The organism is Paraburkholderia sp. BR10872 (assembly GCF_040965835.1).
GTDB lineage: Bacteria > Pseudomonadota > Gammaproteobacteria > Burkholderiales > Burkholderiaceae > Paraburkholderia > Paraburkholderia nodosa_A.
The window spans coordinates 55,309-111,365 of the sequence record NZ_JBFRCN010000014.1 but is presented as its reverse complement, the minus strand read 5'-3'; the positions used below and the strand labels follow the sequence as shown (position 1 = coordinate 111,365).

The following is a 56,057-nucleotide window of genomic DNA, read 5'->3' as shown; positions in this document are numbered from 1 at the left end:
GACACGAAGAACCCGCAAGGCAAGCGCGTGCTGGAGCGGCTCATTCGCGATTGCGACGTGCTGGTCGAAAACTTCGCGCCGGGCGCGCTCGAGCGCATGGGTTTCAGCTGGGAACGTATACAGACGCTGAACCCGCGCATGATCGTCGCCTCGGTGAAGGGCTTCGGCCCCGGCCCGTACGAGGACTGCAAGGTCTACGAGAACGTCGCGCAGTGCGTGGGCGGTGCGGCGTCGACGACAGGCTTCGACGACGGCCCGCCGGTCGTCTCCGGCGCGCAGATCGGCGACAGCGGCACGGGCCTGCATCTCGCGCTCGGCATCGTGACCGCGCTCTATCAGCGCACGCACACGGGGCGCGGCCAGAAGGTGCTTGCGGCCATGCAGGACGGCGTGCTCAACCTGTGCCGCGTGAAGCTGCGCGACCAGCAGCGGCTCGAGCGCACCGGCGTCATGAAAGAGTACCCGCAGTATCCCAACGACGGCTTCGGCGAGGCCGTGCCGCGCGCCGGCAATGCGTCGGGCGGCGGGCAGCCGGGCTGGATTCTCAAGTGCAAGGGGTGGGAGACCGATCCGAACGCCTATATCTATTTCATCGCGCAGGCACCCGTGTGGGACCGCATCTGCAAGCTGATCGGGCGCGAGGAGTGGATCGACGATCCGGACTACGCCACGCCGAATGCGCGCCTGCCGCGCCTGAAGGCGATCTTCGACGAGATCGAGCACTGGACCATGCATCGCACGAAGTTCGACGCAATGGCCGTGCTCAACCGCTACGACATTCCGTGCGGCCCGATTCTCTCGATGAAGGAGATCGCCAGCGACGAATCGCTGCGCGCGAGCGGCACGATCGTCGAGGTGGATCACCCGGTGCGCGGCAAGTACCTCACGGTGGGCAACCCGATCAAGCTCTCGGATAGCCCGACCGAAGTCACGCGTTCGCCGATGCTGGGCGAACACACCGACGAAGTGCTCGCCGAATTCGGCTACACGAAGGACGAGATCCACTCGCTGCGCGCGTCTGGCGCCGTTTGAAACCGAGGAGCGAAACATGGAAACGTGGATGCGTTTGATGGCGAGCGACGGCAGCATCGTGTTCGGCCGCGTCGAGAACGGTTACCTGCACGAATACGAAGGGCTCGATCAGCCGGTGCCCACTGGCGCAGTGCTGTCGCTGCGCGCGCTTACGCCGCTCGCGCCCTGTGCACCCGGCAAGATCGTTGCGCTGTGGAACAATTTTCACGCGCTCGCCGCGAAACTCGAAAAGCCGGTGCCATCGCACCCGCTCTTTCTCATCAAGCCGCCGGCTTCGGTGATCGGCTCTTCTGAATTGATTCGGCGTCCTGCTCACTATGCGGGAAAAATCGTCTTCGAAGGCGAACTCGGCATCGTGATCGGCAAGCGCTGCCGCGATGCGAGCGTGAAGGAAGCCGCGTCGGCGATCTTCGGCTACACGATCGTCAACGACGTCACGGCAGCGGGCCTCATCACCGAGAATCCGCACTTCCCGCAATGGTGCCGCGCCAAAGGTTTCGATACGTTCTGTTGTCTGGGTCCGGCGATCGTTTCCGGGTTCGACTGGCAGCGCGCACGCGTCGTCACGAAACTCGATGGCGTGGAGCGGCAGAATTATCCGCTCGACGACATGGTGTTTTCGCCGGCGCAGCAGGTGAGTCTTATTTCTCAGGATCTGACGCTCGAACCCGGCGACGTGATTGCGTGCGGCACCTCACTCGGCGTGGGCTCGATCGTTGATGGCGCAACGGTCGAGGTCACCATCGAAGGGATCGGTACGTTGAGCAATGCGCTGGGCGCCGCGTCGGCGCAAATCGAGTCGCTCGCCGCCGTAGAGGGCGCGGCTTGACGGCCTGAAACCAAAGACGCGCGCGGCAGCGATGCCGCGCGAGGAGGAGAAATGCCGGAGCAACTGGCTGGCGACCTGGCGTGGCTGGGCGCTGGCGCGCTGTTCGCATGGCTTGGCTGTGCATTTGCACAATTGGCGGCGCTCGCGCCGGTGCGTGCGTGGCCGTTGTCGCGTTCCCGCTCCACGCCGTCCTGCGCCAGGCGCGCTGGTGCGCCGCGCAGGCATCGGCTCGCCTTCGCCATTTCGTTCGCATTGCTACTGACCGTGCCGCCCGGCGTGATCGCTGCGGGCTGGATGCATGGGCCCGACGCGACCGTCGCGGTCGAAGCCGGCGTGCTGGGCGGTTTGTGCCTCGCGGGCCGGCGCGACCTCACGCCCCGCGCGCGGACGGCGGCGCTGCTGGGGGGTGTATCGGGCGCGAGTGTTTTGATCGGCGCGTTCGTTGGTTACGTGTTGCAGCCTGAGCGGAGTGCTGGCGAACGTGTAGCGCTATTCGTCGCGGCGGCGACCGGCGCATTGCTGACAGGCTGCGCGCTGCGTTTGCTCAGCCGTGGCGCGCAAGCGAGCGGCTCGGTCCGCAGGCGCGTGCCGTTCGGCCGCGGCGACCGTGTCATGCATGTCATCGCGCTGCTGCTGGGCGCTGCGCTCGGCTACGAATTCCTGAGCGCGCGTGCTTCGCCCGATTTCGAGATCTCCGTGCTGGTCGCGGCGAGCGTGCTGTGCGCGGCGCTGGGCGTGCGGCTCATGAGCGGCACGCGGCGGCCGCGGCTCGCCCGCACGGGCGCAGTCGAGGCGTCACCGCCACGCGAGCCCTTCAGCGCAACATTCCATGCAAGTTTTGCGGGTGTGCCGGATGAACTGCTGGTCGCGGCCTGCGGCAGCGGCGCGTTCGAACCCGCCTGGCTGGCCGCGAGCGACACGCCGCACGGAAGCGGAGGGCGCGCGGGTCATCACGCGTCACAGGATTTGCCACGGCGGCGACGCAGCCGGGGCAGTGCGCTGCGTCAGCGGCAAGGACCGCACTGACGTCTATCTGCGGGAACAGGGGAAAACAACAGAACGCGCAATATGACGCGAATGATTAGTCATGCATGATGGTTTCTTGGCTATCCATTAAACCTTACTTATGCAAGCTCGCTTCTGACACTTTCGTAATGTTCTCGATGAGCGCCGCGCCTTCCTCCATGAGGAAGCGCTTGAACGCGAGCGCGACGGGCGGCAGGCGCTTGTTTTTCCGGTGCACGACGTACCAGTTGAGCATGACCGGGAAGCCTTCGACGTCGAGCACGGTGAGGTGACCGACCTGCAGTTCGAGGCTGATGGTGTGCGCCGAAAGAAAGGCGATGCCCATGCCCGCGATCACGGCCTGCTTGATCGTCTCGGTGCTCTGGATCTCCATGGCGATCTTGAGGTTCGTGATCTTCCCCGCGAAGCCTTCTTCCATCGAGTTCCACGTATCCGAGCCGCGCTCGCGCACGATGAACGCCTCGTTGGCGAGCGTGCTGAGCTTGATGGCGCGCTTGTTGGCGAGCGGATGCGTGGGCGCCGCAACGATCACGTACGGGTGAGGCGCAAACGGCTCGTTGATGGCGTCAGTCGCGTGGGGCGGACGCACCATCACGGCGAGATCGGTCTGATTGGTGGCGAGCTGCTGGAGCAGCTGCTCGCGGTTGTGCACGGAGAGATTGAGCGCGACGCCCTTGTAGCGGCGCGTGAACTCGGCCAGCAGGCGCGGAAAGAAGTAATCGCCGGCGCTAATGACGGCGACGTTGAGCTTGCCGCCCGAGACGCCCTTTAGCTGGCTCATCGCCTCGTCCACTTCGTGGAACTGCTGCATGATCGCGCGGCTGTAGTGGAGCATCTCCGTGCCCGCGGGCGTGAGATAGATCTTCTTGCCGAGCTGCTCGAAGAGCGGCAGGCCCGCGTGATCTTCGAGCTGCCGAACCTGCGTGGAAACGGCCGGCTGGGTGAGATGCAGCTCTTCCGCAGCACGCGAAAAACTGAGGTGGCGCGCCACGGTCTCGAAGACCTTGAGCTGGCGCAGCGTGGCGTTTCGCATCGTCATGGCCGAACCATAAAGGATACTGAATCCACATAATAACAAACTTTAATTGTGAGTAATTCAGCAATCACCCTAGCATAAGTTGAAAGGAGTCCGAATGCCGTGCAAAGCGCTCGAAGCCAGGTTCGGGTTAACGCTCGGAAATACGATTTCATAAGGGACAACACTGAGAAAAGCCCTTGTTTCACGATGTTTTCAGGGTCTGACGTAATGCCAGGGTGAATGAGGATTGACGACTATCCAATCGGATTCCTGATTCAGCCGGCGAATAAAAAACACAGCGCAGCGAAGTGAAAAGCTAAAACCATAAGCCTCGATTTATGCAGACCCGTAATCATGCAGGCTGCAATGAATAGATAGCGGAGACAAGCGATATGAATGCAATCGGTCAGAGGAGCGAGAGCGGTCCGTTCTGGACGAACCGCTGGTTTCAACTGGTGGTGGGCATGCTATGCATGGCGCTCGTTGCCAATCTGCAATACGCATGGACGCTGTTCGTCGCGCCGATGAATTCGCGCCACCACTGGGGCCAGGCGGAGATTCAACTGGCGTTCTCGATTTTCATTCTGACCGAGACCTGGCTCGTGCCGGTGGAAGGCTGGCTCGTCGACAAGTTCGGACCGCGTCCGGTCGTGGCGGGCGGCGCGGTTTGCGCAGGCCTCGCCTGGGTGATCAACTCCTACGTCACGACGCTGCCGATGCTCTACGTGTCGGCCGTGATCGCGGGCATCGGCGCGGGCGGCGTGTACGGCACCTGCGTGGGCAACGCGCTCAAGTGGTTCCCGGACCGCCGCGGTCTCGCCGCGGGCCTCACGGCCGCGGGCTTCGGCGCCGGCGCCGCCGTGACGGTGATTCCGATTGCGAACATGATCACGCGCTCCGGCTACGAGCACACGTTCTTCTTCTTCGGCGTGCTACAGGGCGTGTCGATTCTCGTGCTCTCGCTCGTGCTCGTGAAGCCCGTGACGCGCCCCGTCACCGCGGCGGGCCGCCGTCTCGTCTCGCGCGTCGACTACACGCCGGGCCAGATGGTCAAGCAGCCGGTATTCTGGGTGATCTACATCTGCTTCGTCGCGGTGGCCGCCGGCGGCCTGATGGCAACGGCGCAGATCGGGCCGATCGCCAAGGACTGGGGCCTCGCCCGCATTCCGATGACGGTGTTCGGCATGACGCTGCCGCTCCTCACGCTCACGCTGTCGATCGACAACATCTGCAACGGCTTTACGCGTCCGCTGTGCGGCTTCATCTCCGACAAGATCGGCCGTGAGAACGCGATGTTCCTGATCTTCGTGGGTGAAGGGCTCGCGCTGCTCGGCATGATGCAGTTCGGCACGAACCCGTATGCGTTCATGACCTTCGCCGCGCTCATCTTCCTGTTCTGGGGCGAGATCTTCTCGATCTTCCCGGCCATCTGCGCGGACACGTTCGGCAGCAAGTTCGCCGCATCGAATGCCGGCACGCTGTACACCGCCAAGGGCACGGCAGCGCTGCTCGTGCCGGTGGCCTCGGTGCTGTCTGCTACGGGCGGCTGGAGCGCGGTGTTCATCGCGGCTGCGGTCATCACGATCGCGGCGGGCGTGAGCGCCAAGTTCTTCCTCGCGCCGATGCGCAAGCGTCTGATCGAACAGAGCAGCGAAGCCAGCGGTGACGCGAGCAACGAGCCCAACGTCACACTGGCCACGAATACGGGCGCGGGGTTGCCGCACTGGTCCAACCAAAGCGGCGAATGAGGCGCGCTGGCCCGCCATGTCGATGAACGTATCGCTCCAGCAGCTCAAGGTGTTCGTCGCGGTGGCGCGGGCGCGCAGCTTCACGCGCGCCGCGCGCGAGTTCGGGCTCACGCAGTCGGCGGTGAGCCGCTGCGTGCGCGAACTCGAGGAAGCGATCGAACTCAAGCTCTTCGACCGCACCACGCGCCAGGTCGAGCTCACGCTCGCGGGCAGCGGCTTCGAGCGACGCATCGGCCGCCTGCTCGACGAGATCGAGATGGCGCTCAACGAGGGCCGCGACGCGCACCAGGCGCATAGCGGCGTCGTGCTCGTGGCGAGCAACCCGGTGCTCTCGTCGACCTGGGTGCCCGCTGCGCTCGCGCGCTGTGCAGCGGCTTTTCCTTCGCTCACGCTGCAGTTGCAGGACTTGCCGCAGGCGGCCGTGCTGCAGGCGGTCGAGCAGGGCGAGGCCGATTTCGGCGTGATCGCGGAAAGCGTGCCGTTCGCGAGCGGCAACCTCGATGTGCAACCGCTCTCGGCCACGCCGCTTTGCGCGCTCTTGCCTGCCCACCATCCGCTTGCGCTACAGGGGGCGCTGCGATGGGACGATCTCGCGCGCGAACCGCTCGTCACGCTCAATCGTGACGCTGGCTGCCGCGGCGCGGTGATGCGTGCGCTGGACGGTCTGCGGCCTGAGGGGAGGCCGCTGCAGGAGTTCGCGCACGTGGCGGGCGTGGCGCGCATGGCGCAGCTCGGCATGGGCATCGGCGTGTTGCCGGTGTGCACGGATGGCGCGCGCGGGGGGCACGCGCAGCGTGCGGGCGACGTTGCGCACGCAACGTGCCACTGGCCCGTGCCCGCGGGGCCGCTCGTCACGCGTTTGCTGCATCCGGTCGTCAACGTGACGACGATGCTCGTGCGGCGTCGCCATCGTTCGCTACGGCCTTGTGCTCAGGCGGCGTGGTCGCAGTTCATGCCGGACGGGCCAGTCGCGGACGGTTCGGACCCGGAGGCCCCATCGCCGGATAGCGAGGCGCTGCCGCAAACGTCCATCGACGGCTCGCCGATGCGTGGCTCGAACGGCACGCCGATGCGCGTCGCGTTGCGCGGCGCCGATACGCCGCCGCCGCTCCAGGTAACCCGCACCCACGCCCGCATCGAATAGCGCGCGTTTCTTCTTCTGCAAAGCAAAACGGATCGCTCGAAGCGATCCGTTTTTGTTTTTCCAGCACCAGAACCGGGGCGCAAAAAAAGGCGGCGCTCGCGCCGCCCTTCGCCGCGACTTACGTTACGCCGGCTGCATCGCCATCCGCTCACGCTGCTTGACCAATGCGAGCACGGTGTCGATGGCCGGCGTCGGCTCGCCAACCAGGCTACCCATTTCCTGCACGACGGTAATCAGCGGATCGATCTCCATCGGCCGGCCGGTTTCGAGGTCGACGAGCATCGAGGTCTTGTGCGCGCCCACTGCGCCGGCACCGTCGATGCGACGCTCAACGTCCACACGGAAGTTCACGCCGAAGCGCTCGGCAATGCGCTTGCCTTCGAGCATCATCGTGCGCGCTACGGCGCGCGTGGCCGGGTCGCTGGTGATGACGTCGAGCGTGGCGTGCGTGAGTGCGCTGATCGGGTTGAAGCAGAGATTGCCCCACAGCTTGAGCCAGATTTCGTCGCGGATGTTCTCGCGGATCGGCGCATCGAACCCGGCGGCCTCCATGGCTTCATGAAGCTGGACGATGCGCGGCGTGCGCTCGCCCGAAGGCTCGCCGATCGGAAACTTCTTGCCGTACACGTGGCGAATCACGCCAGGCGCGTCGATTTCGGCCGCCGGATAGAGCACGCAGCCAATCGCGCGCTCGGGCGTGAGACGGTTCCATTGCGCGCCGTCCGGGTCGATGCTTTCGAGGCGGGTACCCGCGAACTTGCCGCCATGCTGGTAGAAGTACCAGTAGGGAATGCCGTTGGTGCCCGTGACGATGGCCGTGTGCTTGCCGAGGAGCGGCTGCATCGCGTCGATCACGCCCGCCACCGAATGCGCCTTGAGCGTAATGATGACGACGTCCTGCACACCCAGTTCGCGCGGATCGGACGTGCAGCGCACCTTCGCTACGTACTCTTCGCCGTCCATCAGCAGACGCGCGCCGTTCTCGCGCATGGCGGCCAGATGCGGGCCGCGAGCGACGAAGCTCACGTCGGCGCCTGCACGGGCGAGTTGCACGCCCATCATGCCTCCGATAGCGCCCGCTCCAAAGATGCAGATCTTCATGTTGAAACCCCAATGACGTTGAAAACCGCTTGTCCGCAGGGCGTTTCGCGAGCGATGGGGAAGCTGCCCGCTCGCCGCGCCCCCCGGACGATGGTTTGAGCATAGGGGGTGCTGTCGATTAACGACAGTTAAAGTTTCTCCGGAAAATCATCAAGAGAAGCTTATGGACGAAGGGGCGCGTGACGAGGCTGTTCAGGCGCGCCGCACGAGCAGAAAACTCACGCCGATCAGACCGAGAAATGCACCGCAGGTGCGATTGAACCAGCGGCGCACGGTGGTGCGGGTGAGCCAGCGGCCGAGGTACATGCCGGCGAGCGAGTAGAGCGCGATGGCCACGCATTCGAGCACGAGAAAGCTCGCGCCGAGCACGCCGAACTGCGGTGCGATGGGCCTGGCGACATCGACGAATTGCGGCAGGAAAGCCGTGAAAACGAGAATCGCCTTGGGGTTGCCTGCCGCCACGAGGCATTCGCGCCATGCGAGACGCGCGAGCGAGGCGTCGCCATCCATGCTTTCGCCGATGGGGTTGGCGTCGCTGCGCCAGAGCTGTATGGCGAGCCACACGAGGTAAGCGGCGCCCGCAAGCTTGATGACGAAGAAGACCGCCTCGGAAGCGCGCAGCACCACGGCCAGCCCCGTGGCCGCGAGCGCGATCATCGCGGCGAACGAAACGAGCCGGCCCGTGCCGCCGAGGAAGGCGCGCAGAAAACCGTGCCGCGCGGCCACATTGATCGAGAGGAGATTGTTCGGGCCTGGCGCCATATTCAGGGCGAAGCAGGCGGGCAGGAAGAAGAGCCAGGCGGTGAGGGACATGATGACGCTCGAAGAACGTTAGCGCCGTGCGCGGCGCGCCGTGAATCGGCACATTCTAGCGCGCCTCGCGCGGGCCACCAGGCCGCTCAATGGAAAATCGGCAGCATGAGAAAGAGCTTGATGGTGATGGCGTTGGCAATGTCGATGAAGAACGCGGCCACCATCGGCACCACGAGAAACGCCAGATGGGAATGGCCGAAGCGCGCCGTGACCGCCTGCATGTTCGCAATCGCCGTGGGCGTTGCACCGAGGCCGAAGCCGCAGTGCCCCGCCGTAAGCACGACAGCGTCGTAGTTCGCGCCCATCGCGCGGAACGTCACGAAGATCGCGTAGACCACCATGAGCAGTGTTTGCGCGGCGAGGATCGTGAACACCGGCAGCGCGAGCGCGGCGAGGTCCCACAGGCGCAGCGTCATGAGCGCCATGGCGAGAAAGAGCGCGAGGCTCACGTTGCCGATCAGCGCGACGGCGTGCTCGGCCACGGGCCGCCCGATGAGCGCGAGCCCGTTGGCGAGGAGCACGCCGACGAACAGCACGCACACGAAGGCCGGCAATTCGAACGCGGTGCCTGCGATCAGCCCGGAAAGCGCTTCGCCCACGGCGAGGCTGATGGCGATGAGCGTGAGCGTGTTGATGAACGCGCCCGGCGTGGTGGGCTGCTCGGCTTTCGGCTCCTCGAATGCGTAGGGATCGGGCGTTGCCGCGCCGCCGGCGCCAGGCGTATCGGCGCCCGCCTGTGCGCCGATGCGTTTCATGAGGTGCTGCGCAACCGGTCCGCCAAGAATGCCGCCCATGATCAGCCCGAAGGTGGCGCACGCAATGGCCGCTTCGGTCGCGGACTGCAGCCCGTGATGCTCGGTGAACACTGCGCCCCATGCGGCACCCGTGCCATGCCCGCCCGCGAGCGAGACCGAGCCGCCCAGCAGCCCGAACAGCGGATCGACGCCGAACGCCATGGCGAGTGCGATGCCCAACACGTTTTGCAGCACGAGCAGGGCGACCACGACAGCGAGAAAGCGCACGAGCACCGGGCCGCCGTGTTTCAGGTTGGCGAGGTTCGCATTGAGGCCGATGGTGGCGAAGAACGCTTGCATGAGCGGCGCCTGCAACGAGGTGGCGAAGACCACGTCCGTGTGTGCGAAGCTGTGCAGGCCGAACACGATCAGCGCGGCGACGATGCCGCCCGCCACGGGTTCCGGTATCGTCCATTTGCGCAGGATCGGCACGGCGGCGACGAGCCATTGGCCGACCAGCAGCACGAGCGATGCGACGACGAGCGTTCCGTAGACTTTGACGTTCATGGCGGGTGTCCGGCGGGGCGATGAGAGGGCCAGGCTGGCGGCGCATCTTTCGCGCACGGTACACCAGGCGCCTGCGCATTGCGCGCATGGTGCGCAGCCAGGTGCCGGTTCTGACCGCGTTGCTTGCACGAAACGGGGCCCCACGCTTAAATTGGCAGGCATTCACAGGCGCAAAGCCGCCGCCCATGCAGGACGAATACCCGCGCATTTCCCCGTTCGCCACGATGGCGCGAGACCGTACAAGAACCGGAGAAGGTCATGAATGGGAGTACCGTTGCTGAACGCGAGGCGGCCGGGCGTGCCGCGCGCGAGCGCTCGAAGCGTTCGAGCCACAAGGAAACCGGCACCATCAAGCGCGATCCGCTCGCACTGCTGCGCTCGAGCAGCGAAGGCCGCGTGCCGAACCTCGTGCAACTGCGCTACGGGCGCATGATCGTCTCGCCCTTCACGTTCTTCCGCGGCAGCGCGATCCTCCAGGCGCACGACCTCGCGGGTGTGCCCAACACCGGCATGACGATGGAGATTTGCGGCGACGCGCATCTGCTGAACTTCGGCGCCTTCGCTACGCCCGAGCGCCAGCTCGTCTTCGATCTCAACGACTTCGACGAGGTCGCGCCCGGCCCCTGGGAGTGGGACGTGAAGCGGCTCGTGGCGAGCTTCGTCGTGGCGGCGCGGCACATGCGCTACTCGCGCGGCGTGGCCGAGGAGCTGGTGATGACGGCGGTGACCAGCTATCGCGACCGGCTGCGCCAGTACGCGGAGTACGGCGCACTCGATCTCTGGTACGACAAAATCACCTTCGACCGCATGGTCGAAACCGCGCTCACGCCCGAAGGCCGTCGCCTGATCCGGCGCGGCATGGAGAAGGCCGCGAACCGCACGCACGAGAATCTGCTCGAAAAGCTCGCGGAGCGCGACGGCGACCACTGGACGATTCACGACGCACCGCCCGCGCTCTTTCACGTGCATGGCGTCAACACGCTGTTCGAACCCGAAGACGACTGGTTCGCGCTTGGCGACTGGCGCACGCTGATCGAGCCCATGTACGAGGCTTACGCGAAGACGCTCGCACCCGACCGGCGCGAACTGCTCGATCACTTCACGATTCAGGACCTCGTGTTCAAGGTGGTGGGCGTGGGCAGCGTGGGCACGCGCTGCCTCGTGATGCTGCTCGTCGATCATCACGAGAAGCCACTCTTCCTGCAAGTGAAAGAGGCGCGCCGCTCGGTCGTTTCGCAGTACTTCAAGTCGCCTTCGATCAAGCATGAAGGCGCGCGCGTCGTGCACGGCCAGCGGCTGCTGCAGGCGGCGAGCGATATCTTCCTCGGCTGGACCACGGGGCCCAACGGACGTCATTTCTACGTGCGCCAGTTGCGCGACATGAAGCTCTCGGTCGATCTGCAGCTGCTCGACAGTCCCCTGCTCTGCGGCTATGCGCGTCTGTGCGGCTGGGCGCTCGCGCGTGCGCACGCGAAGTCGGGCAGCGCCGCCATCGAAATCTCTTCGTACATCGGCCGCAGCGACCAGTTCGCGGAGGCGCTCACGGGCTACGCATTCAGCTATGCCGACCAGGTGGAGCGCGATTACGACGTGTTCCTCAAGGCCGCGCGCAGCGGCGCGATCGTCGCGCGCAGCGACGACGACATGGCCGCCGATTTTCGCGTATGAGCAAAGGCTGAGTCGAACCTGCAGGCCAAGGCCCAAGCGTGCTGCGGAACGCGCTATCCTTGCGCTTTTCTTTCATCGCGCCGCGCATGAGCCTCGTACGCATGCACGGCACGCGCCCCATGCGTCTACGTCATATCGAAGTCTTTCACGCGATCATGCGCACCGGCTCGCTGTCCAAGGCGGCCGAGCTGCTTTGCGTTTCGCAGCCCGCGGTCAGCAAGGTGCTCGCGCATGCGGAGCGCAGTGCGGGCCTCAAGCTCTTCAGCCGCGCGCACGGCCGCCTGCAGCCCACGCGCGAGGCCGAGTTGCTGTTCGCCGAAACGCAGAAGCTGCAATCGAACCTCGACAGCATTCGCGATCTCGCGCGCAATCTTGTGTTGCGTCCGCAAGGGCTGTTGCGCATCGGCTGTCTGCCGAGCCTCGGCATGAGCCTGATCCCTGCTGCCGTGCAGACGTTTCGCGCGGGCTATCCCGAGGTGTCGCTCAGGATCCAGACGCGCCACACCGCGGAACTGCTCAACGCGCTGCTCACACGCGAACTCGATCTGGGCGTCGCGCTCAATCCACCCACGCGGCCGGGCATTGCCGCGGTCGAACTGGCGCGCACGGCCGTGGTCTGCGTCGCGCCGCCCGACGACCCGACGCCGGAACACACGCCGCTCGCGTTGCGCGATCTGGTCGATGGCGAGTGGATCAGCATCGGCAACGTCGATCCGCTTGGCGAGGCGATCGGCAACCTGCTCGAAGCCGAAGGCGTGGACGACCGGCTCGCGGCCGTCGAGGCGCAGACGTGGCACGTCGCGCGCGCACTCGCGGCGCGCGGCATCGGCCGCGTGCTGCTCGACGAACTCAGCGCGCGCGGGGCGGGCGATCCGGTGTCGATCCGGCGCGTCGAACCGGCACTCACGGTCGGCGTGTTCGCGATGTGGCGCGAAGGCGGCATGGACTCGCAGGCAGGCAATGCGTTCGTGGAGGTGCTGCGCGGTTGCCTCTCCGCTACGTGCACGGCGTGAGAGCGCCAGGACACGGGAGCCAAGGCCGCAAGACGCGAGCCGGCACGGGCGCCGGTACAATCGCGCGCAGAGGGGAGCGTTGCTGTGCGTGCGTTTCATGCGAACGAACGAGAGATCCAGGGGAGACACGGTTGAAGCGCGAGTCGAAGCCGTTGGGTATCGTCAGAAGGCTGTGCGGCCACATGCGCTACGTCGCGCTCGCGAGCGCCTGCGCGTTTGCAGGCGCGGTGCATGCCGACGAACTGGAAAGCCCCACGCTGCGCAAGATTCGCGACACCGGCACGATCGTCATCGGCGTGCGCGAGGCCACCGTGCCGTTTTCCTATATGGCCGGCGGCGAGCACGCAACGGGCTACTCGTACGAGATCACTCAGCGCATCGTGGAGAACGTGCGCGAGACGCTCAAGCTCCCCGAACTCCGCGTGCGCGAACTCGTCGTCACGCCGCAGAACCGCATCACGCTCGTGCAGAACGGCACGATCGACCTCGAGTGCAGCACCACGACGCATACGCGCGAGCGCGAGAACGACGTCGCGTTCTCCAACAGCATCTTCGAGTACGGCGTGCGCATGCTCGTGAAGCGCGGCTCGCCGGTCAAGGACTTCGGCGATCTCGCGGGCCGTACGGTGGTCACGACGGCGGGCACGTCGGAAGAGCGCCTGCTGCGCCGCTGGAACATGGACCGCGCGATGAACATGCGCATCGTCGTCGCGAAGACTCACGGCGACTGCGTCGAAGCCGTGCGCTCGGGACGCGCCGTTGCCTTCGTGATGGACGAGCCGCTGCTGCACGCCGCGCTCGCGACCGGCTACGTGGCGAGCGAAACGCCGGGCGCGCCGGTCGAGCAAAGCGCGCGTATCCGGAACGACGCGCACGCTTTCGCGATCGTCGGCAGGCCGGCCAGGTCGGAGGTGTACGGCTGCATGTTCCGGCGCGGCGACACGGCCTTCAAGCGCATTGCCGACGACACCATCGCGAAGATGGAGCGCTCGGGCGAGGCGCTCGCACTTTACCGACGCTGGTTCGAGTCGCCCATTCCGCCCGCGGGCGTGAACCTCGACTATCCGATCTCGGAGCCGATGAAGGCGCTTTTCGCGAATCCTAACGACCAGCCGCTCGATTGAAGGCTCAACCGAAAGAAAGAGGCAACGATGAGTGATACGCAACAACGCAAGATCGCACTGGTGACGGGCGCGGGCAGCGGCATCGGCCGCGCGTGCGCGCAAAAGCTGCTGGCCAGCGGCTTCGCCGTCGTTTTGGCAGGCCGGCGGGCCGCGCCGCTCGAAGCGCTCGAGGGCGACGCCCGCGCGCGCGGCGAAGAAGCGCTGGCGGCGCCTTGCGACGTGACCGACGCGGCGGCCGTCGAGGCGCTCTTCGAGACGATCCGCACGCGCTACGGCCGGCTCGATCTGCTCTTCAACAACGCGGGCCGCAACGCGCCGGCCGTGGACATCGACGAGCTTTCCGTGGACGACTGGCGCGCCGTGGTCGATACGAACCTCACCGGTGTGTTCCTGTGCACGCGCGCGGCGTTCGGGCTCATGAAGCGGCAGACGCCGCGCGGCGGGCGCATCATCAACAACGGTTCGATTTCGGCGCACGCGCCGCGGCCGTTCAGTGCCGCCTACACGGCGACCAAGCACGCCATCACGGGCCTCACGAAAACCGTTTCGCTCGATGGCCGGCGCTACGACATCGCGTGCGGGCAGATCGACATCGGCAACGCGGCGACCGAGATGGCCGAGCGCATGGCGCGCGGCGTGCCGCAGGCGAACGGCGAAATCGCCGTCGAGCCGCTGATGGACGTGGAACTCGTGGCCGATGCGCTGCTGCACATGGCGCAACTGCCGCTCGAAGCGAACGTCCAGTTCATGACGATCATGGCGACGAAGATGCCGTTCGTAGGGCGCGGCTGAGCGCGCAGGCCGGGCGGGCGCTGTCGCACGCTCGGCCGCCGCGTCCCGTATACTGGCTGCTGAACCACCACGACGCCCGAGCGCCCATGTCTTTGCCCCCGCGTCCGGACGACGATCCGCGCCCCCAGCCGCCCGTATGCCCCGATAACGACGACTGCTGCCATAGCGGCTGCGACCCCTGCATCTTCGATCTGTACGACGAGGAGTTCGGCCGCTACCGCGCCGCGCTGGCCGCGTGGGAAGCGCGCGAAGCGGAACGGCAGGCGCAGGCGAAAGCCCCGCGCAAGCATCCCGCAAAGCCGGCTTCGCCAACGGCCGCGCCGTCGGGCGGCAAGCCCTCGCGCTGAACTGCATTGCTGCCTGCCGCCATGACCGAATCCATCCTCGTTCCCAATGCTCCCGTCCTCGACGCCGCCGCCCTCGACGCGCTGCAGGCGTTCGTCGAGCGCCATCCGCGCCTGTTCGTGCTGACGGGCGCGGGCATCAGCACAGATTCGGGCATTCCGGGCTACCGCGACGAGAACGGCGCCTGGAAGCGCTCGCCGCCCATCACGCTGCAGGAATTCCTCGGCTCCGAGAGCATGCGGCGCCGCTACTGGGCGCGCAGCCTGATCGGCTGGCCCACGGTGGGTCTCGCGCAGCCCAATGGCGCGCACCACGCGCTCGCGCGCCTCGGTGCGGCGGGCTACGCGCGCACGCTCGTCACGCAGAACGTGGACGGCCTGCATCAGCGCGCGGGCAGCCGCGACGTGATCGAGCTGCACGGCAGCATCGCGCACGTGCATTGCCTCGACTGCGGCGCGCAGTATACGCGCGCCTCGATCCAGCCGGAACTCGAGGCGCGCAACCCGGCCATCGTGGGCGCGAGCGCGGAACCCGCCGCCGACGGCGACGCCCATCTCGACTTCGACGGCGCGAACGCCTTCCACGTGCCCGCGTGCGCCGCGTGCGGCGGCATGCTCAAGCCTTCGGTGGTGTTCTTCGGCGAGAACGTGCCGCGCGAGCGCGTGGCGAGCGCCTCGAACGCGCTCGACGAGGCCGACGCCGTGCTCGTAGTCGGCTCCTCGCTGATGGTGTATTCGGGCTACCGCTTCTGCGCCTGGGCGCAGCAGCGCGGCAAACCCGTGGCCGCGATCAACATGGGCAAGACGCGCGCCGACCCGCTCCTCGCCCTCAAACTCGAAGCCCCCTGCGCCGCCGTGCTCGACGCGCTGGGCGCGCGCCTCGTCCCCTGACACTCCACGACCTCACGGAACCGACGACATGCTGACCACGCTAGCCGAACTCGAAGCGCACTACGGCACGCCGCACGAACGCGCGTTGCGCAAGGAAATCGATCACGTCAACGCGGATTACCGGCGCTTCATCGAAAGCTCGCCGTTCGTCGTGCTCGCCACGGGCGGCCCGGATGGCCTCGACTGCTCGCCGCGCGGCGATGCACCCGGCTTCGTGCGCATTCTCGACGAGCACACGCTCGCGTTGCCCGACCGGCCGGGCAACAATCGCGTGGACAGCCTGCGCAACGTGGTCGCTTCGTCGCAGGTGGGGCTGCTGTTCATGGTGCCGGGCGTGGGCGAGATGCTGCGCGTGAACGGGCGTGGCCGCGTGAGCACCGACCCCGCGCTCCTCGCGAGCTTCGCCGTGGATGGCAAGCCGCCGCGCTCGGTGCTCGTGATCGACGTGGAAAGCGTGTACTTCCATTGCTCCAAGGCCATCGTGCGCTCGAAGCTGTGGGACCCGTCGCACCACGTCGAACGCTCGCACCTGCCGAGCGCGGGCGAGATGCTACGCCGCGTGAATGAGGAGCAATATGGCGAGACGTTCGACGCCGAGACTTACGAAGCCGGTCTCGCCGAGCGCATCAAGACCACGCTGTACTGAGTGAACGCCGACTGAACTTCAACCAAACGCCGAAAGACCGCAAGACGATGAACGAACCGCAAGCCGTCCAACGCCTATCCGCGCCCGCCGCCGAGCGCAACGCCGCGCCGATCCTGGAGGTGCTGCGCGGCGCGCTGCCTGCGCGGGGCACCGTGCTCGAAATCGCGAGCGGCACCGGCCAGCATGCCGTCCACTTCGCGGCCGCGTTTCCTGACCTCGCGTGGCAGCCGAGCGACGCCGACGCGCGCGCCCGCGCCTCGATCGAGGCCTGGCGCGAGCACTCGGGTCTCGCCAACCTGCGTGCGCCGCTCGATCTCGACGTGTGCCGCGAGCCCTGGCCGATCGACGGTGTGGACGCCATCGTCTGCATCAACATGATTCACATCGCGCCGTGGGAAGCGGCGCAGGCGCTCATGAAAGGCGCGGGCGCGCGCGTTGCTACGGGCGGAGCGCTCGTGCTCTACGGGCCGTACCGGCGCGAAGGCGCGCACACGGCGCCGAGCAACGAGGCCTTCGACGCCGACTTGCGCGCGCGCGACCCGTCCTGGGGCGTGCGCGACATGGAGGAAGTGGAGGCGCTGGCGCAGGCGCGAGGCTTCACATGCGAAGCGCGCGTGCCGATGCCCGCGAACAATTTCAGCCTGGTGTTCCGAAAACAGTAAGCGAGGTCGGCAAACGTCCGGCGCGCATGCGCGCGTTCGCGCAGCGCCGCTACGTTTCCCTTATGCTTGCACGGTTGGCGCCCCGTTGCGGCGCCGTCAATGAATGAAGTGGAGAAACAACATGAGCAAACAGCCAATCGGCGTTGTAGGTCTGGCCGTGATGGGTAGCAATCTGGCGCTCAACATCGAAAGCCGCGGCCACGCGGTCTCGGTGTTCAATCGCAGCCGCGCCCGAACCGACGAGCTGATCGCCGAGTATCCGGATCGCAAGCTCGTGCCGGCGTACACGCTCGAAGAGTTCGTGGATTCGCTGGAAAAGCCGCGCCGCATTCTGATGATGGTGAAGGCCGGCGCGCCCACCGACGACACCATCGCCGCGCTCAAGCCGCTGCTGGAGAAGGGCGACATCCTGATCGACGGCGGCAATACGCACTTCACCGACACTATCCGCCGCAACCAGGAACTCGCGAAGTCGGGCCTGCACTTCATCGGCACGGGCGTGTCGGGCGGCGAGGAAGGCGCGCTCAAGGGTCCGTCGATCATGCCGGGCGGCCAGCGCGATGCTTACGATCTGGTTGCACCGATCCTCACCGAAATCGCCGCGAAGGCGCCGACGGACGGCGAGCCGTGCGTGGCCTACATGGGCCCGGACGGCGCGGGCCATTTCGTGAAAATGGTGCACAACGGCATCGAGTACGGCGACATGCAGCTGATCGCCGAAAGCTACGCGGTGCTCAAGCAGGTGCTCGGCCTCTCGAACGAAGAACTGGGCAAGGTCTACACCGAATGGAATGAAGGCGAGCTCGACAGCTATCTGATCGAGATCACCTCGAAGATCTTCGGCAAGAAGGACGAGGAAACCGGCAAGGATCTCGTCGACGTGATTCTCGACCGCGCCGCACAAAAGGGCACCGGCAAGTGGACGAGCCAAAATGCGCTGGATATCGGCGCGCCGCTGCCGCTCATCACCGAAGCCGTGTTCGCGCGCGTGCTCTCGTCGCTCAAGACGCAGCGCGTGGCCGCGAGCAAGGTGCTTTCGGGCCCGGACGCGAAGCCGTTCTCGGGCGAGCGCAAGGCGTTCATCGAGTCGGTGCGCCGCGCGCTGTATTTCTCGAAGGTGATTTCGTACGCGCAAGGCTTCTCGCAACTGCGCATGGCTTCCGACGAGTACAAGTGGGACCTGCAATACGGCACGATCGCCAAGATCTTCCGCGCGGGCTGCATCATCCGCGCGCGCTTCCTGCAGAAGATCACGGACGCCTACGCGAAGGACCCTCAGCTCGATAACCTTCTGCTCGATCCCTATTTCCGTGACATCGCGGCCAACTATCAGTCGGCGCTGCGCGACGTGGTGATCCAGGCGGTAAGCGCGGGCGTGCCGGTGCCGGCGTTCTCGTCGGCCATTGCGTACTTCGACGGCTACCGCTCGGAGCGCGTGCCCGCCAACCTCGTGCAGGCACAGCGCGACTTCTTCGGCGCACACACGTTCGAGCGCATCGACAAGCCGGGCAGCTTCCACGCGGACTGGTCGTAAGGTCGCAAGACAGAAGGCCGCATTGTCGTTGCGGTCTTTGTTGGAATCGTAAGGTGAGTCCGCAGGGCTCACCTTTTTTTATTACCGAAATCGCAATGGTGTTTTGACGAATAAGGGTTTTCCCTAGCGTGATCGGACGCCTACACTGTAATCAATCGCTGACGAACACGGTGTTCTGAAGCGGAAATAAAACAGATGGAGGTCCGATCATGAACAAGCTTATCCCCGCAGTTGTCGTTGCCGCCGCGCTTGCCATCCCGGCAATCTCGTTCGCCCAATCGAGCGAACAAGGCCTGACCCGCGCCCAGGTGCGTGCGGAACTGGTTCAACTCGAGCACGCTGGCTACAACCCGTCGGCTGACCATGTGAACTACCCGGAAAACCTGCAGGCCGCGCAAGCGCGCGTGACCCAGGAAAAGCTCGCCGCCGGCGACACCAGCGGCTACGGCGCTCCGGCGGTCGGCACGTCGCAGTCGGGTGCCGCGGTGCAACCGGCGCAAGTCGCCCCGAACCAGCGCATTTACTTCGGCCACTAAGCCCTGACCGAACGGAACCGCTTCAGGCGGTTCCGGCAAGCTACCCCCTGTAGTGAGTTGTCGCTGTACGCAGTCAGTTGTTGCAGCAGAAGTAAGCAGTGAGTGCACTAGAAGTTGCAGTTGCAAGACGCAGTGAGTGGTTGCAGTAGAAGGTGCAGTTCGCAGTGTGCAGTTGCAGTACGCAGTACGCAGTAGGTGAGTTGTTGCAGTCAGGAAGTACGCAGAGAGCAGAAGGTAGTTGAAGTTGGCTGGCGCAGTGAGAGGTGCAGCCGTGCAGTAGCAGAACGCAGTAGGCAGTACGTTGTTGCAACAGGCAGTCCAGCACGGGCCGGTTCTCCACCGGCCCGTACTTTTTTGTGGCGCGCTTTGTCCATATCTAAGGACGCCATACCGAACATTGACGGGTCCGAACGTCACTCCTATGATCGGGCGGCAGTTTCCCTGAAGTTGCCCCGCTACAGGAGACGCCCCGCCATGACCCGCTCCCCCCGCAAGCCCTTGCGCAGTCAGGCCTGGTTCGGCAAAGCCGACAAGGACGGCTTCATCCACCGCTCGTGGATGAAGAATCAGGGCATCCCACACGACGCGTTCGACGGCCGCCCCGTCATCGGCATTTGCAATACGTGGTCGGAACTCACGCCGTGCAACGCGCATTTTCGCGAACTCGCGGAGTACGTGAAAAAAGGCGTGTACGAAGCCGGCGGTCTGCCACTCGAGTTTCCCGTGATGTCGCTCGGCGAATCGAACTTGCGGCCCACCGCAATGCTGTTTCGCAACCTCGCCTCTATGGACGTCGAGGAGTCGATTCGCGGGAATCCGATCGACGGCACGATTTTGCTCGTCGGCTGCGACAAGACCACGCCGGCCTTGCTGATGGGCGCAGCGTCGTGCAACTTGCCCGCGCTCGCCGTCTCCGGCGGCCCAATGCTCAACGGGCGTTTCCGGGGCCATGAGATCGGCTCGGGCACGGGGGTGTGGCAAATGTCGGAGGAAGTGCGCGCGGGAACAATGTCGCAGGCCGAATTCGTCGAAGCGGAGTCGTGCATGAACCGCTCGCGCGGCCACTGCATGACCATGGGCACGGCGTCCACGATGGCCTCGATGGTCGAATCGCTGGGCATGGGGCTGCCCCACAATGCGGCCATTCCCGCTGTCGATGCGCGCCGCCAGGTGCTCGCGCAACTCGCCGGGCGGCGCATCGTCGAGATGGTGCGCGAGGACCTCACGATGTCGAAGATCCTCACCCGCGCGGCGTTCGAAAACGCGATCCGCACCAACGCGGCCATCGGCGGCTCGACCAACGCCGTCGTGCATCTGATCGCGCTCGCGCGGCGCATTGGCGTGCCGCTTTCGCTCGATGACTGGGAACTCGGCTCCGATGTTCCGTGCCTCGTGAATCTGCAGCCTTCCGGCCATCATCTGATGGAGGACTTTTATTACGCGGGCGGTCTGCCCGCGGTGCTGCGGCAACTGGGCGAGCAAGGGCTGCTGCATCGGGACGCGTTGACGGTCAACGGTAAAACCCTCTGGGAAAACGTGGCCGACGCGCCGAACTACAACCCCGAAGTCATCACCTCGTTTGCGCAGCCGTTCAAGCCCAAAGCCGGCATCGCCGTGCTCAAGGGCAACCTCGCGCCCGACGGCGCGGTCATCAAGCCTTCGGCCGCCACGCCGGCGCTGTTGCGGCATCGCGGCCGCGCGGTGGTGTTCGAGAACGTCGAGGAACTGCACGCGAAGGTCGACGACGCATCGCTCGATATCGACGAGCACTGCGTCATGGTCCTCAAAGGCGCCGGACCCAAGGGCTATCCGGGTTTCGCCGAGGTCGGCAATATGCCGCTGCCGAAGAAGGTGCTGCAAAAGGGCATTACCGACATGGTGCGCATTTCGGACGGCCGCATGAGCGGCACGGCGTATGGTGCGGTCGTGCTGCACGTGTCGCCCGAAGCGGCGGCGGGCGGCCCGCTCGCGCTCGTGCGCACGGGCGACATGATCGAGCTGGACGTCGCGGCGCGGCGCCTGCATCTGGAAGTCTCCGACGCAGAACTCGCGCGCCGCAAGACCGAGTGGACGGCGCCCGACCTGCCCGAGCGCGGCTATTACCGGCTTTACGTCGAGCACGTGCTGCAGGCCGACAAGGGTGCGGACCTGGACTTTCTGGTCGGCGCGAGCGGCGCGGCCGTGCCGCGCGACTCCCACTGATCGCGCAGGAGCACACGATGAGCGCGCCAGCCAAATCCGCCGGTGCGATCGCCGGCATCTACCCGATCCTCTATGCGTACTTCGATCGCGATAACCGCCTCGACCGCGCCGCCATGCGGCGCCAGGTCGAAGCGGCCGTGCGCGGCGGCGCGCCGGGCATTGCGGTGCTCGGGCTCGCGACCGAGGTCAACAAGCTTTCGCGCGCCGAACGCGAGCAGGTGATTGGCTGGGCGCAGGAGGACAGCGGCGGCGCGTTGCCGCTCGCCGTCACGGTGAGCGGTCCCACGGTTCAGGCGCAGCGCGAATTCGCGCAACACGCGATCGAACGCGGCGCGGCATGGCTAATCCTCCAGCCTCCCGTGCGCGCTCAAGGTGAGCCTGCACATTCCGAATCGTTCTATTTCGACTTCTTCGCTGACGTGATGGCAGGGCTCGACGTGACGGTCGGCATACAGAACGCGCCAGAGTATCTGGGCGTCGGGCTCTCGCCGGGCAGTTTGCGCGCGCTTGCCGCGCAATGCCCGAACTTCCGCGTGCTCAAGGGCGAAGGCCCGGCGGTGACGATCGCCGAAACGATCGCGCAGATCGGCGACCTGATGCCCGTGCTCAACGGCCGCGGCGGCCTGGAATTGCTCGACAACCTGCGCGCCGGCTGTGCGGGGATGATCGTCGCACCGGACTGCTTCGACTGGCAGCAGCAGGTCTACGCCGCGTATTGCGCAGGCGATCTCGAGCGCGCGCAAGCCCTGTACCAGCAGGTGCTGCCCGCCATCGTCTTCGTCATGCAGTCGCTCGATACGCTGATTTGCTACGGCAAGCGCATTGCGGCGTGGCGCATGGGCATCGACGTCGACTATGAGCGCGACGTGAAGCTGGCGCCGAGTAGTTTCGGCCTCGAAGCCGCCCGGCGATTCGCGCGGCAGCTCGGCCCGCTCGCGTGATCAGCGCGCATGCAGATGGGGCACGCCCTCGCTCGTCGCGACCTTGAGCTGATGCAGCGCCCGGTGCGCCTTGTTCAACTGGGCCTGCGCGGCAATGCGCTGCGCCTCCAGCTGAGCGACGTCCTTTCGTATCTGGTGCTGGCGGCCCGTCACCGTCTGCTCTTGTTCCGCGTGGCGCTGCAGATCCACGCGCAGGCGTTCGGCCTGGGCTTCCGACTCCTCGATCTGCCGTGTGAGCTCCGCATTTTGCGCGACGAGTTGCACGCGGCGCGTTTCGCCGTCGGCGAGGCGCGTGGCTTGCTCCTGCATCAGGTGAAATGCCGAGCCGGCCGCGTCGAGGTCGTTGGCTTTCAGCGCGCGCCACAGTACGCTTTCCTGATGGAGCGCGACGAAGTAGCCGAGCGTGGGCGGATGGAAGAAGAGGCTGACGGTATAGGCGAAGCAGCGATAGACGCGGAAGGTCAGGAGCTCGTCGGCAGCGTGGAGCGCTTCGAATGCGGCGCCGTCGGCGATCTGCACCGGGCGGCCATTGAGGTGCGCGGGCATGACCGGCACCGGATGGAGTGTGGACACTGGCCGAGGCCCGCCGGCGCCTTCGGGCTGCACGGCTGCGCCTGCGGAAGGCTCCCCGCGCGACTCGACCTCGACGGGAGCCTCGGGCGGCGTAACGGTGGGTTCGGGCGCGGATTGCGAGACGCGGCTCGCGGCTTCGCTTGCGACGGCGCGCTGCGTGGCGGCATCATGGGCGACGGCCAGGATTCGTGATGGCGCGCCAGAGAGCGCGGTGTTACGGCGGTTCAGAATGGATTTCACGGCGGTTCCCCCAGTTTGGCGCGCCAAAAACAAGGCGCTCCGCGCGCGGCAGCGTGGCACACGGGCGCCGGCGCGCAGGCAAATGGGGCGGGCGATGCGGGTAGGGCGCCGTCCGCTCCGGGTTCGCGTACTAGTGAAGCAGGCGAGGCCGGCGTGCGATGTCGTCGAAGAGCGCACGGCCGGGCTCGAGCGCGAAAAGCCAGGTTTCGTCATAGCCGCTCAGCGTATCGAGCGCGTCGCGCAAGCGCTCGATGACTACGGCGGGAATTTCCACGGACGCCTCGGTGGCGCCGGAAAGCCGTGCGATGCTGGCGTGCTGGACCAGTTCGTCGGCGGCTTCGGCCACGTCGGCCGCAAAGACGAGATGGTTGTTCAACAATTCGACGAGGCCCGGCGACGACGTGACATCTTCGACGTTGAGCTGCAGCGAAAGAAAGGTGGCTTTGTTCATTCTCGGATCCCTCAGGGCCATGGGACTGCAGCGAGAGGCCTTTCATCTGATTATCGGGTGACGCGTGAACCAGTATAGGCGTAGACCCGCGCAAACGCAGGCCGGGCGAGCATGCCGGCGAAAAAAGGCGGCTGGAGCATGAACGATATAATGGGGGACGTTCGCCATTTCCGGCTTATTCCGTCTTCATTCGCGCGGAAGGTGGCGCGCAAGCGAACGCCTGCGGCCCGCCGCGCACTCCACATGCGTATTTTTGCGTCATACGCGAGGACCAAGCGAGGAACAGCAAGATGAATCGACAACGGCGAAACCCGGGCGCGTATGCGGCGCTGGCCGCCCTCACGCTCGTCTGCAGCGCCTGTAGCAGTACCTTCGCGCCATGGGAATCCCAAAGCGCCCCCCCAATGTCCACGAGCGGCGTGCCCGCGGGCTACTACCGCGTCAATCCGGGCGACACGCTCTCGCGCGTCGCCGGGGCCTTCGGCCAGCGTCCCCAGGACATCGCGAGCTGGAACCAGCTGCCTTCCGCCAACGCCCAGATCCTGCCAGGCCAGGTGCTGCGCGTCGCGCCCCCGCCCAACTACGCAACGGCTGCGCCGCAGGCGCAGATGCCTGGCGGCGCACCGGCCGCCGCTGGCGTAGCCATGCCCGCACCCGTTGCGCCGGGCATCGCGCTCGCGTGGCCTGCGCGCGGGCCGATCCTGCAGCGCTTCGTGCCGGGCAAGTCCACTGGCATCGTGATCGGCGGCTCGCCCGGCGAGGAGGTCAAGGCCGCCGCCGCCGGCCGCGTGGTCTACGCGGGTACGGGTATCGAGGCCTATGGGCCGCTGGTGATCATCAAGCACAACGACCAGGTCGTGACGGCCTATGGCCGCAACGGCAAGCTGCTCGTGAAGGAAGACGACGCCGTGTCGCAAGGCCAGCCGATCGCGGAAATGGGCACCGGCGGCGTTCAGTTCGAAGTCCGTAGCGACGGCAAGCCCGTCGATCCGCTGCCGCTGCTCGCGCACTAGCCACGGCGAAAGCGCGCTCCGCGCCCGGCCCGGCATTGCGCTGGGCCGCCGTTTGAAAATACACTCGATGGTTCCACGCCGCGCGGCGCGCGCCCGACCAGGCGCGCGCCCGTGCGTCCCGCGCGTGCTTCAACCACGAGGATTTCATCGCAATGATCGACCTGCGCAGCGACACCGTCACCCGTCCGAGCGAAGCCATGCTCGCCGCCATGACCCGCGCCGAAACCGGCGACGACGTATGGGGCGACGACCCGACCGTGCTGCGCCTGCAGGCGCGCGTGGCGCAAGAGGCGGGCAAGGAGGCGGGACTCTTCTTCCCGAGCGGCACCCAGAGCAACCTCGCCGCGCTGATGGCGCATTGCGCGCGCGGCGACGAGTACATCGTCGGCCAGGCGGCCCACACCTATAAGTACGAAGGCGGTGGCGCGGCCGTGCTGGGCAGCATCCAGCCGCAGCCGCTCGACAACGCCGAAGACGGCTCGATCCCGCTCGAGCGCATCGCTGCAGCGATCAAGCCGTTCGACGACCATTTCGCGCGCACGCGTCTGCTCGCGCTCGAAAACACCATCGGCGGCAAGGTCCTGCCGGCGGATTACGTCGCGAAGGCCACACGGCTTGCGCATGAGCGCGGCCTCGCCACGCACCTCGACGGTGCGCGCGTGTACAACGCGACGGTCGCCTCGGGCCAGCCGCTCGAGGCGCTCACGGCGGGCTTCGACTCGGTGTCGATCTGTTTTTCGAAGGGGTTGGGCACGCCGGTGGGATCGGTGCTGGTCGGCAGCCGCGCGCTCATCGACGCTGCGCATCGCTGGCGCAAGGTGCTGGGCGGCGGTATGCGCCAGTCGGGCGTGCTCGCGGCCGCGTGCCTTTACGCGCTCGATCACAACGTCGCGCGTCTCGCCGACGACCATGCGAACGCCGCGCGTCTCGCAGCCGGTCTCGCGCAGATCGATCAGGTGAAGGTGATGTCGCAGGCGACGAACATGGTGTTCGTGCAGTTCCCGCAGGAGCACTGCGCGCCGCTGGAGGCATATCTCAAGGAGCGCGGCATCCTCACGCAGATGCTGTACGCGTCGCGCTTCGTCACGCACCTCGACGTGACGGCCGCCGATATCGACACGTTCGTGGCGGCGGTGAAGGGCTACTTCGCGCGATAAGCCGGTAGACGGGCTGGCGAAGGCGCGCTTTTCCCGCGTGCCTTTGCGTCAGACTTCAGCCGTCCGCACGGACCGCATCAATCGCATCACCCGCGCTGCACCGCCCGGTGCGACGGCGCGAAAAGCCGCAGCCCGCTCGCAATGGCCGCCGCGCCCGCAAAGGCGCAGCCAAGGCTTAAGGCGAGCGTCGGGCCGTGCCGGCCCACGATCTGGAAGCACAGCGCCACCAACGCAGCGCCCGTAGTCTGCCCGAGCAGACGCGAGACCGCGACGGTGCCGCTCGCGCCACCGCTGCGCTCGGGCGGCGCGCTCGCCATGATCGCCCGCAGGTTCGGCGACTGAAAAAAGCCGAAGCCCGCGCCGCAGATCGCCATCCGCACGACAATGTCAGTCACCGTGGGGTGCGCGGGCAGCAGCGCCAGCGACGCCATGCCGGCCGAGAGAATGGCGAGCCCGATCGCACCGAGCAGGCCCGGCGGATAGCGGTCGGAGAGGCGCCCCGCAATGGGCGCGGCGGCGGCCACGACCACGGGCCAGGGCGTCATCAGGAAGCCGGTCTCCACCTGGCTGCGCATCAGCACGGTTTCGAAATAGAACGGCAGGGAGACGAACGCGAGGCCCTGCGCCGCGAATGAGCAGATCGCGGTGACCGACGAAAGCGCGAAAACCGGCCGGCGGAACAGATCCACGGGCAGCATGGGCGCGGGATGGCCGGCTTCGCGCCGGATCAGCAGCGCGCCGAACACCAGCGCCACGACGGCCGCAATGCCCACTTCGATGCCGGGCGCGCGCTGCGCGGCCTCGCCGAGCGCGAAGATCAGCGCCGCGAACGTAATCACATTGAGCACCGCCGCGACGGGATCGAAGGCGTGCTTGCCGCGCGCCGTCTGCGGCAGCGCGGGTAGCGCGAACACGAGCGCGAGCACGCCGAGCGGCACGTTGATCGCGAAGAGCCACGGCCAGGTGCCCGCGGAGAGGATCAGCGAGGCCATGGTCGGACCCACGGCGAACGAAACGCCCACGATCAGCGCGTTCATGCCGAGCCCGCGCCCGAGCCGGTGCGGCGGGTAGAGAAAGCGGATCAGCGCCGTGTTCACGCTCATGATGGCGCTCGCGCCGAGCCCCTGCAGCACGCGCGCCCCGGCGAGCGCGGTCAGCGTGGGTGCGAGCGCGCAGGCGAGCGAAGCGACCGTGAAGATCGCAAGGCCGCTGATATAGATACGCCGGTGGCCGATGATGTCGCCGAGCGCGGCGAGCGGCAGCAGCGTGGCGACCATCGCGAGCTGGTATGCGTTGATGATCCACACCGAGGCGGCGGGGGCCGCGTGCAGGTCGGTGGCGATGGCCGGCAGCGCGGTGTTGGCGATGGCGGTGTCGAGCGTGGCGAGCGCAACGGCGAGCATCACCGCGCCCATGGCGCGGCGGTTCTTCGCGGACATGGGCGCGTCGGGCGGCTCGATATCGCTGGTGTTGCGGGTTTCGCGCGCCGCGGAAAAGGTTTCGGACAAGACAGTCTCGGGCGGATGGACGATGAAGGCTGCGGCGCGGGCCGCGCGGACGAATTTTGCGATTGTTACAGAGCCCGCCCGGTTCTGCAGGGGAAGCCTCAGGGCGTGGGGTGACTGTAAGGCCTTGGGTAGCACTCGATCGTTCATCACGGCTCAGCAATCGCAACTAACCGCCAAGCCCGTCACGCGCAGACGTGACGCCGCGCTGCGCGCGCGCAACCCACCGCATGGCAAGGGATCGAGGCGGACGGCGGGTTCCGCGTGGCCGGCGGCCGTGCTCCGTGCCCGGCTGGCGCGCCGCCGCACGCCATTTGAAAATGCACTACTCTGCAAATTGATCTGCGCTCGCTGGCGAGCGGTGCCGGCCTTTTGCGCCGCGGCGCCGACGCGTCATTGTCCCGTTCCGTCACGTGCGGCGCAGGCCCAGAACAACCGCGCGCCCTGCACCTTTTATGGGCGCGCCGCCATTTCCGGCGCATTGCATGGGACCGCACCAGGCGCTCGTTGCCAGGTGCGGTCGACAGGAGTCAGTAGATGACAGCCATCGGTCTCGAGTTCGATCAGTTGCAAAGCAGCGTCGAAGCGCTGCGTCGTTCCCTCTCCAATCGCCTGATGTACGGTGTCGGCAAGGACGCCGTGACAGCCCGTCCGCAGGACTGGCTGCATGCTGCGGCGCTCGCCGTGCGCGACCGGCTCGTCGAGCGCTGGATGATCACCACGCGCCGCCAGTACGACCAGGACGTCAAACGCGTCTATTACCTGTCGATGGAATTTCTCATCGGCCGCACATTCTCGAACGCGCTGATCGCGCTCGGCATCCACGACCAGATGAAAGAGGCGCTGGCGAGCGTGGGCGTCGACATGGACACGGTGCTCGACTACGAGCCCGACGCGGCGCTCGGCAACGGCGGTCTCGGCCGGCTCGCGGCGTGCTTTCTCGATTCGATGGCGACGCTCGGCATTCCGGGTTTCGGCTATGGCATTCGCTATGACTACGGCATGTTTCGCCAGCAGGTCGTGAACGGCGAACAGGTCGAAGCGCCCGACTACTGGCTGCGCTATGGCAATCCGTGGGAGTTTCCGCGGCCCGAGGTCCAGTATCCCGTTCGATTCGGCGGGCGCACCATGCAGCGCAACGGCCATGTGGAATGGGTCGACACGCAGCACGTGAACGCCATGGCCTACGACACGGTGATTCCCGGCTACGCCACCAGCGCGACCAACACGCTGCGGCTATGGTCCGCGCGCGCGGACGAAGAACTCGACCTCTCGGCGTTCAACCAGGGCGACTATCAGCGTGCGGTGGAAGCGCGCAACATCTCCGAGAACGTCTCGCGGCTGCTCTATCCCGACGACTCGACGATGGCCGGGCGCGAACTGCGTCTGCGCCAGGAGTACTTCTTCGTCTCCGCGACGATGCAGGACCTGATTCGCCGCTACCTGCGCACGCACAGCACGTTCGGGCGCTTCTCCGAAAAGGTCGCGGTGCACCTGAACGACACGCACCCGGTGCTGGCCATTCCCGAGCTGATCCGTCTGCTCGTGGACGTGCATCATCTGCCGTGGGACGAGGCGATGGGCCACGTGCGCCGTGTGTTCTCGTACACCAACCACACGCTGATGCCCGAAGCGCTGGAAACCTGGGACGTCGAACTATTGGCGCGCCTCTTGCCGCGCCACCTCGAAATCATCTTCGACATCAACGCCGCGTTCCTGCGCGAAGCGAGCGACCGCGGCGCGCACGACCTCGACCTGATCCGCCGCATCTCGCTCGTGGACGAATACGGTCAGCGCCGCGTGCGTATGGCCTATCTCGCGATCGTGGCGAGCCACAAGGTGAACGGTGTCTCGAAGCTGCACTCGCAACTGATGACGCGCGATATCTTCGCCGACTTCGCGCGTCTCTTTCCCGACCGCTTCACGAACGTGACCAACGGCATCACGCCGCGCCGCTGGCTCGCGCAGGCGAGCGCGCCGCTCGCGCGCCTCGTGGACGAAGCGATCGGGCCGCGCTGGCGCAGCGATCTCTTCGAGCTGGGCGCGCTGCGCAAACTGCGCGGCGACGCGTCGTTCGAAGCCGCGTTCCGTGCGGCCAAGCGCAGCAACAAGGTGCGCCTCGCACATCGCGCCCTGCAGCGCACGGGCATCGTCTTCAATCCCGACGCGCTGTTCGACATGCAGGTCAAGCGCATTCACGAGTACAAGCGCCAGTTGCTCAACGTGCTGCACGTGATCACGCGCTACAACCGCATTCTCGAAGCGCCGGAGCGTGACTGGGTGCCACGCGTCGTGCTGTTCGCGGGCAAGGCCGCGTCGGCGTACCGCATGGCGAAGATGATCATCCACCTCATCAACGACGTGGCCACGAAGATCAACAACGATCCCGCAGTGGGCGATCGGCTCAAGGTGGTGTTCGTGCCGAACTACGGCGTGAGCGTGGCCGAGGCGCTGATTCCCGCGGCGGACCTGTCCGAGCAGATCTCGACCGCGGGCACCGAAGCGTCGGGCACCGGCAACATGAAGCTCGCGCTGAACGGCGCGCTCACCATGGGCACGCTCGACGGCGCGAACATCGAGATCGGCGAGGCCGTGGGGCAGGACAACATTTTCATCTTCGGCCACACGTCCGACCAGGTCGATCAGCTGCGTTGCGCGGGCTACCGGCCGCGCCAGGTCTACGAGGAAAACGCCGAGCTGCGCCGCGCGCTCGACCAGATCCGTATGGGCTTCTTCTCACCGCACGATTCGGCACGCTACACGGACATCTTCCACACGCTCGTGGACTGGGGCGACCACTACCTCGTGCTGGCCGACTACTCGGCCTTCATCGAGGCGCAGGACGCCGCCGACCAGCGTTTCCTGGACGTCCCCGCGTGGACCGCGAGCGCGATCGAAAACGTGGCGGGGATGGGGAAATTCTCGTCAGACCGTGCGATCGCGGAATACGCCCGAGATATCTGGCACGTGAAGTCGATCGAGATGGAGTGAGGGGCGAGCGCCCGCGGTGCTTCCGGCAGTACTTCCGTTAGTACTTCCGGCGGTATCAGGGCGCTGAGGGCCGCGTCGTGCCGCCTTCGGCCTGCGCCGCTTGCGCGGCCTTGGCGATGCGCACCGCTTCCTGCACACGTTCGAGGAATGCCGGGTCGAGGCTCGTGACCGCCTCGCGCGATTCTCCGCCCGTCACGACATAGAGCCGGTGCACGGCTTCCTGCCAGAGCCACGCGAGCCAGCCCACCACGATCACCATCACGCCGCACGCGAGACCGGACGCCGAGCCGAGCACACCACCCACGACAGCGCCGGCGGCGCCGACCAGGCTGATCGCGATCGGCACCACGCGGCTGCGCCGCCCGATGACGATACGCACGTCCTCGATGTCGCGCATGGGGAAGACCTGGCCGGCTGCGGAAAGCGCGTTGCGCGTCACCGAGACGGCGGCTTCGTTGAAAGGGAGTTCCATCGGTTCGATCGCTGCGAGGTGAGAGAGCGCAGCGTACCAGAAGCGGGGCCAGGGCGGGGTCGCGGCGGACATAACGTCGCAGGCCGCACGCATGGCGGGGTGGGCCGTCTGCCGGAGCCGCTATACTTGCGCGCTTTTAATGCCCCCGTCGGCACCAGGGATTCTCCATGAGCGCACTGCCACGCTGTCCGAAATGCAATTCCGAGTTCACCTACGAAGACGGTGACGTCTACATCTGCCCGGAGTGTGCACATGAATGGTCGGCGCTAGCCACCGCGCCGGCTGAAACAGCGGGCAAGGTGTATCGCGATTCGGCCGGCAATGTCCTCCAGGACGGGGATACCGTCACGGTCATCAAGGACCTGAAACTCAAGGGTTCGGGTGGCGTGATCAAGATGGGCACCAAAGTAAAGAATATCCGGCTGGTGGACAGCGACCACGATATCGATTGCAAGATCGACGGCTTCGGCGCCATGAGCCTCAAATCGGAATTCGTCAGGAAGGCGTGACGAAGGGTGTCGTCGTGCATCGACTGCGATGAACCAAAAAAAGCGGGGCATCCCAAGGGATGCCCCGTCCGGTAAGGCGCGGCGTGCAGCGCGAGCTGCGGCGCGCCGAGCAGAGCCGGCGCTATGAGTCGCCGGCCGCCGCTGTTGCGCGAGTGACGCTGCTTAGAACTTGTGGCGGATACCGACGCGAACCGCGACTTGATCCTGCGAACCCGTGCCCGACGGCTGGTAGATGCTCGAGCTCGAGTCGCCGATCTGCGCCTGTACCTTCTGGCCGTTCGCGAGCGTGCCCGATGCGTCCTGGTACGACACGAGGCCGTAGACGTCGGTGCGCTTGCTGAGCGCGTAGTCGAGCGATGCGTTGACCTGGTTCCAGTGAGCCGTCTGGCTGCCCGAGGTGCGCGAGTACGTGTAGCCAAGGCCAGCCGCGAGAGCCGGCGTGAAGGCGTACTTGCCGCCTGCTTCGTACGCGTTGTAGAGCGTCGACGAGCCGGCGATCGGCGAAAGCAGCGTGTTGGTCCACAGGGCCCACAGCGTTGCCGGGCCGACGATGTAGCGGCCACCGACACCGAACGAGCGCGTGTCGCGCAGCGTGCCCTGTGCAACGTTGGCGATCGTGGTCGTCGTCGACGGCGTGGTCTGGCCCGGGTACGTCTGGTTGAAGTAGGCAGCGCCGATGCTGAACGGGCCGTAGCCGTAGTTCGCGCCGAAGCTGTACGCGCGCGACGAGCCGGCGATCGGGCTGGCCGCCGGACCCGTTGCCGGTGCGCCGGCGAACGAGGTCGAGTTCGAGAAGCCGTACAACGCGCCGAACGTGAAGCCCGAGAAGTTCACGCTCTGGAACTTGACCGCGTTGTTGATGCGGCTCGAGGTCAGCTGGTCGATGTCGTTGAAGTGGTACGCCCAGTTACCCGAAACCGTATTGCCACCGGTCGAGTACTGCGAGCCGAGAATGTCCGTGTTGAGCGAGTATTGACGGCCGAACGTCAGCGAACCGATGTTCGACTGCGTCAGACCGACGAATGCTTGACGGCCGAACATCGCGCCGCCCTGGCCTGCCGTGCCGTTACCGCTGTTGAAGCCGTTTTCGAGCACGAAGATCGCCTTCAGGCCGCCGCCCAGGTCTTCCGTGCCGCGCAGGCCCCAACGGCTGCCCTGCGCCACGCCGTCACCGTACGAGAACTGATGCGAACTGCCGTTCGTACCGTTCGAGTTCTTCACGTTGCTGATGTAATTCACACCCGCGTCGATCACGCCGTACAGCGTTACGCTGCTTTGTGCGTGGGCAACGCCTGCGATCGAGGCCAGAATAGCGGTGGTCAGAATTTTCTTATTCAACTGTTTCTCCGGGTAAAGGACGAGATGACTACTCCGGCCTCTTATGGGCCGGTCAATGCGACGGGCTGCAATTTAAGGGTCGATAACGAAAGGAATGTGACAGTAAGACTTTGTAGGCAAAATGTCGCCATTCTGTTGTGTGGAAGCGACACACGGGTTGCACCCGCGGAGAGCGGCGCCCGAAGCCCGTCGTTATTGGCTTCGCGGGCAATTTTCCTGTCAATTTGAAAGACTGGACTGCGGCAATCGGCCTTATAAGAATTTTTCCTAAGCTTTCTCCTATTTGCCGGGTTAAGCCATCCTTTGAACCTGACTTCAAGCTGAGTTTGATTCATTTCAAGGGCGCATTAACGGCCCGATCAATGCGCGCTTTACACGTCTGATTGCCATCGATTCATCGAAGCAGAAAATTAGTTAACCGAAATAATTGAAATAACCGGGAAACGCCTATAAAAAAGGCTCACACCTATGGCGCGAGCCCTTTTACGACAAGGCGTTGCAGGTTACAGCGAAAGAAGCGAGCCGCTGCGAATGGGCTTTTCGCCGGCAATGCGTGCGACTTCCATGCCGGCCGTGGCGAAGCGCGCGCTATGGCGTGCATACATCACGCCGCTCACGCCCGCGTGCAGCGTCGTCACGGTGTCGGCGAGCGGGTCGATGACATCGGCAATGGCCGCGCCGCGTTCCACCCACGTGCCGCAATCCACGCGAAACACGAGCACGCCGCTGGCAGGCGCCACGATCGGCTCCGTGCCCGCGAGCGGCGTGGCTGCATGGGCGAGTGGCGGCAGCGGCGCGGCCGTGCCTTCGATGACGCCGCGCCCGATCAGATAGTCGACGATGGCCTGGGCGTCGTGCTCGGCGAGCTCGTGCGAGACGTCGCGCTGGCCGCGCAGCTCGACCGTTACCGAAATCGAGCCGTACGGGATGGGGAAGCGCGTGCCGAATTGCTCGCGCAGCTCCGACCAGCAGAAGCTGTGAATCTCGTCGAACGGATTGCCGATCGAGTTGAGCGCGAGGAGCGACGCCTTGGCATCGAGATAGCGCGCGAGCGGCTCGACTTCGGGCCACAGCTCGGGGTTCGTGTAGATGTGCATGGCGGCTTCCCAGTCGCAATGCAGATCCAGCACGATGTCGGCGTCGTACGAAAGGCGCTGGAGCGCGAGGCGCATCGAATCGAGTTCGGTTTTCGGCTTCTGAGCGGCCAGCGCTTCGCCCATCGCCGCACGGATGGCCGTGCGGTTCGCGGCTTCGTCGGGCCCGAGACGCGCCTCGATGCTGGGCAGCACGAGCGCGGTGAGCTCGTGGAAATTGCGGTTGAAGTTCTGCGCCGTGTTCGATTCGAAGCGGCCGATCATATGCCCGAGCCAGTGCTGATTCAGGCCCACGGGGTTCGGCACCGGCACGATCACGATCTCGCCGCGAAGGCGGCCCGCAGCTTCCAGCTCCGCGAGCTTGCGGCGCAGCGCCCACGAGACGAGCATGCCCGGCAGTTCGTCGGCGTGGAGCGAGGACTGGATGTAGACCTTGGGACCGCCGGCCTTGCCGTAGTGGAAACTGGCAAGTTCCCGCGCGGTACCGAGGGCGGGCGCGATCAACGGGTGGTTTCGGGTTTGCATGATGGATGCGCGAGGCGCGGCGGCCCGCAAAGGTGTTGGAGTGAACGATGGCCCCGTAAGCACATGCAGGGGGCCGTATACCGATCTTAGCCGATTCGACGCGCCGCCGGAACCGGCGCGCGCTCACGCGCCTGCGGCATCGTCTGAAAATACGGAATCCGAAATAAAAATCCGGAAATGAAAAAGCCCGGACACAAAGCCCGGGCTTCGTGCGCCGTGATGCAGCGCCGGCGCGATGCGGTGCTTAGCCGCCGTACACGTCGAAGTCGAAGTACCTGGATTCGATCTTTTTATAGGTACCGTCCTTGATCATGTCGGCGATGGCCTTGTCGATCTTGCCCTTCAGGTCGGCGTCTTCCTTGCGCAGGCCGATGGCGGCAGCGCCCGTCGGGATTTCCTTGCCGGCGAACTGGAAGCCAGCGCCGCGCGGCGTCTTCAGGAAGCCCAGATCCGCTTGCACTTCATCCTGCAGCGCAGCGTCCAGACGGCCCGAGATCAGGTCGGCGTAGACCTGGTCCTGGTTCTGGTAAGGAACGACGTTCACGCCCTTCGGTGCCCAGTTTTCCTTCGCGTAGGTTTCCTGGATCGTGCCTTGCTCGACGCCAACCGACTTGCCCTTGAGCGAGTCGGCCGTCGGGGCGAGGCTCGAGCCCTTCTTCGCGACGAGACGCGTCGGCGTGTTGAACAGCTTCGCCGAGAAGGCGATCTGCTGCTCGCGCTGCGGGGTGATCGTCATCGACGAGAGCACGCCGTCGAACTTCTTGGCCTTCAGGCCCGGGATCATGCCGTCGAAATCTTGCTCGACCCACACGCACTTGGCGTTCAGGCGCTTGCAGATTTCGTTGCCGAGGTCGATGTCGAAGCCGACCAGCTTGCCATCGGGTGCTTTGGATTCGAACGGTGCGTAGCTGGCGTCAACGCCGAAACGCACGGTGGACCAGTCCTTCGCATGGGCGACGCCGGCCGAGACGGCGAGCACGGCAACCGTGAGGGTGGCAAGCAGTTTCTTCACTATGGGTACTCCTCGAGATGGTTCAGGGCGCGCCGCGTGCGGTTGTGCCGCCATGGCGCATTTCCCGGCGCGGCTCGCGCCGGATTATTGTTGGACCTGCCAGCCTGCGGCCAGCGAAGCGCGCGCAAGCTTACCAGGTCAAAATTGCTGCGTCGCTAGTGTAATACCGGATAGCGGGAAAGGGTGCCGGTAAGTGTACGCCCGTGCGCTTGTACGATTTAACGCAAAGCCTTGTCGGGCAAGGCGAACGGGCCAATGGGGACAGGCCAATGCGGGGCTTGGGAGGGGCTGCGCGATGCTCTGCCGCAACAGTCGGAAGAATGCGATGCCGCGCGGTCGCGGCATCGTCAGCAGTCTGAATGGAAATTGAAATCGATTCGACGGCGCACCGTTAGTTTTCGGCCCGAATAGGGCCAGACAATGCGCCGTTTTTTGTCGCGGTGCAGCAGACACATCGGCTGCACCGCGTGGACGACGTCAGACTATGCGCGCGCCCGCGCGCCACGTCGCGCGCGGCACGGGCAGCGAATCGAGCATCGTCACCCGCACGAAGTCCGCGCGCAGGCCCGGCTCGATCGCGCCGCGATCGTGCAGGCCCGACTTGCTGGCGGGTTCCCACGAGACCGTAGCGAGCGCGCGCGGCAGCGTCCAGTCGGCCTTGGTCACGAGGTCGAACGCGGCGGTCAGGAGGCTCGACGGCACGTAGTCGGACGAGAGGATGTCGAGCAAACCGGCCTGGGCCAGCTCCAGCGCCGAGACGTTGCCCGAGTGCGAGCCCCCGCGCACCACGTTCGGCGCACCCATGATCGTCGCAATGCCGCGCTTTTTCGCTTCCTCGGCGGCCACGCGCGTGGTCGGGAATTCGGCGAGCACGATGCCTTCGGCCGCGGCCTGCTCGACGTGCTCCACGAGCGTGTCGTCGTGGCTCGCAAGCGGGATGTTGCGCGTGCGGCAACGCTGCACGATTTCGAGGCGGTGCGCGTCGGCGTAGCGTTCCTGCTCCGTGGCCATTTCGGTGAGCATAGTGTTGGTCTGCTCGTCGGTCCACTTGCCGTGGCGCTCCTGAAATTTGCGCCATTGCTCGCGGTCGTGCCACTGGCGCTGGCCCGGCGTGTGGTCCATTACCGAGGCGAGGCGCAGCAGCGGGTGGTCGCTCAGCATGTCGAACAGCTCGATCACGTCTTCGGTGGCGATTTCGCAGCGCAAGTGCAGGAAGTGCTCGGCGCGCAGCAGGTTGCGCTCGGAAAAACGCTTGAGCGCATGGGCGCTAGCGAGCTGCACGTCGCGGCCGCGCACGCCCACGGCCAGGCGCGTGCCGATGGCCAGCGCGTCGAATACCGTGGTGATGCCGGCGGCGGCGATCTGCGCGTCGTGAATCACGAACGCGGCGTCGGTGTTCCAGTGCACGCCGGGGCGCGGCGCGAGGTGCTTTTCCAGGTTGTCGGTGTGCAGTTCGACGAGACCGGGCAGCAGGAAGTCGCCCTCCCAGTCTTCGGCTTCGGGCGCGGCGGTCGAGCCGCGCGAGATGTCGCGGATCTTGCCGTCTGCCACGCTTAGCGTGCCGGTGAAAACTTCGTCTCGCGTCACGATGCGAGCGTTCTTGATCAACATCGTCAGGCTCCGTATCAGATATCGGTTTGCGCCGTTCAGGCGGGTTTCAGGCTGCGGCGCTGAGCGGCGCTTGCGCGCGCGGCGCGCTGAGTTCGAGTACGCGGGTGGCGACGCGCTGGCGCGTGTCCTCGTCGTGGAATACGCCGACAATCGCCGCGCCGCGCTCGCGCGCTTCGCCAATCAGGCTCGCGACGACTTCGCGGTTTTCCGCGTCGAGCGAGGCCGTGGGTTCGTCCAGCAACAGCACGCGGTGCTGCGCGATCAGGCCCCGGGCGATGTTCACGCGCTGCTGCTCGCCGCCCGAAAACGTGGCGGGCGCGAGCGGCCAGAGGCGCTGCGGCACGTTCAGACGTGCCAGCAGCGTTTGCGCGCGCTCGCGTGCTTCGTCTTCCTCCACGCCGCGCGAAACGAGCGGCGCGGCCACGATGTCGAGCGCGCTCACGCGCGGAATCACGCGCAGAAACTGGCTCACGTAGCCCACGACGTTGCGGCGCAGGCGCAGGATGTCGTGGGGCGCTGCGCCCGTGATCTCGAGATGCTCGAGCGGCGCGCCCTCGTCGCGGATCGCAATCGAGCCGCCGCTGGCGAGGTAGTTGCCGTACAGGCAGCGCAGGAAGGTGCTCTTGCCCGCGCCCGAGGGCCCGACCAGCACGATGCATTCGCCGCGCTCCACGTCGAGCGACACGCCCGCGAGCGCCTCGATGCCGATGCCGCCCTGGCCGTGCAGCGTGAAAGTCTTGCGCACGTCTTCGGCGCGCAGCATGAGCGCCGGTCTTTCGAGGAACGCGCGCGTGCCCGGTGATGAGTTCAGAGTCATGTCTTTCATCCTAGACCGGCAGCACGGATGCCACCAGCGTCTGCGTATAGGGATGTTGCGGGTCGTCCAGCACCTGGTCGGTCAGGCCCGATTCGACCACCGTGCCGCCTTGCATCACCATCAAGCGGTGCGCGAGCAGCCGCGCCACGCCGATGTCGTGCGTGACGATCAACACCGAAAGATGCAGGTTGGTCGTGAGCGTGCGCAGGAGGTCGAGCAGGCGCGCCTGCACGGACACGTCGAGACCCGCTGTGGGCTCGTCCATGAAGACGAGGCGTGGCCCCGTGACGAGATTGCGCGCGATTTGCAGGCGCTGCTGCATGCCGCCCGAAAACGCCGACGGCAATTCGTCGATGCGCTGCGCGTCCAGCTCCACGCGCTGCATCCACTGCTGCGCCGTGTTGCGGATTTGCCCGTAGTGACGTGCGCCGACGGCCATCAGCGGCTCGCCGATATTGGCCCCGGCCGAGACGCCCGCACGCAGCCCGTCACGCGGATTCTGCTGCACGAAGCCCCATTCGGTGCGCGCAAGCAGGCGCCGGCGCGGCTCGGAAAGCGTGCGCAGGTCGAGCGTTTCGCCGTTCGCGCTCGTGTAGTGCAGCGCGCCCGAGTCGGATTCGGTGCGCAGTGCGAGCGTGTTGAGCAGCGTGGTCTTGCCCGAGCCCGATTCGCCGACGATGCACAACACCTCGCCGGGATACAGGTCGAAGCTCACGTCGCGGCAGCCGTTGCGGCCGCCGTACTGCTTCGTGAGCGATCTTGCGCTGAACAGCGGCGTCATGCTTTCTCTCCTGCTTCATTCGTTGCGTGCGCATCGATCTGCTCGCGGCGGTCGTGGCAGTAGTCGCTGTCCGAGCAGACGAACATGCGTTTGCCTGCGTCGTCGACAATCATCTCGTCGAGGAAACTCTCGCGCGAGCCGCACAGGGCGCACGCATGCTCCCAGCGCTGCACTTCGAACGGGTGGTCGTCGAAGTCGAGGCTCTTCACCGGCGTGTACGGCGGAATCGCGTAGATGCGGCGCTCGCGACCCGCGCCGAACAACTGCAGCGCGGCGTTCATATGCAGCTTGGGGTTGTCGAACTTCGGAATCGGCGAGGGCGACGTCAGATAACGGCCGTTCACGGTCACCGGGTAGTCGTACGTCGTGGCGATGCTGCCGTGCTGCACGATGTCCTCATAAAGCTTCACGCTGATCAGGCCGTAGTCGGCCAGTGCATGGAGCTTCTTGCATTCGGCCACGCGCGGCTCGAGCCGGAACAGCGGCTCGGGCATCGGCACCTGATACACGAGAATCTGCTTGTCCGTGAGCGGCGTTTCTGGAATACGGTGCCGCGTCTGCACGATCGACGCCTCGCTCGTGCGGCGCGTGGTGGCCACCCCCGTGGTGCGCGCGAAAAAGCGACGGATGTTCACGGCGTTCGTGGTGTCGTCCGAGCCCTGGTCGATCACCTTGAGCGTGTCCTTCGCGCCGATGATCGCCGCCGTCACCTGGATGCCGCCCGTGCCCCAGCCATACGGCAGCGGCATTTCGCGCGAGGCGAACGGCACCTGGTAGCCCGGCACGGCCACGGCCTTGAGGAGGGCGCGGCGCAGCATCCGCTTGGTCTGTTCGTCGAGGTACGCGAAGTTGTAACCCGAGACGGCCTGAGTTTCGTGCGAGGCGACTTCGGCTGCGGTGGATTGCAAGGTATCGGGCGCGTTCATGCAGCCTCCTTGTTTTGCGCGTCGGCATTCGCGTCGCTGTCGCTTTCGTGCTGCGCGCGCAGCTTGCGCACGAGTTCCAGCTCAGCCTGGAAGTCCACGTAGTGCGGCAGCTTCAGGTGTTGAACGAAGCCCGAGGCTTCCACGTTATCGCTGTGCGAGAGCATGAATTCGATGTCCTGAGTCGGCGAGGCGATCGTCTCGCCCAGCTCCTCGGCGCGCAGCGCACGATCCACCAGCGCCATCGCCATGGCCTTACGTTCCGCGTGGCCGAACGCGAGACCGTAGCCTTGCGTGAATTGCGGCGGCACGTCTTTCGCGCCCGCGAACTGGTTGATCATCTGGCACTCGGTCAAGTCGATCTCGCCGATTTCCACGGCTTCATCGAGTTCGTCCAGCATCATTTCTACGCAGACCGAACCAAAGCGGATCTCGCCCGCGAACGGGTGCGAATGCGCGTAGCCGCGCTGCGTGGCATAGCCCATCGCGAGCAGGAAGCCTTCGTCGCCGCGTGCGAGATTTTGCAGGCGCACGGTGCGATCGGCAGGGAACGCAAGCGGCTCACGCGAGAGGTCGCCGGGCTCGCGTGCTTGCGTCGAGCGCGTTTCCTGCTCGATCAGGCCTTCCTTGTCGAGCAGGGAGACCACGCGCGGCATCGCTTCTTCGGGCGGGGTGGCTCGCGGCGCGCGAGGCGTGGCGCTCGCGGCATCGTCGCCTTCGGCCAGCAGCGCGAAGTCGAGCAGGCGCTGCGTGTAATCGTAGGTCGCGCCAAGCACCTGGCCGCCGGGCACGTCCTTGAAGGTCGCTGAAATGCGGCGCTCCACCACCATGTTTTCCGTTTCGACCGGTTGTGTGTAACCAAAACGCGGCAGCGTGGTGCGATAGGCGCGCAGCAAAAAGATTGCTTCGACGAGATCGCCAGCGGCCTGCTTGATGGCGAGCGCGGCAAGTTCTTCGTCGTAGACCGAACCTTCGGCCATCACACGCGCCACGGCCAGACGCATCTGTTCGCGGATCTGCGCGACGCTCAGCTCGGGCACGCGCGTATCGCCGCGGCGAGCCTCGTCGAGCAGACGCCACGACGCTTCGATCGCGCGCTCTCCTCCTTTGACGGCGACGTACATCAGTGCATCTCCACGAGAGTGGTGCGCGGCAGGCCCATCAGGCGGTCGCCGCACACGAGATAGAAGTCGATGCCGCACGGGAAGTGCGGCGCGAGGGCGGCGCGTTCTCGCCAGAAGCGCTCTGGCAGACCGACGGGCGCGATGCTGCAGGTCGTTTCGATGCCGGGGCCGCGCAGCGTGAGCGGTGCGCCGCCGGTGAGGGAATCGACACGCGCGAACACCGTGGCCGACTGCTCCGGCGACTCGGGCGTGCCGCTCGCGAAGTCGTCGAGCGGCGGCAGGGCGGCGGCGTCGTGCACATAGGCGAACGCGGCTTCGCGCGCCTGCTGTGCAAGCGGCGCGCCTGCATGAAAGCGCAGCGCGGCCGCGAGTGCGGCGTCGGGCTGGGCGAGCCACACCGGCGTGGCGTAGTCTGCGAGTGCGAGCAGCGAGGCGAAGGCAGCGAGGCCGGCGCGCGCGGGGGACGCATCCGCCGCCGTGGGCGCCGGCAGCGGCGTTTCGATCACGCCGATCGTGCCGGGTCGCGCGAGCGCGTCGAGCAGCGTGCGGAACACCGTCTGCGTGTCGTGAACCGGATCGCCGAAGCCGGGCGCGAGCGCCGCGAGCAGATCGGGCGTCATGGCATTGCGTTGGTCGCTCATGCGTCACCTCGAACCATCGTGAAGAACTCGACCCGCGTGCTGGCGGCGTCGGCGCGGCGCGCGTCGCGTTGTGCGGCGAGACGCGCGGCGAGCGGCTCGATCAACCGGGCGTGCAACTGGTCGTGGCGCGCGGGGAGTTGCAGCAGCGCGTCGGCGAGGGCCGCCAGCTCGGCGCGGCGCTTGTCGCGGCCCAGATGGCAGGCCACGCCGACCGGGCCGGACTGGCCGGCATCGCCGCCTGCGGTGCGCTCAATGCCCGAGGCACGCAGGCGCAGCGTGGCGCGCGTGACGGTGGCTTCGCCCAGATTGAAGGCGTCGCCGGTGCCGCCAATGCGCCCACGTACCATGGCCAGTCCGGTTTGTGGCGGACGCAGCCAGTCGAAAGCGGGCTCGGGCGCACCGGCGAGCGCGGCGCTCAGCGCCGCTTCAAGCTCGGCGCGCGGGGTATGCGCGAGAACGGCCATCCATGCGCGGCGGGTCGCCGACGCGGAGGATGGGGTGGAGGAAGCGTTCATCGGAGTTCCTGTGTCGTGAACGGGGGGAACGGACATGGCAACTGCGCCTTTCGAACAGCCTTGTCTGGACCTCGATTGAACCATCTATTCGTCTAAACGTCTAGACGTTTAGTGGTACAGTCGTCCAGTGCGGACGCAATGAAGGTTTTCATATTTCCATCACGCCCTGCGCACTACAATGCACAAAACGCTATTGGAACCGAGAGGAATGACAGCACCATGACATCGAACGACGAGGCGCCGTCCAGCCTGCTTGAGCGCGGCGCGGGTGTGGCGGTGTGGCGGCAGATCGAGCAGATCCTCGCGGCCGAGATCGCCGCGAAGGGTTTCGGCGAAGACGGCCGGCTGCCTAGCGAAGGCGAGCTTGCGCGCCGCTTCGACGTGAACCGCCACACGGTGCGGCGCGCGATGCTGGGCCTTGCGGCGCTGGGGCTCGTAAGCGTGGAACAGGGGCGCGGCACTTTCGTGCAGCCCGGCGCGATCGACTACACCATCGGCAAGCGCACGCGCTTTACCGAGAACCTGAAGCGCCATCAGCATTCGGCGGCGGGCAAGCTGCTGTCGTCGTCGCGTGGCAAGGCGGACCCCACGGTCGCCAAGGCCCTGGGGCTGCGCGCGGGCGCGCTCGTCTACCGGCTCGAAACGCTGCACGAGTCGGACGGCGTGCCGCTCACTTACGCGCGCAGCTGGTATCCCGCCGCGCGCTTCGCCGATCTGCCCGTGGTCATGGAGCGCGTCGACAGCACCTCGAAGGCCCTGGCCGAATACGGCGTGGCCGACTATCTGCGCAAGTGGAGCCGTATCGGCAGCGTGCTGCCCGAGGCCGAGGTGGCGCGGCGCCTGAACATCAACCGGCAGCAGCCGGTGCTGTGGGTGGAAAACGTCGACGTCGACCTTGATGGCGTGCCGATCAAGTACGGTATCACGCACTTCGCCGCCGACCGCGTGCAGTTGATGGTGGAGCACGACATATGAGCGTGCTGCACGAAGACTGGAGCGAAGCCGCGCGCTTCGCGCTTTACTATGCGCCGCCGCGCGAGTCGGCGTGGTGGCAGGCGGGCTGCGCGTGGCTTGGCCGCGATCCGGAGACGGGCGACACGCTCGCGCCGCCGCCGTGGCTCGCAGGCCTGCCGCAGCCGCTGGAAACGCTCACGGTCGCGCCACGTCGCTATGGCTGGCACGGCACCCTCGTGCCGCCGTTTCGTCTCGCGCCGGGCATGACGCCCGCGGCGCTCCTCGCCGCCGCGCAGCAGTGGGCGCAAGGGCAGGCGCGCTTCGACGCCAATGTCGAGGCGGCGCTGCTCGGCCGCTTCGTGGCGCTGCGCCCCGCCGACGATGCCGGCGAAACCGCCCTGCGCGAACTGGCTGCCGACGCACTGCGCGCGCTCGGTTCGCTGCGCGCCCCGCAAACGCCCGCCGAACTCGCGAAGCGCCTCGACGCGCCGCTCACGCAGCGTCAGCGCGCTTACGTCGAAGCGTGGGGCTATCCGTACGTGTTCGAAGAATTCCGCTTTCACATGACGCTATCCGATTCGCTGAACGACGCGCAAACGTGCGCGCAACTGGTCGATGCCTGGAACACGCAGATGCAGGGTGCCAACCCGCTGCCGGTGGAGGGCGCGGCGCTCTTCGTCGAGCCCGAGCCGGGCGCGCCTTTCGCGCTGTGGCGCCGCTTGCCGTTCGCGGGGGCCCGCGCATGAAGGGCGGCCTGATCTACGTAATGGGGCCTTCGGGTGCGGGCAAGGACACGTTGCTGCGTTACGCGCGCGAGCGCCTCTCCGGTGAAGACGTCGTCTTCGCGCATCGCTACATCACGCGCGAAGACAGCGGCGGCGAGAACCACATCGCGCTCACCGAGGCCGAATTCGAGGCGCGCTCGCAGCGCGGCCTCTTCGCGTTGCAATGGCGCAGCCACGCGCTGCGCTACGGCGTGGGCGTGGAGATCGACCAATGGATGGCGCTCGGCTGCACCGTCGTGGTGAACGGTTCGCGCGCCTACGCGGGCGAGGCGTTCGAGCGCTACCCGCGCATGACGCTCGTGCACATCGAGGCCGCGCAGCACGTACTCGCCGCGCGCCTCGCTTCCCGGGCGCGTGAAACGCCCGAGCAGGTCGCGTTGCGTCTTGCGCGGCGCGCGCCGTTCGAGGTGCCGTCGGGCGCCGCGTTTGCGCGCATCGACAACTCCGGGCACCTGGAGGAGGCGGGCGGGGCGTTCGTCAAGCTCGTGCTGCAGGTGGCGGCCGGATAGTCTCCGCGCCGTCCTCGAGCGCCGCTTAACAGTCGCTTAAGGGCTCGAATGGGCGGGGGGATTTTTGGTTGGGCGTGGTTGCCGTGAGAAGATGCAGGCGACCCGAGAACTCAACGAGAATGCCCTTGGACCGTTTCCAGGAGATGCAAATTTTCACGCGCATCGTCGACCGCCGCAGCTTCACGCAGGCGGCCGAGGACCTGAACCTGCCGCGCGCGACGGTCACCAACTCGATCAAGCGTCTCGAAGCGCGCCTAGGCGTGCGTCTGCTCGAACGCACCACGCGCCAGGTCAAGCCGACGCTCGATGGCGATGCCTACTACCAGCGCTGCATGCGCCTGCTCGCCGACCTCGAGGAAACCGAGGAGGCGTTTCGCGACACCGATCCGCAGGGGCGTTTGCGGGTGAACATGCAGGGCACGCTCACGCAGTATTTCGTGATGCCGCGCCTGCCCGACTTTCTCGCGCGCTATCCGCGCGTCGAGCTCTTCATCGGCTCGGGCGATCACTTCGTCGATCTCGTGCGCGAGGGCGTGGACTGCGTGCTGCGCGCGGGCGAGCTGGCCGACTCTTCGATGATCGCGCGGCGCGTGGCGCTGCTCGAGCAGGTGACCTGCGCGAGCCCCGCGTATCTGGAACGGCACGGCGACCCGGAGTCGATCGAGGCGCTCGCCGGCACGCATATGGACAATCCTGGCCGGCCCGGCCATCGGGCCGTGAACTATGTGTCGCCGGCCACGGGCCGCGCGCTTCCGCTCGAATTCACGACCGCCGACGGTATCGCCCGCGTGACGCTGCCGGGCCCGGTGGCCGTGAACGGCGCGGAACTCTATACGGCGGGCGCGCTGGCGGGGCTCGGCATCGTGCAGGTGCCGCGCTACCGCGTGCGCGACCTGCTCGCCAACGGCGAGCTGTGCGTCGTGCTGCCCGCGCATCCGCCGCCGCCCTTGCCGGTCTCGGTGCTTTACCCGCAGAACCGCCAGTTGTCGCTGCGCGTGCGCGCTTTCGCCGACTGGCTCGCGCAGGTGTTCGCCGAAGTTGCCTGAAATGGCTCGAGCGCAGCCGGGGCAGCTTGCCCAGGCGCGCCCGCTTGCGATCCGTTGTTTTTACGTGCGCCGCGCGACCATGCCGGACACACGCGCCGCGGCTTGCTGAAGCGGTTCGAGGAAGGTCTTGACCATCTGCCTGGCGGACGTGCGCTGTGCGTTGCCACTGATGTTCATCGCGGCGATCACGCGGCCCTGCCGGTTGCGGATAGGCGCGGAGATCGAGATGAGTCCGCCTTCCAGTTCCTGATCGACGATGGCCCAGCCCTGCTGGCGCACCTGGGCGATGATCTTCTTGAGTTCGCCGACGTCGGTGACCGTGCGCCCCGTATGCGCATAGAGCGCTGAGGAGCCGAGCGTTTCGTCGAGCGCGGCTTCGTCGAGCGAGGCCAGCAGCACGCGCCCCATGGAGGTGCAGTACGCGGGCAGACGGCTGCCGATCGAGAGGTTGATCGTCATGATCTTGTGCGTGGGCACGCGCAGCACATAGACGATCTCGGTGCGGTCGAGCACGGCCGCCGAGCAGCTCTCGTGCACTTCCTGCGACAGCTCTTCCATCACCGGCTCGGCGAGGTTCCAGAACGGCATCGACGTGAGGTACGCGAAGCCCAGGTCGAGAATGCGCGGGGTGAGGCGAAAGAGCCGCCCTTCGGCTTCGACGTAGCCGAGCGTCTGCAGCGTGAGCAGAATGCGGCGCGCCCCGGCGCGCGTGAGGCCCGTGGCGGCGGCGACGTCGGTGAGGGTCTGCTCGGGATGCTCCGCGTTGAATGCGCGGATCACCGAAAGCCCGCGCGCGAACGACTGCACATAGGAGTCGCCCGGTTTTTCGGGAATCTCGTGCTGGTCGGCGGAGCGGTCTGGCGAGGCACTGGAAGCGGAATTCATGGGCGTGGCGTTCGGTCTTGCTGCGGCGCTTGGAGAACCTATCAAGATAACCCAAGGGATCGGTTTCGCCAACAAGCGGCGAGGTCGGGCGGCCGCTCACTGTCGGGGCATGGCGCCTGCGTCAACATCGATAGTGCGGCGTCGCGTGACATGCGTCAAATGCGCACATCAGATCATTTGGCAGTCAGTTATTTGATTTCAGTCAATTGGATTTTGTCTAAAAATGATTGATTCGTGAGTCGATTGCGTATGTCTGAATATCGGCAATTCATGAACTTAAAACGAGATAAGAGCCATGTCGAAATTCGAATGAATCGGCACACTTTCTGACGATTCTTCGACCGCGCCGCGCGTGTCGCCGGTGCCCATCCTCGCTTGCCCGCGCACTGGGGAATCACGCTGAAACCACTGTGTGGCGGGCGTTTGCGAGATGAAAGCTATTGGAAAGATATTTGCGGCTTTCCGTCGCGCTTGCCTGGGCGTGCTTTGTCCCGCTGGCCAATCCTTAGCAAAGATCAAATTTTGAGATTGGGGTTTCCGTAGAATCGCGCTGAATACGATACGGGTGCATTTTGCGTGGCGAATATGCGATGCAAATGTGTTGGTGTTACGCGTTTTGGTGGACAACGGAAGAACAGGCAAACATGAAAGACAGAAAAGCCTTTAAAAGGTGGTTAATCCCCCTCGGCAGCGGGCTGCTCGTTTCTCTTGCGGGGTGCAGCGGCAATTTTGCCGTGCTGGACCCGAAGGGCAGCGTGGGCGCGGCCGAGAAGTCGCTCATCCTTACGGCCACATGGGCCATGCTGCTGGTCGTGGTGCCCGTCATCATCCTGACGCTCCTGTTCGCGTGGCGCTACCGCGCCTCGAACCGCAACGCGACCTACGCGCCGAAGTGGGCCCACTCCACGGCAATCGAAGTGGTGGTCTGGGCCATTCCGGCCGCCATCATCCTGTTCCTCGCCATCCTCACGTGGCGCACCTCGCACGAACTCGACCCGTACAAGCCGCTGGAGTCGAGCGTGAAGCCCATCAACGTCGAAGTCGTCGCGCTCGACTGGAAGTGGCTCTTCATCTACCCCGACCTCGGCATTGCTTCGGTGAACCAGCTCGCCGTGCCGGTGGGGACGCCGGTCAACTTCCGCATCACGTCGGACGCTGTGATGAACTCGTTCTTCATCCCGCAACTGGGCACCCAGGTCTACGCGATGGCGGGCATGCAAACGCGTCTGCACCTGATCGCCGACGAAGCGGGCGATTTCGACGGGCTCTCGTCCAACTACAGCGGCAAGGGTTTCTCGGACATGAAGTTCCGCACGCTCGCCACGAGCCAGCAGGACTTCGACGCGTGGGTGCAGAAGGTGAAGACGTCGTCCACCCAGCTTTCGATGGACGAGTACGCAACGGTCGCGAAGCCGCGGGAGAAGGCGCCGGTGCAGTACTTCTCGACCGTCGACCCGAAGCTCTTCAATAACATCATCGCGAAGTACAACAACGGGCACGTCACGAATTTCGACCCGTCCTGCGTGACCAAGGGGTAAGCAGCATGTTCGGAAAACTCACATTAGAGGCGATCCCGTTCGATCAGCCCATCATCATGGGCGCGGCGGCGTTCATGGCGCTGATCGTCGTCGGCGTGCTCGGTCTCGTCACCGTGACCGGCAAGTGGAAGTACATCTGGACCGAGTGGCTCACGAGCGTGGACCACAAACGCATCGGCGTGATGTACATGATCGTGGCGGTGCTCATGCTCGTGCGCGGCTTCGCCGACGCGGTCATGATGCGTATCCAGCAGGCCATGGCGTTCGACTCGCCCGGCTATCTCCCGCCGCATCACTTCGACCAGATCTTCACGGCGCACGGCGTCATCATGATCTTCTTCATGGCGATGGCGCTCATGGTCGGCTTCTTCAACCTCGTCGTGCCCCTGCAGATCGGCGCGCGCGACGTGGCGTTCCCGTTCCTGAACTCGCTCTCGTTCTGGATGACGGCGATCAGCGCGATCCTCGTCAACATTTCGCTCGTGGTCGGCGAGTTCGCGAAGGTGGGCTGGCTCGCGTATCCGCCGCTCTCTGAACTGCAGTTCAGTCCAGACGTGGGGGTGGACTACTACATCTGGGCAGTGCAGCTTTCCGGTGTCGGCACGCTGATCACGGCCGTGAACTTCTTCGTCACGATCGTCAAGATGCGCGCGCCCGGCATGACGCTCATGAAGATGCCCGTGTTCACGTGGACCGCGCTGTGCTCGAACGTGCTCATCATGGCCACGTTCCCGATCCTCACGATCGCGGTGGCGCTGCTCGGCCTCGACCGCTACGTCGGCACGCACTTCTTCACGAACGAGCTGGGCGGCAACGCCATGCTGTATCTGAACCTGATCTGGGCGTGGGGCCACCCCGAGGTGTACATCCTCGTGCTGCCTGCGTTCGGCATCTACTCGGAAGTGATGGCCACGTTCTGCAAGAAGCCGTTGTTCGGCTACAAGACGATGGTCTACGCCTCGTGCGCGATCATGGTGCTGGCGTTCCTCGTGTGGGCGCACCACTTCTTCACGATGGGTGCGGGCGCCGACGTCAACGCGTTCTTCGGTATCGCGACGATGATCATCGCCATTCCCACCGGCGTGAAGATCTTCAACTGGCTGTTCACGATGTATCGCGGCCGTGTGCACTTCACCGCGCCCGTGCTCTGGACCGTCGGCTTCATGGTGACGTTCTCGATCGCCGGCATGACCGGCGTGATGCTCGCGATTCCGGGCGCGGACTTCGTGCTCCACAACTCGCTCTTCCTGGTCGCTCACTTCCACAACGCGATTATCGGCGGCGTGGTGTTCGGCTACCTCGCGGGCCTACAGTACTGGTTCCCGAAGGTGTTCGGCCTGAAGCCCAGCGAAAAGCTCGGCAAGGCGTCGTTCTGGTGCTGGTTCGTCGGCTTCTACGTGGCCTTCGTGCCGCTCTACGTGCTCGGCTTCATGGGCGCAACGCGTCGTACCAACCACTACGATGTGCCCGAATGGCATCCGTACTTCGTGGTCGCCGCGATTGGCTCTGCGATCATCGCGGTCGGCGTCGTGTTCCAGGTCCTGCTGTGGGTCATGGCCTTCGTGAACCGCAACAAGGCCGAATGCAAGGACGTGACCGGCGATCCGTGGGACGGCCGCACGCTCGAATGGGCAACGTCGTCGCCGCCGGCGGTCTATAACTTCGCGGTCATTCCGCACGTGGACGACATCGACGCTTTCGCGCACATGAAGGAAGCGGGCCGCGCTCCGGGCCTCGCCGCGAAATACAGCGACATCCACATGCCGTCGAACACGTCGGCGGGCCTCTTCATCGGCATGTTCAGCCTCGTGCTGGGTTTCGCGGCCGTGTGGCACATCACGTGGCTTGCGGTGCTCGGGTTCGTCGGCGTCGTGCTGACGGTCATCCTCAAGAGCTTCGGCAACAACGACGGTTACTACATTCCGGCCGCGAAGGTCCGCGAGATCGAAGAAAGCCGCTTTGGCACCGGCGCCGCCGTGGCCAAGCGCGACCTGGTCGCCGAGGAGGCAGTCTGATGTTACAGAAAACCAATGCGGCAACCCTTGCCGAACTCGATCAGCACGATCACCCGCAGTCGCACTCGGTATTCGGCTTCTGGGTCTACCTGATGACCGACTGCCTGCTGTTCGCGGCGCTGTTCGCCACGTTCGGCGTGTTGAGCCAGCAGTTTGCGGGCGGCCCCACGGGCAAGGACCTGTTCGATATTCAGGGCGTGGCGCTCGAAACGGCCGTGCTGCTGTTTTCGAGCATCACGTACGGGTTCGCGATGCTCGGCGCGCATCAGCGCAAGAACGGCGTGGTGCTCGGCTGGCTCGCCGTCACCTTCATTCTGGGTGCGTCGTTCCTCGTGCTCGAACTGCGCGAGTTTTCGCACCTGATCGCAGAAGGCGCCGGCCCGCAGCGCAGCGCGTTCCTGTCGTCGTTCTTCACGCTGGTCGCCACGCACGGACTGCACGTGTTCTTCGGCCTGCTGTGGATGCTCGTGATGATGATCCAGGTGGTTCGCGCACGGGAGCTGGGCGAGCAGGAAATCCGCCGCCTCACGTGCCTGAGCCTCTTCTGGCACTTTCTCGACGTGGTGTGGATCTGCGTGTTTACTTTTGTCTATCTCGGGAGCGTGCTCTAAATGGCTCAATCTCATGCAGAGTCGCACGGCAGCCTCGGCAGCTATGTGGCGGGCTTCATTCTTTCGGTGCTGCTTACCGCGGGCGCATTCGGCGTTGTCCTGCACGGCACGCTCGATGCCTCCGCGGCCTTGATCGTGATCGCGGTGCTCGCCTTCGTGCAGGTGGTCGTGCACCTCGTGTTCTTCCTGCATCTGAACACGTCGCCGGGGCAGGGCTGGAACGTCCTGTCGCTGGCGTACACGGTGCTGGCCGCCGCGTTCCTGATCTTCGGCACGATCTGGGTCATGCACAATGTCGGCGCGCTCATGATGTCGCGTTAAGCGTTCGCCTCACTGGCTGGCGCCTCGCGCCCGCCTGAACTCGCAAAGCCGCACGGGCACCCGGCCTGTGCGGTTTTTTCGTTTTTGGAGCCAGGTCCGCGTGCTTGACACTCGTCCCAGGACGCGCCTATTATGGCCGTCAAATTGTTCTATTAACGATCATCGGTTCGGCATTCGAACAAATCGCACGAGGACGTGCGCGCTCGATCTCCCATTTTCGCCCGCGCAGTCCGTCAATCTCAATCATCTTTGCATGGGATCGCATCAAGTGCGTGCGATCGAAAGGAGACTCACATGACGGAAGCATTCATCTGCGACGCGGTTCGCACACCTATCGGCCGCTACGCGGGCGCCCTTGCCCAGGTTCGCGCCGACGACCTCGGCGCCGTGCCGCTCAAGGCGCTGATGGAGCGCAACAAGGACGTGGACTGGACGGCGATCGATGACGTCATCTACGGCTGCGCGAACCAGGCCGGCGAGGACAACCGTAACGTCGCGCGCATGTCCTCGCTGCTGGCGGGCTTGCCGCAGGCCGTGCCGGGCTCGACGGTGAACCGCCTGTGCGGCTCCGGCATGGACGCCGTGGGCATTGCCGCGCGCGCGCTCAAGTCGGGCGAAACGGGGCTGATGATTGCGGGCGGTGTGGAAAGCATGAGCCGCGCGCCGTTCGTCATGGGCAAGTCGACGAGTGCCTTTGCTCGCGACGCCGCGATTTACGACACGACGATTGGCTGGCGCTTCGTCAATCCGCTGATGAAGCAGCAGTACGGTGTGGATTCGATGCCGGAAACGGGCGAAAACGTCGCCGTCGACTACAACGTGAGCCGCGCCGATCAGGATGCGTTCGCGGTTCGCAGCCAGCAGAAGGCGGCTCGCGCACAGGCGGATGGCACGCTTGCGCAGGAGATCGTCGCGGTGACGATTGCCCAGAAGAAGGGTGATCCGATTGTTTTCTCGCGCGACGAGCATCCGCGTGAAACGAGCCTCGAAGCGCTGGCCAAGCTCAAGGGCGTCGTGCGCCCGGATGGCTCGGTGACGGCAGGCAATGCTTCGGGCGTGAATGACGGGGCTTGCGCGCTGCTCCTCGCCAACGAGGAAAACGCGAAGCGTTTCGGGCTCGTGCCGCGTGCGCGCGTGCTCGGTATCGCAACGGCTGGCGTCGCGCCGCGCGTGATGGGTATCGGTCCCGCGCCCGCTACGCAGAAGCTCCTCGCGCGTCTGAACATGACCATCGACCAGTTCGATGTGATCGAGTTGAACGAAGCGTTTGCTTCGCAAGGCCTCGCCGTGCTGCGCATGCTCGGCGTCGCCGATGATGATCCTCGCGTCAACCCGAACGGCGGCGCGATCGCGCTTGGACACCCGCTCGGGATGAGCGGCGCACGTCTCGTGACGACCGCCACGTATCAGCTCCATCGCACGCAAGGGCGCTTTGCGCTTTGCACGATGTGTATCGGCGTGGGGCAGGGAATTGCGATCGCTATCGAGCGCGTCTGATTTTTCGTCGCCCTGAATTGAAAGCCGCGGGTCGATTTGATCCGCGGCTTTTTTGTTAGAAATTTCGCGCTACGCAACAATTGCGCGATCCATTTCACCACGTAATCGCACGGGAATTTGAGCCTCAGCAAACCCCTCGGCAATTAGCCGTATTGGGTTGCGGTAAGTTGACCCGCTTCCGGGCAGGTAACGTCCGCGTTCTAAAAGCCGCGCGTAGAATCGGCCGCACTTCGGCACCACACGCCGATGCGAATACGGCAATCATTTCAAACCCGTTTGACGAGGAGAATGTGAATGACGAAGGCAGCGATTCTGGCGGCGGCATGGGTGGTGGGCGTTGGCCTCTCGCAGGGGGCGTTTGCGCAAAACGACGCGGCGGCTTCGGCGCCGCAGGGGCAAAGCGCGCTCGCCAGCGCGGCGCAGCAAGCGATTGCCAACGCGGAGCCGGTGCATATCCACGCGAAGATCGTCGGCATCGATCGCGCTGCGCGCGTCGTCACGTTGCGCGGGCCGCGCGGCAATGACGTCGATATCGCGCTTAGCCCGCAGGTCAGCAACTTCGACCAGCTCCACGTGGGCGACACTGTCGACGCGCTCTACAAGAACGCGCTCCTCATGACGGCCGACAAAGCAACGGGAAAGGACAAGGGTATTCGCAAGCGTGTGGATACGAATGTCTATCTGCCCGCGTCGTCGGGCTACGACGCCGCGCGCCAGGTTGAAGTCCAGGCCACGGTGCAGCACATCAACGCGAAGAAGCGCGAAGTGACGCTGCGCGGCGCTTATCAGACCGTCACGCTGCAAGCCACCCCCGATATCGACCTCAAGACCCTGAAGGTCGGCGACACGGTTCACGCCGTGTTCGTTTCCGCTTATGCGACGCAGGTAACGCCGGTTGCCGCCACGCAGTAAGCACGTAAAAAAGCCGGCGCATTGCGGCGCCGGCTTCCTTTTGCGATCCGAACGGGCGCCTCGGAAGGCGCCCGTTTTCGCTGGTCGTTACATGCCTGCCATGCACATGTACTTGATCACCACGTAGTCGTCCACGCCGTAGTGCGAGCCTTCGCGGCCGAGGCCTGACTGCTTCACGCCGCCAAACGGCGCGACTTCATTCGAGATCAGGCCGGTGTTGATGCCCACCATGCCGTATTCGAGCGCTTCGGCCACGCGCCACACGCGGCCGATGTCGCGGCTATAGAAGTAAGCGGCGAGACCGAATTCGGTATCGTTCGCCATCCTGATCACTTCTTCATCGGACGAGAAGCGGAACAGCGGTGCGAGCGGCCCGAAGGTTTCGTCGCGCGCGACCTTCATCGCGGGCGTGACGCCGGTGAGGATGGTCGGCTCGAAAAAGCCGTGGCCGAGTGCGTGGCGTTTGCCGCCCGTGGTCACCTGAGCGCCTTTCGCGAGCGCATCTTCGATATGCGATTCCACCTTCAGCACGGCCGCTTCGTTGATGAGCGGGCCTTGCGTCACGCCGGCCTCCGTGCCGAGGCCGACCTTGAGCTTTTCCACCGAGTCGCGCAGCTTGGCCGCGAACGCGTCGTACACGGCGTCGTGCACGTAGAAGCGGTTCGTGCATACGCAGGTCTGGCCGCTGTTGCGATACTTCGAGGCGATGGCGCCGGCGACGGCCGCATCGAGATCGGCGTCTTCGAACACGATGAACGGCGCGTTGCCGCCCAGTTCCAGCGAGACCTTCTTGACCGTCGAGGCGCACTGGCTCATGAGCAGGCGGCCAACCGGCGTCGAGCCCGTGAAGGAGAGCTTGCGCACGGTCGGGTTGCTCGTGAGCTCGCCGCCGATCGCCTTCGGGTCGCCCGTCACGACGCTGAACACGCCGCGCGGGACGCCCGCACGCTCGGCCAGCACAGCGAGCGCGAGTGCCGAGAACGGCGTGGCTTCGGCGGGCTTGAGCACGATCGGGCAGCCTGCCGCGAGCGCGGGGCCGACCTTGCGGGTGATCATCGCGGCGGGGAAATTCCACGGCGTGATCGCGGCGCACACGCCCACGGGTTCCTTCGTCACGACGATGCGCTTGTCGTTGGCGGGCGTGGGGATCGTGTCGCCATAAATACGCTTGCCTTCCTCCGCGAACCATTCGAGGAACGACGCGGCATAGCCGATCTCGCCCTTCGCCTCGGCGAGCGGCTTGCCTTGTTCCGTGGTGAGGATGAGCGCGAGGTCGTCGGCATTTTCCATCATCAGGTCGTGCCATTTGCGCAGGATGACACTGCGCTCCTTCGCGGTCTTCGAGCGCCATGCGGGCCATGCGGCGTTCGCGGCGGAAATCGCGCGGCGCGTTTCGGCGGCGCCCATGCGCGGCACCGTGCCGATCACCGCGCCGGTGGCGGGGTTCTTGACTTCGAACGTAGCGCCGTCTTCGGCGCCTTGCCATTCGCCGTTGATAAAGGCGCTGGTTTGCAGCAGCGATGCGTCTTTCAGATTCATGCTTGCACTCCGGACTGACTTCGATTCATTTAGAACGACGAACGGCACAGCGGCAAGCGCCGGTGTGCCGTTTCGCGGATGGCCCGCTGCTCGCGGGCCAGCATGTGGCCGAGGCTTACGCCGGCACGCCCACGGCTTCCTTGACCGACTCTTCGAGGATCGCGAGCGCTTCGTCGAACACGGCGTCCTGGATCGTCAGCGGGAACAGGAAGCGCACGACGTTCGAATACACACCGCACACGAGCAGCAGCAGACCGCGATTCAGGGCTGCCGTTTGCACGCGCTTCGTGAAGTCGGCGTCGGCTTCGCTCGTGCCCGGCTTGCAGAACTCAACGGCGTTCATCGCGCCGGGGCCGCGCACGTCGGCGATCTGCGGCACGTCGGCCTTCATCGCGTTGAGTCTGGCCTTGAGCTTGTCGCCGAGTTTCGTCGCGCGCTCGCAGAGCTTTTCCTCTTCGATGATCTCGATCACCGCGTGCGCCGATGCCACAGCCAGCGGGTTGCCCGCGTACGTGCCGCCGAGGCCGCCAGGCGCCGCCGCGTCCATCACTTCCGCGCGGCCCACCACGCCCGAGAGGGGCATGCCGCCTGCCAGGCTCTTGGCGATCGTCATGAGGTCCGGCGTGACGTCGTAGTGTTCCATCGCGAAAAGCTTGCCGGTGCGCGCGAAGCCCGTTTGCACTTCGTCGGCGATCAGCAGGATGCCGTGCGTGTCGCAGATCTTGCGCAGCCCGCGCACGAAATCGGCCGGCGCCTGATAGAAGCCCCCTTCGCCCTGCACCGGTTCGAAGATGATCGCGGCGACGCGCTTCGGATCGATGTCGGCCTTGAACAGCATCTCGATGTGCTTGAGCGAGTCGGCCGCGCTGATGCCGTGGACCGAGTTCGGGTAGGGGGCGTGGTACACGTCGGCCGGGAACGGGCCGAACGCGAGCTTGTAAGGGGCGACCTTGCCCGTGAGCGCCATGCCCATCATCGTGCGGCCGTGGAAGCCGCCCGCGAAGGCGATCACGCCCGGACGGCCCGTATGGGCACGTGCGATCTTGACGGCGTTTTCGACGGCTTCGGCGCCGGTCGTGAAGAAGGCGGCCTTCTTGGCGAAGCTGCCCGGCGCGCGCTGGGCGACCTTTTCGGCCAGCGAGACGTACGACTCGTACGGCACGATCTGGTAGGCCGTGTGCGTGAACTGGTCGAGCTGCGCCTTGATGGCGGCGACGATCTTCGGATGGCGGTGGCCCGTGTTGCACACGGCGATACCGGCGGCAAAGTCGATGAAGCGGCGGCCTTCCACGTCCCACAGCTCGGCGTTTTCGGCGCGCTCGGCGTAGAAGTCGCACATCACGCCCACGCCGCGCGGGGTAATGGCGTTCTTGCGGCTTTGCAGATCGGCGTTCTTGCTCACGTTCATCTCCTGTGGAATCGGTGTCAGTTCTGAAGTTGGTTGGCGGACCGGCAAGCAGTCCATGTCGCGACTATACTCACGTTTGGCTCTAAATTTCAGAGCCATTCAGTGCAATCTTTAGGAGCCAATTTCGATGCGTGCGAGTGTTCTGTCCGATTGGCTGGCGCAACGGCTCGACCGCGGAAGCGCCCAGCCGGTGTACCGGCAACTGCACAAGCTGCTGCAGCAGGCGATCCTCTCGCGCGAACTGCCGGCCGGGGCGCGGGTGCCGTCGTCGCGGCTGCTGGCGGCCGAGCTGGGAATTGCACGCAATACCGTGACGCAGGTCTACGAACAATTGGTGCTCGAAGGCTATGTCACATCGGCGACTGGGCGCGGCACCTTCG

The 56,057-nt window shown here is 65.7% G+C and carries 53 protein-coding genes (2 of these 53 only partly in view); 32 read left to right on the top strand and 21 right to left on the bottom strand.

Annotation, left to right across the window (positions count from 1 at the left end; translation table 11 throughout):
- The 3 genes in view from frc to AB4Y43_RS13975 are tightly spaced (at most 51 nt apart) and all read left to right on the top strand, a layout consistent with a single transcriptional unit that may run on beyond the window.
- Positions 1-1,032: the 3' portion of a formyl-CoA transferase gene (gene frc / locus AB4Y43_RS13985; protein ID WP_069261628.1), read on the top strand. It extends 216 nt beyond the left edge of the window; 1,032 of the gene's 1,248 nt are visible here — the last part of the coding sequence; its start codon lies beyond the left edge, outside the window; the stop codon is at positions 1,030-1,032.
- A gap of 16 nt (positions 1,033-1,048) precedes the next feature.
- The gene (locus AB4Y43_RS13980; RefSeq protein ID WP_368728030.1) at positions 1,049-1,861 is read left to right on the top strand and encodes a fumarylacetoacetate hydrolase family protein; all 813 of its coding nucleotides are present in this window, start codon (positions 1,049-1,051) and stop codon (positions 1,859-1,861) included.
- A 51-nt stretch (positions 1,862-1,912) separates the two neighbouring features.
- The gene (locus tag AB4Y43_RS13975) at positions 1,913-2,887 is read left to right on the top strand and encodes a hypothetical protein (protein WP_368728029.1); all 975 of its coding nucleotides are present in this window, start codon (positions 1,913-1,915) and stop codon (positions 2,885-2,887) included.
- Between the two features lie 94 nt (positions 2,888-2,981).
- On the opposite strand, the gene AB4Y43_RS13970 is transcribed toward AB4Y43_RS13975, so the two are convergent.
- Positions 2,982-3,926 (bottom strand): LysR family transcriptional regulator, encoded by a 945-nt coding sequence (locus AB4Y43_RS13970; protein ID WP_110383445.1) that lies wholly within the window; start codon positions 3,924-3,926, stop codon positions 2,982-2,984.
- Positions 3,927-4,297: 371 nt separating this feature from the next.
- On the opposite strand from AB4Y43_RS13970, the gene oxlT reads away from it, so the two are divergent.
- Both oxlT and AB4Y43_RS13960 read left to right on the top strand, forming a co-directional pair.
- Positions 4,298-5,653: an oxalate/formate MFS antiporter gene (gene oxlT / locus AB4Y43_RS13965; protein ID WP_368728028.1), complete on the top strand. Its 1,356-nt coding sequence runs from the start codon at positions 4,298-4,300 to the stop codon at positions 5,651-5,653.
- A gap of 22 nt (positions 5,654-5,675) precedes the next feature.
- Positions 5,676-6,797: a LysR family transcriptional regulator gene (locus AB4Y43_RS13960; protein ID WP_368728045.1), complete on the top strand. Its 1,122-nt coding sequence runs from the start codon at positions 5,676-5,678 to the stop codon at positions 6,795-6,797.
- Positions 6,798-6,920: 123 nt separating this feature from the next.
- Here AB4Y43_RS13960 and AB4Y43_RS13955 read toward each other — a convergent pair whose 3' ends face one another.
- The 3 genes from AB4Y43_RS13955 to gltS all read right to left on the bottom strand — a co-directional run bounded on the left by AB4Y43_RS13955 (position 6,921) and on the right by gltS (position 10,012).
- Positions 6,921-7,898: a 2-dehydropantoate 2-reductase gene (locus AB4Y43_RS13955; RefSeq protein WP_069261634.1), complete on the bottom strand. Its 978-nt coding sequence runs from the start codon at positions 7,896-7,898 to the stop codon at positions 6,921-6,923.
- Between the two features lie 192 nt (positions 7,899-8,090).
- Positions 8,091-8,711 (bottom strand): LysE family translocator, encoded by a 621-nt coding sequence (locus tag AB4Y43_RS13950; protein WP_342946789.1) that lies wholly within the window; start codon positions 8,709-8,711, stop codon positions 8,091-8,093.
- An 86-nt stretch (positions 8,712-8,797) separates the two neighbouring features.
- Positions 8,798-10,012: a sodium/glutamate symporter gene (gltS, locus tag AB4Y43_RS13945; RefSeq protein WP_368728027.1), complete on the bottom strand. Its 1,215-nt coding sequence runs from the start codon at positions 10,010-10,012 to the stop codon at positions 8,798-8,800.
- A gap of 258 nt (positions 10,013-10,270) precedes the next feature.
- Between gltS and AB4Y43_RS13940 the strand changes: the two genes are divergently transcribed.
- The 12 genes from AB4Y43_RS13940 to AB4Y43_RS13885 all read left to right on the top strand — a co-directional run bounded on the left by AB4Y43_RS13940 (position 10,271) and on the right by AB4Y43_RS13885 (position 22,365).
- Positions 10,271-11,680, top strand: coding sequence for a DUF2252 domain-containing protein (locus AB4Y43_RS13940; protein WP_368728026.1), 1,410 nt, complete (start codon positions 10,271-10,273; stop codon positions 11,678-11,680).
- A 119-nt stretch (positions 11,681-11,799) separates the two neighbouring features.
- The gene (locus AB4Y43_RS13935) at positions 11,800-12,693 is read left to right on the top strand and encodes a LysR substrate-binding domain-containing protein (protein WP_342947162.1); all 894 of its coding nucleotides are present in this window, start codon (positions 11,800-11,802) and stop codon (positions 12,691-12,693) included.
- Positions 12,694-12,875: 182 nt separating this feature from the next.
- Positions 12,876-13,817: a transporter substrate-binding domain-containing protein gene (locus AB4Y43_RS13930; RefSeq protein WP_368728044.1), complete on the top strand. Its 942-nt coding sequence runs from the start codon at positions 12,876-12,878 to the stop codon at positions 13,815-13,817.
- A 27-nt stretch (positions 13,818-13,844) separates the two neighbouring features.
- Entirely contained in the window at positions 13,845-14,609 is a 765-nt protein-coding gene (locus AB4Y43_RS13925; protein ID WP_368728025.1) for an SDR family oxidoreductase, read from the top strand.
- An 86-nt stretch (positions 14,610-14,695) separates the two neighbouring features.
- Entirely contained in the window at positions 14,696-14,956 is a 261-nt protein-coding gene (locus AB4Y43_RS13920) for an oxidoreductase-like domain-containing protein (protein WP_368728024.1), read from the top strand.
- Between the two features lie 21 nt (positions 14,957-14,977).
- Positions 14,978-15,844: an NAD-dependent protein deacetylase gene (locus AB4Y43_RS13915; RefSeq protein WP_368682493.1), complete on the top strand. Its 867-nt coding sequence runs from the start codon at positions 14,978-14,980 to the stop codon at positions 15,842-15,844.
- A 28-nt stretch (positions 15,845-15,872) separates the two neighbouring features.
- Positions 15,873-16,490 carry a pyridoxamine 5'-phosphate oxidase family protein gene (locus tag AB4Y43_RS13910; protein ID WP_342946783.1) on the top strand — a complete coding sequence of 206 codons (618 nt, stop codon included), beginning with the start codon at positions 15,873-15,875 and terminating at the stop codon, positions 16,488-16,490.
- Positions 16,491-16,537: 47 nt separating this feature from the next.
- Positions 16,538-17,152 carry a DUF938 domain-containing protein gene (locus tag AB4Y43_RS13905; RefSeq protein ID WP_368616618.1) on the top strand — a complete coding sequence of 205 codons (615 nt, stop codon included), beginning with the start codon at positions 16,538-16,540 and terminating at the stop codon, positions 17,150-17,152.
- Positions 17,153-17,273: 121 nt separating this feature from the next.
- Entirely contained in the window at positions 17,274-18,686 is a 1,413-nt protein-coding gene (gene gndA, locus AB4Y43_RS13900; protein ID WP_368605441.1) for an NADP-dependent phosphogluconate dehydrogenase, read from the top strand.
- A 209-nt stretch (positions 18,687-18,895) separates the two neighbouring features.
- Positions 18,896-19,222 (top strand): DUF4148 domain-containing protein, encoded by a 327-nt coding sequence (locus AB4Y43_RS13895; RefSeq protein ID WP_201697350.1) that lies wholly within the window; start codon positions 18,896-18,898, stop codon positions 19,220-19,222.
- Between the two features lie 474 nt (positions 19,223-19,696).
- On the top strand, positions 19,697-21,424 hold the full coding sequence (locus AB4Y43_RS13890) for an IlvD/Edd family dehydratase (protein WP_368728023.1): 1,728 nt from the start codon (positions 19,697-19,699) through the stop codon (positions 21,422-21,424).
- 17 nt (positions 21,425-21,441) lie between these two features.
- Complete coding sequence (locus AB4Y43_RS13885) at positions 21,442-22,365, top strand: dihydrodipicolinate synthase family protein (RefSeq protein ID WP_368728022.1); 924 nt, start codon at positions 21,442-21,444, stop codon at positions 22,363-22,365.
- On the opposite strand, the gene AB4Y43_RS13880 is transcribed toward AB4Y43_RS13885, so the two are convergent.
- A complete protein-coding gene (locus tag AB4Y43_RS13880) occupies positions 22,366-23,178 on the bottom strand; it encodes a DUF2968 domain-containing protein (protein ID WP_069261647.1) in 813 nt (270 codons plus the stop codon). It abuts the gene before it with no gap.
- A gap of 130 nt (positions 23,179-23,308) precedes the next feature.
- Positions 23,309-23,629, bottom strand: a complete 321-nt coding sequence (locus tag AB4Y43_RS13875; protein WP_069261648.1) for a hypothetical protein — start codon at positions 23,627-23,629, stop codon at positions 23,309-23,311.
- 290 nt (positions 23,630-23,919) lie between these two features.
- Between AB4Y43_RS13875 and AB4Y43_RS13870 the strand changes: the two genes are divergently transcribed.
- Together AB4Y43_RS13870 and ltaE are read left to right on the top strand one after the other, a co-directional pair.
- Positions 23,920-24,642 carry a peptidoglycan DD-metalloendopeptidase family protein gene (locus AB4Y43_RS13870; RefSeq protein ID WP_342946779.1) on the top strand — a complete coding sequence of 241 codons (723 nt, stop codon included), beginning with the start codon at positions 23,920-23,922 and terminating at the stop codon, positions 24,640-24,642.
- Positions 24,643-24,794: 152 nt separating this feature from the next.
- On the top strand, positions 24,795-25,799 hold the full coding sequence (gene ltaE / locus AB4Y43_RS13865; protein ID WP_368728021.1) for a low-specificity L-threonine aldolase: 1,005 nt from the start codon (positions 24,795-24,797) through the stop codon (positions 25,797-25,799).
- An 86-nt stretch (positions 25,800-25,885) separates the two neighbouring features.
- Here the strand turns inward: ltaE and AB4Y43_RS13860 are convergent, their stop codons facing one another.
- The gene (locus tag AB4Y43_RS13860) at positions 25,886-27,238 is read right to left on the bottom strand and encodes an MFS transporter (protein WP_083245022.1); all 1,353 of its coding nucleotides are present in this window, start codon (positions 27,236-27,238) and stop codon (positions 25,886-25,888) included.
- A 603-nt stretch (positions 27,239-27,841) separates the two neighbouring features.
- Here AB4Y43_RS13860 and AB4Y43_RS13855 point away from each other — a divergent pair.
- Positions 27,842-30,295 (top strand): glycogen/starch/alpha-glucan phosphorylase, encoded by a 2,454-nt coding sequence (locus AB4Y43_RS13855; protein ID WP_368728020.1) that lies wholly within the window; start codon positions 27,842-27,844, stop codon positions 30,293-30,295.
- A gap of 55 nt (positions 30,296-30,350) precedes the next feature.
- Here the strand turns inward: AB4Y43_RS13855 and AB4Y43_RS13850 are convergent, their stop codons facing one another.
- Complete coding sequence (locus tag AB4Y43_RS13850) at positions 30,351-30,767, bottom strand: DUF6232 family protein (RefSeq protein ID WP_069261653.1); 417 nt, start codon at positions 30,765-30,767, stop codon at positions 30,351-30,353.
- Positions 30,768-30,934: 167 nt separating this feature from the next.
- Here AB4Y43_RS13850 and AB4Y43_RS13845 point away from each other — a divergent pair, with 167 nt between their 5' ends.
- Positions 30,935-31,276 carry a zinc ribbon domain-containing protein YjdM gene (locus AB4Y43_RS13845; protein WP_069261654.1) on the top strand — a complete coding sequence of 114 codons (342 nt, stop codon included), beginning with the start codon at positions 30,935-30,937 and terminating at the stop codon, positions 31,274-31,276.
- Positions 31,277-31,438: 162 nt separating this feature from the next.
- Here the strand turns inward: AB4Y43_RS13845 and AB4Y43_RS13840 are convergent, their stop codons facing one another.
- The 10 genes from AB4Y43_RS13840 to phnG all read right to left on the bottom strand — a co-directional run bounded on the left by AB4Y43_RS13840 (position 31,439) and on the right by phnG (position 41,657).
- Positions 31,439-32,614 carry a porin gene (locus AB4Y43_RS13840; protein ID WP_368728019.1) on the bottom strand — a complete coding sequence of 392 codons (1,176 nt, stop codon included), beginning with the start codon at positions 32,612-32,614 and terminating at the stop codon, positions 31,439-31,441.
- A 503-nt stretch (positions 32,615-33,117) separates the two neighbouring features.
- On the bottom strand, positions 33,118-34,233 hold the full coding sequence (locus AB4Y43_RS13835) for a succinylglutamate desuccinylase/aspartoacylase family protein (RefSeq protein WP_368728018.1): 1,116 nt from the start codon (positions 34,231-34,233) through the stop codon (positions 33,118-33,120).
- 244 nt (positions 34,234-34,477) lie between these two features.
- A complete protein-coding gene (locus AB4Y43_RS13830; protein ID WP_069261657.1) occupies positions 34,478-35,245 on the bottom strand; it encodes an ABC transporter substrate-binding protein in 768 nt (255 codons plus the stop codon).
- 477 nt (positions 35,246-35,722) lie between these two features.
- A complete protein-coding gene (locus AB4Y43_RS13825; protein WP_368728017.1) occupies positions 35,723-36,856 on the bottom strand; it encodes an alpha-D-ribose 1-methylphosphonate 5-triphosphate diphosphatase in 1,134 nt (377 codons plus the stop codon).
- Positions 36,857-36,902: 46 nt separating this feature from the next.
- Complete coding sequence (gene phnL, locus AB4Y43_RS13820; RefSeq protein ID WP_176732806.1) at positions 36,903-37,673, bottom strand: phosphonate C-P lyase system protein PhnL; 771 nt, start codon at positions 37,671-37,673, stop codon at positions 36,903-36,905.
- 10 nt (positions 37,674-37,683) lie between these two features.
- The gene (gene phnK, locus AB4Y43_RS13815) at positions 37,684-38,454 is read right to left on the bottom strand and encodes a phosphonate C-P lyase system protein PhnK (protein WP_368728016.1); all 771 of its coding nucleotides are present in this window, start codon (positions 38,452-38,454) and stop codon (positions 37,684-37,686) included.
- Positions 38,451-39,380 (bottom strand): alpha-D-ribose 1-methylphosphonate 5-phosphate C-P-lyase PhnJ, encoded by a 930-nt coding sequence (locus AB4Y43_RS13810; protein WP_324161765.1) that lies wholly within the window; start codon positions 39,378-39,380, stop codon positions 38,451-38,453. Before AB4Y43_RS13810 ends, phnK begins: the two co-directional genes overlap by 4 nt.
- The gene (locus tag AB4Y43_RS13805; protein WP_368728015.1) at positions 39,377-40,501 is read right to left on the bottom strand and encodes a carbon-phosphorus lyase complex subunit PhnI; all 1,125 of its coding nucleotides are present in this window, start codon (positions 40,499-40,501) and stop codon (positions 39,377-39,379) included. The genes AB4Y43_RS13810 and AB4Y43_RS13805 overlap by 4 nt, the downstream gene beginning before the upstream one ends.
- A complete protein-coding gene (phnH, locus tag AB4Y43_RS13800; RefSeq protein ID WP_069261663.1) occupies positions 40,501-41,142 on the bottom strand; it encodes a phosphonate C-P lyase system protein PhnH in 642 nt (213 codons plus the stop codon). Before phnH ends, AB4Y43_RS13805 begins: the two co-directional genes overlap by 1 nt.
- Positions 41,139-41,657, bottom strand: coding sequence for a phosphonate C-P lyase system protein PhnG (gene phnG, locus AB4Y43_RS13795; protein ID WP_342946773.1), 519 nt, complete (start codon positions 41,655-41,657; stop codon positions 41,139-41,141). The genes phnH and phnG overlap by 4 nt, the downstream gene beginning before the upstream one ends.
- A 219-nt stretch (positions 41,658-41,876) precedes the next feature.
- Between phnG and phnF the strand changes: the two genes are divergently transcribed.
- The 4 genes from phnF to AB4Y43_RS13775 all read left to right on the top strand — a co-directional run bounded on the left by phnF (position 41,877) and on the right by AB4Y43_RS13775 (position 44,951).
- Positions 41,877-42,632, top strand: a complete 756-nt coding sequence (phnF, locus tag AB4Y43_RS13790) for a phosphonate metabolism transcriptional regulator PhnF (RefSeq protein ID WP_342946772.1) — start codon at positions 41,877-41,879, stop codon at positions 42,630-42,632.
- Positions 42,629-43,357: a DUF1045 domain-containing protein gene (locus AB4Y43_RS13785; protein WP_368728014.1), complete on the top strand. Its 729-nt coding sequence runs from the start codon at positions 42,629-42,631 to the stop codon at positions 43,355-43,357. Before phnF ends, AB4Y43_RS13785 begins: the two co-directional genes overlap by 4 nt.
- Positions 43,354-43,905: a phosphonate metabolism protein/1,5-bisphosphokinase (PRPP-forming) PhnN gene (phnN, locus tag AB4Y43_RS13780; protein ID WP_069261879.1), complete on the top strand. Its 552-nt coding sequence runs from the start codon at positions 43,354-43,356 to the stop codon at positions 43,903-43,905. Before AB4Y43_RS13785 ends, phnN begins: the two co-directional genes overlap by 4 nt.
- 125 nt (positions 43,906-44,030) lie before the next feature.
- Positions 44,031-44,951 (top strand): LysR substrate-binding domain-containing protein, encoded by a 921-nt coding sequence (locus AB4Y43_RS13775; protein ID WP_368682504.1) that lies wholly within the window; start codon positions 44,031-44,033, stop codon positions 44,949-44,951.
- A 60-nt stretch (positions 44,952-45,011) separates the two neighbouring features.
- Here the strand turns inward: AB4Y43_RS13775 and AB4Y43_RS13770 are convergent, their stop codons facing one another.
- The gene (locus AB4Y43_RS13770; RefSeq protein WP_368728013.1) at positions 45,012-45,836 is read right to left on the bottom strand and encodes an IclR family transcriptional regulator; all 825 of its coding nucleotides are present in this window, start codon (positions 45,834-45,836) and stop codon (positions 45,012-45,014) included.
- Positions 45,837-46,480: 644 nt separating this feature from the next.
- On the opposite strand from AB4Y43_RS13770, the gene cyoA reads away from it, so the two are divergent.
- From cyoA to AB4Y43_RS13740, 6 genes are all read left to right on the top strand, one after another.
- Positions 46,481-47,374 (top strand): ubiquinol oxidase subunit II, encoded by an 894-nt coding sequence (gene cyoA, locus AB4Y43_RS13765; protein ID WP_069261669.1) that lies wholly within the window; start codon positions 46,481-46,483, stop codon positions 47,372-47,374.
- A 5-nt stretch (positions 47,375-47,379) separates the two neighbouring features.
- Positions 47,380-49,389 (top strand): cytochrome o ubiquinol oxidase subunit I, encoded by a 2,010-nt coding sequence (gene cyoB / locus AB4Y43_RS13760; protein WP_368605455.1) that lies wholly within the window; start codon positions 47,380-47,382, stop codon positions 49,387-49,389.
- The gene (gene cyoC, locus AB4Y43_RS13755) at positions 49,389-50,000 is read left to right on the top strand and encodes a cytochrome o ubiquinol oxidase subunit III (RefSeq protein ID WP_069261671.1); all 612 of its coding nucleotides are present in this window, start codon (positions 49,389-49,391) and stop codon (positions 49,998-50,000) included. The genes cyoB and cyoC overlap by 1 nt, the downstream gene beginning before the upstream one ends.
- On the top strand, positions 50,001-50,321 hold the full coding sequence (gene cyoD / locus AB4Y43_RS13750; RefSeq protein ID WP_069261672.1) for a cytochrome o ubiquinol oxidase subunit IV: 321 nt from the start codon (positions 50,001-50,003) through the stop codon (positions 50,319-50,321).
- 294 nt (positions 50,322-50,615) lie between these two features.
- The gene (pcaF, locus tag AB4Y43_RS13745; protein ID WP_069261673.1) at positions 50,616-51,818 is read left to right on the top strand and encodes a 3-oxoadipyl-CoA thiolase; all 1,203 of its coding nucleotides are present in this window, start codon (positions 50,616-50,618) and stop codon (positions 51,816-51,818) included.
- Positions 51,819-52,112: 294 nt separating this feature from the next.
- Positions 52,113-52,730, top strand: a complete 618-nt coding sequence (locus AB4Y43_RS13740) for a hypothetical protein (RefSeq protein WP_342946765.1) — start codon at positions 52,113-52,115, stop codon at positions 52,728-52,730.
- Between the two features lie 87 nt (positions 52,731-52,817).
- On the opposite strand, the gene gabD is transcribed toward AB4Y43_RS13740, so the two are convergent.
- Together gabD and gabT are read right to left on the bottom strand one after the other, a co-directional pair.
- Positions 52,818-54,269 (bottom strand): NADP-dependent succinate-semialdehyde dehydrogenase, encoded by a 1,452-nt coding sequence (gabD, locus tag AB4Y43_RS13735; RefSeq protein ID WP_368616631.1) that lies wholly within the window; start codon positions 54,267-54,269, stop codon positions 52,818-52,820.
- 115 nt (positions 54,270-54,384) lie between these two features.
- Complete coding sequence (gene gabT, locus AB4Y43_RS13730) at positions 54,385-55,677, bottom strand: 4-aminobutyrate--2-oxoglutarate transaminase (RefSeq protein ID WP_368728012.1); 1,293 nt, start codon at positions 55,675-55,677, stop codon at positions 54,385-54,387.
- 127 nt (positions 55,678-55,804) lie between these two features.
- Here gabT and AB4Y43_RS13725 point away from each other — a divergent pair, with 127 nt between their 5' ends.
- Positions 55,805-56,057, top strand: partial view of a PLP-dependent aminotransferase family protein gene (locus AB4Y43_RS13725; protein WP_368728011.1) — the start only. It continues 1,385 nt past the right edge of the window; only the first 253 of its 1,638 coding nucleotides appear in the window; its start codon is at positions 55,805-55,807; its stop codon lies beyond the right edge, outside the window.

Coding starts and splice junctions, on each gene's coding strand:
- AB4Y43_RS13835 (WP_368728018.1), bottom strand. CDS start 34,233: ATGCAAACCCGAAACCACCCGTTGATCGCGCCCGCCCTCGGTACCGCG.
- AB4Y43_RS13890 (WP_368728023.1), top strand. CDS start 19,697: ATGACCCGCTCCCCCCGCAAGCCCTTGCGCAGTCAGGCCTGGTTCGGC.
- AB4Y43_RS13970 (WP_110383445.1), bottom strand. CDS start 3,926: ATGACGATGCGAAACGCCACGCTGCGCCAGCTCAAGGTCTTCGAGACC.
- AB4Y43_RS13915 (WP_368682493.1), top strand. CDS start 14,978: ATGACCGAATCCATCCTCGTTCCCAATGCTCCCGTCCTCGACGCCGCC.
- phnF (WP_342946772.1), top strand. CDS start 41,877: ATGACATCGAACGACGAGGCGCCGTCCAGCCTGCTTGAGCGCGGCGCG.
- cyoD (WP_069261672.1), top strand. CDS start 50,001: ATGGCTCAATCTCATGCAGAGTCGCACGGCAGCCTCGGCAGCTATGTG.
- cyoA (WP_069261669.1), top strand. CDS start 46,481: ATGAAAGACAGAAAAGCCTTTAAAAGGTGGTTAATCCCCCTCGGCAGC.
- gabT (WP_368728012.1), bottom strand. CDS start 55,677: ATGAACGTGAGCAAGAACGCCGATCTGCAAAGCCGCAAGAACGCCATT.
- cyoC (WP_069261671.1), top strand. CDS start 49,389: ATGTTACAGAAAACCAATGCGGCAACCCTTGCCGAACTCGATCAGCAC.
- phnK (WP_368728016.1), bottom strand. CDS start 38,454: ATGACGCCGCTGTTCAGCGCAAGATCGCTCACGAAGCAGTACGGCGGC.
- AB4Y43_RS13980 (WP_368728030.1), top strand. CDS start 1,049: ATGGAAACGTGGATGCGTTTGATGGCGAGCGACGGCAGCATCGTGTTC.
- AB4Y43_RS13850 (WP_069261653.1), bottom strand. CDS start 30,767: ATGGAACTCCCTTTCAACGAAGCCGCCGTCTCGGTGACGCGCAACGCG.
- AB4Y43_RS13855 (WP_368728020.1), top strand. CDS start 27,842: ATGACAGCCATCGGTCTCGAGTTCGATCAGTTGCAAAGCAGCGTCGAA.
- AB4Y43_RS13950 (WP_342946789.1), bottom strand. CDS start 8,711: ATGTCCCTCACCGCCTGGCTCTTCTTCCTGCCCGCCTGCTTCGCCCTG.
- oxlT (WP_368728028.1), top strand. CDS start 4,298: ATGAATGCAATCGGTCAGAGGAGCGAGAGCGGTCCGTTCTGGACGAAC.
- AB4Y43_RS13810 (WP_324161765.1), bottom strand. CDS start 39,380: ATGAACGCGCCCGATACCTTGCAATCCACCGCAGCCGAAGTCGCCTCG.
- AB4Y43_RS13825 (WP_368728017.1), bottom strand. CDS start 36,856: ATGTTGATCAAGAACGCTCGCATCGTGACGCGAGACGAAGTTTTCACC.
- AB4Y43_RS13925 (WP_368728025.1), top strand. CDS start 13,845: ATGAGTGATACGCAACAACGCAAGATCGCACTGGTGACGGGCGCGGGC.
- AB4Y43_RS13955 (WP_069261634.1), bottom strand. CDS start 7,898: ATGAAGATCTGCATCTTTGGAGCGGGCGCTATCGGAGGCATGATGGGC.
- AB4Y43_RS13930 (WP_368728044.1), top strand. CDS start 12,876: ATGCGCTACGTCGCGCTCGCGAGCGCCTGCGCGTTTGCAGGCGCGGTG.
- AB4Y43_RS13920 (WP_368728024.1), top strand. CDS start 14,696: ATGTCTTTGCCCCCGCGTCCGGACGACGATCCGCGCCCCCAGCCGCCC.
- phnH (WP_069261663.1), bottom strand. CDS start 41,142: ATGAGCGACCAACGCAATGCCATGACGCCCGATCTGCTCGCGGCGCTC.
- AB4Y43_RS13905 (WP_368616618.1), top strand. CDS start 16,538: ATGAACGAACCGCAAGCCGTCCAACGCCTATCCGCGCCCGCCGCCGAG.
- AB4Y43_RS13870 (WP_342946779.1), top strand. CDS start 23,920: ATGAATCGACAACGGCGAAACCCGGGCGCGTATGCGGCGCTGGCCGCC.
- AB4Y43_RS13770 (WP_368728013.1), bottom strand. CDS start 45,836: ATGAATTCCGCTTCCAGTGCCTCGCCAGACCGCTCCGCCGACCAGCAC.
- AB4Y43_RS13935 (WP_342947162.1), top strand. CDS start 11,800: ATGCGTCTACGTCATATCGAAGTCTTTCACGCGATCATGCGCACCGGC.
- AB4Y43_RS13960 (WP_368728045.1), top strand. CDS start 5,676: ATGAACGTATCGCTCCAGCAGCTCAAGGTGTTCGTCGCGGTGGCGCGG.
- AB4Y43_RS13785 (WP_368728014.1), top strand. CDS start 42,629: ATGAGCGTGCTGCACGAAGACTGGAGCGAAGCCGCGCGCTTCGCGCTT.
- phnL (WP_176732806.1), bottom strand. CDS start 37,673: ATGACTCTGAACTCATCACCGGGCACGCGCGCGTTCCTCGAAAGACCG.
- gltS (WP_368728027.1), bottom strand. CDS start 10,012: ATGAACGTCAAAGTCTACGGAACGCTCGTCGTCGCATCGCTCGTGCTG.
- AB4Y43_RS13895 (WP_201697350.1), top strand. CDS start 18,896: ATGAACAAGCTTATCCCCGCAGTTGTCGTTGCCGCCGCGCTTGCCATC.
- AB4Y43_RS13910 (WP_342946783.1), top strand. CDS start 15,873: ATGCTGACCACGCTAGCCGAACTCGAAGCGCACTACGGCACGCCGCAC.
- AB4Y43_RS13845 (WP_069261654.1), top strand. CDS start 30,935: ATGAGCGCACTGCCACGCTGTCCGAAATGCAATTCCGAGTTCACCTAC.
- AB4Y43_RS13740 (WP_342946765.1), top strand. CDS start 52,113: ATGACGAAGGCAGCGATTCTGGCGGCGGCATGGGTGGTGGGCGTTGGC.
- AB4Y43_RS13975 (WP_368728029.1), top strand. CDS start 1,913: ATGCCGGAGCAACTGGCTGGCGACCTGGCGTGGCTGGGCGCTGGCGCG.
- phnN (WP_069261879.1), top strand. CDS start 43,354: ATGAAGGGCGGCCTGATCTACGTAATGGGGCCTTCGGGTGCGGGCAAG.
- gndA (WP_368605441.1), top strand. CDS start 17,274: ATGAGCAAACAGCCAATCGGCGTTGTAGGTCTGGCCGTGATGGGTAGC.
- AB4Y43_RS13875 (WP_069261648.1), bottom strand. CDS start 23,629: ATGAACAAAGCCACCTTTCTTTCGCTGCAGCTCAACGTCGAAGATGTC.
- AB4Y43_RS13940 (WP_368728026.1), top strand. CDS start 10,271: ATGAATGGGAGTACCGTTGCTGAACGCGAGGCGGCCGGGCGTGCCGCG.
- ltaE (WP_368728021.1), top strand. CDS start 24,795: ATGATCGACCTGCGCAGCGACACCGTCACCCGTCCGAGCGAAGCCATG.
- phnG (WP_342946773.1), bottom strand. CDS start 41,657: ATGAACGCTTCCTCCACCCCATCCTCCGCGTCGGCGACCCGCCGCGCA.
- gabD (WP_368616631.1), bottom strand. CDS start 54,269: ATGAATCTGAAAGACGCATCGCTGCTGCAAACCAGCGCCTTTATCAAC.
- AB4Y43_RS13805 (WP_368728015.1), bottom strand. CDS start 40,501: ATGTACGTCGCCGTCAAAGGAGGAGAGCGCGCGATCGAAGCGTCGTGG.
- AB4Y43_RS13885 (WP_368728022.1), top strand. CDS start 21,442: ATGAGCGCGCCAGCCAAATCCGCCGGTGCGATCGCCGGCATCTACCCG.
- pcaF (WP_069261673.1), top strand. CDS start 50,616: ATGACGGAAGCATTCATCTGCGACGCGGTTCGCACACCTATCGGCCGC.
- cyoB (WP_368605455.1), top strand. CDS start 47,380: ATGTTCGGAAAACTCACATTAGAGGCGATCCCGTTCGATCAGCCCATC.
- AB4Y43_RS13860 (WP_083245022.1), bottom strand. CDS start 27,238: ATGTCCGCGAAGAACCGCCGCGCCATGGGCGCGGTGATGCTCGCCGTT.